Source organism: Paenibacillus sp. USHLN196 (assembly GCF_037144955.1).
Lineage (GTDB): Bacteria > Bacillota > Bacilli > Paenibacillales > Paenibacillaceae > Paenibacillus > Paenibacillus xylanexedens_C.
Genome location: NZ_JBBCYH010000010.1, coordinates 57,672 through 115,342, shown reverse-complemented (window position 1 = coordinate 115,342; position 57,671 = coordinate 57,672). Strand labels below are relative to the sequence as shown.

General features: G+C 46.8%; 50 protein-coding genes and 1 other annotated feature (2 of these 51 cut by a window edge). Of the genes, 12 read left to right on the top strand and 38 right to left on the bottom strand.

The features are described 5' to 3' along the window. The 7 genes from WFI24_RS22775 to WFI24_RS22745 form a co-directional block, all read right to left on the bottom strand. Positions 1-2,399 carry the 5' portion of a dynamin family protein gene (locus tag WFI24_RS22775; RefSeq protein ID WP_336764446.1) on the bottom strand. 1,288 nt of this gene lie to the left of the window's left edge, so only the first 2,399 of its 3,687 coding nucleotides appear in the window; the start codon lies at positions 2,397-2,399; its stop codon lies beyond the left edge, outside the window. A gap of 409 nt (positions 2,400-2,808) precedes the next feature. Continuing rightward, the gene (locus WFI24_RS22770; protein WP_017687779.1) at positions 2,809-3,081 is read right to left on the bottom strand and encodes a hypothetical protein; all 273 of its coding nucleotides are present in this window, start codon (positions 3,079-3,081) and stop codon (positions 2,809-2,811) included. A 23-nt stretch (positions 3,082-3,104) separates the two neighbouring features. After that, the gene (gene nth / locus WFI24_RS22765) at positions 3,105-3,800 is read right to left on the bottom strand and encodes an endonuclease III (RefSeq protein ID WP_036607558.1); all 696 of its coding nucleotides are present in this window, start codon (positions 3,798-3,800) and stop codon (positions 3,105-3,107) included. A 163-nt stretch (positions 3,801-3,963) separates the two neighbouring features. Next, positions 3,964-6,702 (bottom strand): S-layer homology domain-containing protein, encoded by a 2,739-nt coding sequence (locus WFI24_RS22760; RefSeq protein WP_336764444.1) that lies wholly within the window; start codon positions 6,700-6,702, stop codon positions 3,964-3,966. A gap of 74 nt (positions 6,703-6,776) precedes the next feature. After that, positions 6,777-7,454: a GerMN domain-containing protein gene (locus tag WFI24_RS22755; protein ID WP_336764443.1), complete on the bottom strand. Its 678-nt coding sequence runs from the start codon at positions 7,452-7,454 to the stop codon at positions 6,777-6,779. 35 nt (positions 7,455-7,489) lie between these two features. Continuing rightward, on the bottom strand, positions 7,490-8,899 hold the full coding sequence (locus WFI24_RS22750; protein WP_336764442.1) for an N-acetylmuramoyl-L-alanine amidase family protein: 1,410 nt from the start codon (positions 8,897-8,899) through the stop codon (positions 7,490-7,492). Between the two features lie 258 nt (positions 8,900-9,157). Then, the gene (locus tag WFI24_RS22745) at positions 9,158-10,564 is read right to left on the bottom strand and encodes an N-acetylmuramoyl-L-alanine amidase family protein (RefSeq protein WP_336764441.1); all 1,407 of its coding nucleotides are present in this window, start codon (positions 10,562-10,564) and stop codon (positions 9,158-9,160) included. Between the two features lie 276 nt (positions 10,565-10,840). On the opposite strand from WFI24_RS22745, the gene WFI24_RS22740 reads away from it, so the two are divergent. The 4 genes from WFI24_RS22740 to WFI24_RS22725 all read left to right on the top strand — a co-directional run bounded on the left by WFI24_RS22740 (position 10,841) and on the right by WFI24_RS22725 (position 14,988). Continuing rightward, entirely contained in the window at positions 10,841-11,515 is a 675-nt protein-coding gene (locus WFI24_RS22740; RefSeq protein WP_336764440.1) for a response regulator transcription factor, read from the top strand. After that, positions 11,512-12,597 carry a HAMP domain-containing sensor histidine kinase gene (locus WFI24_RS22735; protein ID WP_336764438.1) on the top strand — a complete coding sequence of 362 codons (1,086 nt, stop codon included), beginning with the start codon at positions 11,512-11,514 and terminating at the stop codon, positions 12,595-12,597. Before WFI24_RS22740 ends, WFI24_RS22735 begins: the two co-directional genes overlap by 4 nt. Before the next feature lie 51 nt (positions 12,598-12,648). Then, complete coding sequence (locus WFI24_RS22730; protein WP_336764437.1) at positions 12,649-14,121, top strand: serine hydrolase domain-containing protein; 1,473 nt, start codon at positions 12,649-12,651, stop codon at positions 14,119-14,121. A gap of 297 nt (positions 14,122-14,418) precedes the next feature. Then, positions 14,419-14,988, top strand: a complete 570-nt coding sequence (locus tag WFI24_RS22725; protein WP_336764436.1) for a hypothetical protein — start codon at positions 14,419-14,421, stop codon at positions 14,986-14,988. Positions 14,989-15,101: 113 nt separating this feature from the next. Here the strand turns inward: WFI24_RS22725 and leuD are convergent, their stop codons facing one another. From leuD to WFI24_RS22700, 5 genes are all read right to left on the bottom strand, one after another. Beyond that, positions 15,102-15,704, bottom strand: coding sequence for a 3-isopropylmalate dehydratase small subunit (gene leuD / locus WFI24_RS22720; RefSeq protein WP_336764435.1), 603 nt, complete (start codon positions 15,702-15,704; stop codon positions 15,102-15,104). A 31-nt stretch (positions 15,705-15,735) separates the two neighbouring features. Beyond that, on the bottom strand, positions 15,736-17,157 hold the full coding sequence (gene leuC / locus WFI24_RS22715) for a 3-isopropylmalate dehydratase large subunit (protein WP_336764553.1): 1,422 nt from the start codon (positions 17,155-17,157) through the stop codon (positions 15,736-15,738). A gap of 377 nt (positions 17,158-17,534) precedes the next feature. Beyond that, a complete protein-coding gene (locus tag WFI24_RS22710; RefSeq protein WP_336764434.1) occupies positions 17,535-18,992 on the bottom strand; it encodes a glycoside hydrolase family 1 protein in 1,458 nt (485 codons plus the stop codon). Between the two features lie 45 nt (positions 18,993-19,037). After that, entirely contained in the window at positions 19,038-19,877 is an 840-nt protein-coding gene (gene licT / locus WFI24_RS22705; RefSeq protein WP_336764433.1) for a BglG family transcription antiterminator LicT, read from the bottom strand. Positions 19,878-19,919: 42 nt separating this feature from the next. Further along, positions 19,920-21,818: a beta-glucoside-specific PTS transporter subunit IIABC gene (locus tag WFI24_RS22700; RefSeq protein ID WP_336764432.1), complete on the bottom strand. Its 1,899-nt coding sequence runs from the start codon at positions 21,816-21,818 to the stop codon at positions 19,920-19,922. Between the two features lie 366 nt (positions 21,819-22,184). On the opposite strand from WFI24_RS22700, the gene WFI24_RS22695 reads away from it, so the two are divergent. Beyond that, positions 22,185-23,105, top strand: coding sequence for a LysR family transcriptional regulator (locus tag WFI24_RS22695; protein ID WP_336764431.1), 921 nt, complete (start codon positions 22,185-22,187; stop codon positions 23,103-23,105). Between the two features lie 234 nt (positions 23,106-23,339). Here WFI24_RS22695 and WFI24_RS22690 read toward each other — a convergent pair whose 3' ends face one another. The 4 genes from WFI24_RS22690 to WFI24_RS22675 form a co-directional block, all read right to left on the bottom strand. Beyond that, the gene (locus WFI24_RS22690; RefSeq protein ID WP_017687767.1) at positions 23,340-23,525 is read right to left on the bottom strand and encodes a hypothetical protein; all 186 of its coding nucleotides are present in this window, start codon (positions 23,523-23,525) and stop codon (positions 23,340-23,342) included. Positions 23,526-23,616: 91 nt separating this feature from the next. After that, positions 23,617-24,438 carry a carbon-nitrogen family hydrolase gene (locus WFI24_RS22685; protein WP_336764430.1) on the bottom strand — a complete coding sequence of 274 codons (822 nt, stop codon included), beginning with the start codon at positions 24,436-24,438 and terminating at the stop codon, positions 23,617-23,619. A gap of 73 nt (positions 24,439-24,511) precedes the next feature. Then, positions 24,512-26,131, bottom strand: a complete 1,620-nt coding sequence (locus tag WFI24_RS22680) for an AraC family transcriptional regulator (protein WP_336764428.1) — start codon at positions 26,129-26,131, stop codon at positions 24,512-24,514. 201 nt (positions 26,132-26,332) lie between these two features. Beyond that, on the bottom strand, positions 26,333-27,328 hold the full coding sequence (locus WFI24_RS22675; RefSeq protein WP_336764426.1) for an ABC transporter substrate-binding protein: 996 nt from the start codon (positions 27,326-27,328) through the stop codon (positions 26,333-26,335). 260 nt (positions 27,329-27,588) lie between these two features. Between WFI24_RS22675 and WFI24_RS22670 the strand changes: the two genes are divergently transcribed. The 7 genes from WFI24_RS22670 to WFI24_RS22640 all read left to right on the top strand — a co-directional run bounded on the left by WFI24_RS22670 (position 27,589) and on the right by WFI24_RS22640 (position 35,015). After that, positions 27,589-28,797, top strand: coding sequence for a pyridoxal phosphate-dependent aminotransferase (locus WFI24_RS22670; RefSeq protein ID WP_336764423.1), 1,209 nt, complete (start codon positions 27,589-27,591; stop codon positions 28,795-28,797). Between the two features lie 64 nt (positions 28,798-28,861). Then, positions 28,862-29,076 (top strand) — a binding site (T-box leader). Positions 29,077-29,158: 82 nt separating this feature from the next. Next, a complete protein-coding gene (gene proB / locus WFI24_RS22665; protein WP_036671974.1) occupies positions 29,159-30,262 on the top strand; it encodes a glutamate 5-kinase in 1,104 nt (367 codons plus the stop codon). 57 nt (positions 30,263-30,319) lie between these two features. After that, a complete protein-coding gene (locus WFI24_RS22660) occupies positions 30,320-31,567 on the top strand; it encodes a glutamate-5-semialdehyde dehydrogenase (protein WP_336764420.1) in 1,248 nt (415 codons plus the stop codon). A gap of 36 nt (positions 31,568-31,603) precedes the next feature. Next, on the top strand, positions 31,604-32,464 hold the full coding sequence (gene proC / locus WFI24_RS22655) for a pyrroline-5-carboxylate reductase (RefSeq protein ID WP_336764418.1): 861 nt from the start codon (positions 31,604-31,606) through the stop codon (positions 32,462-32,464). Continuing rightward, entirely contained in the window at positions 32,461-33,684 is a 1,224-nt protein-coding gene (locus tag WFI24_RS22650) for a 2,3-diketo-5-methylthiopentyl-1-phosphate enolase (protein ID WP_336764416.1), read from the top strand. Before proC ends, WFI24_RS22650 begins: the two co-directional genes overlap by 4 nt. Beyond that, positions 33,681-34,358 (top strand): 2-hydroxy-3-keto-5-methylthiopentenyl-1-phosphate phosphatase, encoded by a 678-nt coding sequence (locus WFI24_RS22645; RefSeq protein ID WP_336764414.1) that lies wholly within the window; start codon positions 33,681-33,683, stop codon positions 34,356-34,358. The genes WFI24_RS22650 and WFI24_RS22645 overlap by 4 nt, the downstream gene beginning before the upstream one ends. Before the next feature lie 3 nt (positions 34,359-34,361). After that, positions 34,362-35,015 carry a methylthioribulose 1-phosphate dehydratase gene (locus WFI24_RS22640; protein WP_036607600.1) on the top strand — a complete coding sequence of 218 codons (654 nt, stop codon included), beginning with the start codon at positions 34,362-34,364 and terminating at the stop codon, positions 35,013-35,015. Positions 35,016-35,167: 152 nt separating this feature from the next. On the opposite strand, the gene WFI24_RS22635 is transcribed toward WFI24_RS22640, so the two are convergent. The 22 genes from WFI24_RS22635 to mgsA all read right to left on the bottom strand — a co-directional run. Beyond that, positions 35,168-36,466 (bottom strand): multi-tm2 domain protein, encoded by a 1,299-nt coding sequence (locus tag WFI24_RS22635; RefSeq protein WP_336764411.1) that lies wholly within the window; start codon positions 36,464-36,466, stop codon positions 35,168-35,170. 28 nt (positions 36,467-36,494) lie between these two features. Next, a complete protein-coding gene (locus tag WFI24_RS22630) occupies positions 36,495-36,947 on the bottom strand; it encodes a hypothetical protein (protein WP_336764409.1) in 453 nt (150 codons plus the stop codon). Beyond that, on the bottom strand, positions 36,940-37,440 hold the full coding sequence (locus WFI24_RS22625; RefSeq protein WP_336764407.1) for an RNA polymerase sigma factor: 501 nt from the start codon (positions 37,438-37,440) through the stop codon (positions 36,940-36,942). The genes WFI24_RS22630 and WFI24_RS22625 overlap by 8 nt, the downstream gene beginning before the upstream one ends. A 244-nt stretch (positions 37,441-37,684) precedes the next feature. Further along, entirely contained in the window at positions 37,685-38,389 is a 705-nt protein-coding gene (locus tag WFI24_RS22620; protein WP_336764405.1) for a DnaD domain-containing protein, read from the bottom strand. 20 nt (positions 38,390-38,409) lie between these two features. Beyond that, entirely contained in the window at positions 38,410-39,705 is a 1,296-nt protein-coding gene (asnS, locus tag WFI24_RS22615; protein ID WP_336764404.1) for an asparagine--tRNA ligase, read from the bottom strand. Between the two features lie 101 nt (positions 39,706-39,806). Beyond that, the gene (locus WFI24_RS22610) at positions 39,807-41,012 is read right to left on the bottom strand and encodes an acetate/propionate family kinase (protein ID WP_145322415.1); all 1,206 of its coding nucleotides are present in this window, start codon (positions 41,010-41,012) and stop codon (positions 39,807-39,809) included. Continuing rightward, positions 41,009-41,881: a 3-hydroxyacyl-CoA dehydrogenase family protein gene (locus WFI24_RS22605; protein WP_062835158.1), complete on the bottom strand. Its 873-nt coding sequence runs from the start codon at positions 41,879-41,881 to the stop codon at positions 41,009-41,011. The genes WFI24_RS22610 and WFI24_RS22605 overlap by 4 nt, the downstream gene beginning before the upstream one ends. 133 nt (positions 41,882-42,014) lie before the next feature. Next, a complete protein-coding gene (locus tag WFI24_RS22600; protein ID WP_145322419.1) occupies positions 42,015-43,517 on the bottom strand; it encodes an AAA family ATPase in 1,503 nt (500 codons plus the stop codon). Beyond that, positions 43,510-44,037 carry a hypothetical protein gene (locus WFI24_RS22595; protein ID WP_336764403.1) on the bottom strand — a complete coding sequence of 176 codons (528 nt, stop codon included), beginning with the start codon at positions 44,035-44,037 and terminating at the stop codon, positions 43,510-43,512. Before WFI24_RS22595 ends, WFI24_RS22600 begins: the two co-directional genes overlap by 8 nt. Positions 44,038-44,338: 301 nt before the next feature. Next, positions 44,339-44,869: a cell wall elongation regulator TseB-like domain-containing protein gene (locus WFI24_RS22590; protein WP_336764401.1), complete on the bottom strand. Its 531-nt coding sequence runs from the start codon at positions 44,867-44,869 to the stop codon at positions 44,339-44,341. Between the two features lie 39 nt (positions 44,870-44,908). Further along, positions 44,909-46,213 carry an amidohydrolase gene (locus WFI24_RS22585; RefSeq protein ID WP_336764399.1) on the bottom strand — a complete coding sequence of 435 codons (1,305 nt, stop codon included), beginning with the start codon at positions 46,211-46,213 and terminating at the stop codon, positions 44,909-44,911. Beyond that, positions 46,200-46,853 carry a redox-sensing transcriptional repressor Rex gene (locus WFI24_RS22580; RefSeq protein WP_336764397.1) on the bottom strand — a complete coding sequence of 218 codons (654 nt, stop codon included), beginning with the start codon at positions 46,851-46,853 and terminating at the stop codon, positions 46,200-46,202. The genes WFI24_RS22585 and WFI24_RS22580 overlap by 14 nt, the downstream gene beginning before the upstream one ends. Before the next feature lie 216 nt (positions 46,854-47,069). Continuing rightward, a complete protein-coding gene (dinG, locus tag WFI24_RS22575; protein WP_336764396.1) occupies positions 47,070-49,931 on the bottom strand; it encodes an ATP-dependent DNA helicase DinG in 2,862 nt (953 codons plus the stop codon). A 144-nt stretch (positions 49,932-50,075) separates the two neighbouring features. Continuing rightward, positions 50,076-50,723, bottom strand: a complete 648-nt coding sequence (locus WFI24_RS22570) for a tetratricopeptide repeat protein (RefSeq protein WP_145322427.1) — start codon at positions 50,721-50,723, stop codon at positions 50,076-50,078. A 93-nt stretch (positions 50,724-50,816) separates the two neighbouring features. After that, the gene (panD, locus tag WFI24_RS22565; RefSeq protein WP_017687742.1) at positions 50,817-51,200 is read right to left on the bottom strand and encodes an aspartate 1-decarboxylase; all 384 of its coding nucleotides are present in this window, start codon (positions 51,198-51,200) and stop codon (positions 50,817-50,819) included. Next, positions 51,193-52,089, bottom strand: coding sequence for a pantoate--beta-alanine ligase (panC, locus tag WFI24_RS22560; RefSeq protein WP_336764393.1), 897 nt, complete (start codon positions 52,087-52,089; stop codon positions 51,193-51,195). The genes panD and panC overlap by 8 nt, the downstream gene beginning before the upstream one ends. Next, positions 52,086-52,961: a 3-methyl-2-oxobutanoate hydroxymethyltransferase gene (panB, locus tag WFI24_RS22555; RefSeq protein WP_336764391.1), complete on the bottom strand. Its 876-nt coding sequence runs from the start codon at positions 52,959-52,961 to the stop codon at positions 52,086-52,088. Before panB ends, panC begins: the two co-directional genes overlap by 4 nt. Before the next feature lie 346 nt (positions 52,962-53,307). Beyond that, the gene (locus WFI24_RS22550; protein ID WP_336764389.1) at positions 53,308-54,285 is read right to left on the bottom strand and encodes a biotin--[acetyl-CoA-carboxylase] ligase; all 978 of its coding nucleotides are present in this window, start codon (positions 54,283-54,285) and stop codon (positions 53,308-53,310) included. Continuing rightward, complete coding sequence (locus WFI24_RS22545) at positions 54,272-55,570, bottom strand: CCA tRNA nucleotidyltransferase (protein WP_336764387.1); 1,299 nt, start codon at positions 55,568-55,570, stop codon at positions 54,272-54,274. The genes WFI24_RS22550 and WFI24_RS22545 overlap by 14 nt, the downstream gene beginning before the upstream one ends. Positions 55,571-55,631: 61 nt before the next feature. Then, entirely contained in the window at positions 55,632-56,792 is a 1,161-nt protein-coding gene (gene bshA, locus WFI24_RS22540) for an N-acetyl-alpha-D-glucosaminyl L-malate synthase BshA (protein WP_336764385.1), read from the bottom strand. 100 nt (positions 56,793-56,892) lie between these two features. Next, positions 56,893-57,591 (bottom strand): bacillithiol biosynthesis deacetylase BshB1, encoded by a 699-nt coding sequence (bshB1, locus tag WFI24_RS22535; protein WP_336764383.1) that lies wholly within the window; start codon positions 57,589-57,591, stop codon positions 56,893-56,895. Continuing rightward, positions 57,588-57,671: the 3' end of a methylglyoxal synthase gene (gene mgsA, locus WFI24_RS22530; protein WP_145322438.1), read on the bottom strand. 357 nt of this gene lie beyond the right edge of the window; only the last 84 of its 441 coding nucleotides appear in the window; the start codon falls outside the window, past its right edge — the gene reads right to left on this strand; it ends in the stop codon at positions 57,588-57,590. The genes bshB1 and mgsA overlap by 4 nt, the downstream gene beginning before the upstream one ends.

Genomic DNA, 57,671 nt, shown 5'->3' with positions numbered 1-57,671 from the left:
GTTACATCGCAACTGTAATACAGATCGATACTGTCTACAAAACAGGACTTCTTCTCGTTTGCGACAAAATTACGGTAACCCTCCAGATCCACCAACACATCCTGACCTAATTGGTCCGCTGTCTCTTCCCAGCCGGATGCTGCTGCCTGCAAAAAGCTGTAATGCGGGCGCCCCGCGGGATGAACATCCTGTGGCGATAGGGAACGTACTCGCTTCTGCCACTCGGTTCCAGGCTCACCCAGTCCGAGCAATCGGAAGGAATAGCCGAGATCTTCCTGGAAGGCGTCCCGGGTCTTCATGCGGACCCGGGCTGTTCCATGCTCCGCGCCCCCGGCTGGAGCCATAATCCGGTTAATCGCCGCTGTCGTTGGATGCGGCGAGACGGGTAGTACGGCTTCGCCCAGCAACGCGTTGGCGAAGGAGGATTTGCCGGCGCTGAATGCTCCGAACAGCGCCAGAGTGAACGTGCCGCCCGCAAGCGAAGCCGCGCGTGCACGCAGATCCCGTACCGCCGACCCCATGGCGGGGTACGGCTCTACCAGCGCAGCAGCGGCTTCGAGCCGTGCCGCTGCTGCGTCCAGGCGTCGGCGGCGTTCAGCACCAGCCGCCGACGATGGCCCAGGCACTCCCGCTGCAGCTGTGCGCTGCTGCGGCGGTGCCTCTTGCGTCTGTGGCTGCGCAGCCACAGACGCTGATGTGCCCGCATGCGGACCGGGAGCTTCGCCCGGTCCAGGCACCGCGGGCACGTGCGGGCCCTTCACCTCCGGCAATAGCCCGGAGGGGAGGGGGCCCGCATCAGGCAGCAGGCTGCGCAGCCCTGCTGCCTCTGCGGCGGCGCTGCGCTGGAGCGCCGTGTAGCGCGCCGCCGCCGCGGATTGCGCCAGCAGCGCTGCGCGGCTGGCGTCCAGCGCCTGGAGCGCGGCTTCGCCTTGCGCAGCCAGCACCTCCAGCATGCGGTCGGCCAGCATCATGGCCGACTTGCGATAGCGGGCCTCGATCTCGCCCCGCAGATCTTTGCTGAATTGAATCACATACTCTGGAGAGACTTCCGCACTGGCACTGCGTTTCATCTCCAATAGTGCTTCATCTACAGCAGGCAGCTCCGTATTGAGCGCCTGCTCCCACTCCGTTCCCCATAACTGCTGGGATTCACCCAGCTGCCTAAGCATCGTACGAATATGTACTTCCACTTGTCCGGAAGCCTGATCCTGTAATAGCCGTACCAGCTCAGAAGCACGGCGTTGTTTCTCCTGCTCGGTTTTACCGTTTGAGAACAATAAGCCTACCCTGAAGCCCGGTTTACGGCTCTCCAAATAGGCAGCAGCCGACGTACGAATATCGGCAGGAGTCAGATTCGCGTTCGCAAGAAGGGGTTCCAGCTCTGCCCTGAACTTCTCACGCACTCGCGAAGGCCCGGTACGAATATCTGCTGCTTGTTGATCGAGAAGCTCCAACTCGCGTTCCAAGCGTTCAATTCCTTCCTTGCCACCGATCTCATCCAGGAGGGAACTCTCTTCATCCTCGCGTTTCTCCGCTTGTCTCGTCAGGTGTTGCTCCGTTACATGATTGGCCGAACTTACCAAACTGTGCTTAATTAACGCTTCCTTCTCTTGCATCATGTGTCCAATGAGTTCCGGAAGCACATCCCACTGGTTGTAGCGATGCTCCTTGTCGCGGAGGGAAGTAAACAACAGTCCGTCATATCTGACTTCCCAAGCCGCAAATATAGCTTCCACACCTTCTGTGTATTGCTCAAAAGAAAGCTCCCGTTCCCGATGCTTGTCGATCTGGTTCACGATTAGAAACAGCGGTTTGCCCCAATCTGACAGACTCTTGGCAAATGAAAGGTTTGTCTCGGACTGAACATGATTATAGTCCATGACATAGAACACCACATCAGCCAGATGGAGCGCGGAATGAGTCGCGAGACTGTGCCCCCGATCTGTTGAATCCACACCTGGTGTATCCAGCAGAACAGCATCATCTTTCAGCAGCGGGATATCATCCCATACCTCAATCGAGCTATAAGCTCCACCATTTTTGCAATACGCCTCCAATTCCTCTGGAGAAACTTCAAGTGTCCCTGCTCCATTGTCAGCGCTTACGTTTGGTGATGTATAAATGAGCGCTCTCGGTTTACCATTACGTATGGATACCACATTCGCACTTGTTGGCACGGGGCTTGAAGGCAGCACCCGCTTACCGCATAAACTGTTGATTAGACTCGATTTGCCTGCAGAGAAGTGACCACAGAACGCAATCGTCAGATGTTTCATTTCCGCCTTGCTGATTAAATCCGTTAAAGCCTTTACAGCCGTATGGTCCCCTGTCTGCTCCATCGCTTCACGCAGCGGAAGCAGAGGTTTGGCCATTTCTTTTGGGTAATCTGTTCTGGACATGACTGGCCTTCCCCCTGGCTCCTCTAATTTGACATCCGTTTCGACGTCTATCTCTTTTACAACATTTATTTTAACATTATCAAGTTTGAATTTGAACGGTTGGAATTGAATATACATGACACTACCCAGTAAATATAAGAAAAGCTTCCGATCGAAGCACTATCGATAATGAATCATTCGTGGTTTAGCGGGTGCTTTTCTTGCGATCAACGAATCTTTTCAGCTCCACTTAAAGCGTATAGATTCTAAAAACTAAAAAAATAAAACCGAAACAAGTCGGTTTTATCTGTATTACGTTCTATATTCAGCAATCAGTCAAATGTCTGTTGCATTGAATGCCATGTTAATCACCTCAACCAAGATGATTAACATGGCATTAACGCAACAAGACCACTGGAGTAATCACTTCTTAGGAAACTGCGTTCTCCATGGAAGGCAGCAAGATTTCAAATACTTGTCCATGTTGCAGAATTGTAATGTCTCTGCCTTTGTCTCTCATAACAACAACTTCTGGTTTAACGGACATACGCTCCAGATAATGTTCAGGCACGTCGCCAGAGTGGCTTACTGTGATACCTTCTACTTCTTTTTCTTCATTTTCAGCCATTTCCTGTTCAACGATTTGTTCAAAGATATCGGAGAAGGCCTCAAAATTGTCAGTGTACACGGAAATGCATTTCATGATTATTCATCCTTTTCTGCTCATTAATTTATTTTTCGTTTTCGGGTGGTGACACGTTCCTTATCTTTCCTGATTTGGGACGTTTTCATACGTTTTTTCCCTTCCCTGCATATGTCCAGCAATGGACAGATATGACACGCAGGGTTCTGTGCCTTGCAATGGTAGCGTCCAAAAAATATAAACCGGTGGTGAGTTAAAGTCCACTCATCCCGGGGTACGCGCTTCATTAGTTTCTTCTCGACTTCAAGTACGGAGTCATCCCAACCTGCAAGGGCCAGCCGCTTGGATACTCGTTCAACATGAGTATCTACCGCAATTGCCGGTACTCCAAATGCGTTGGAAACAACTACATTCGCGGTTTTCCGCCCGACACCTGGTAGCGTCACAAGCTGATCATGTTCCTGCGGTACATCGCCGCCATACTGCTCTATTAAAATTCGGCACATGTTCTGAATATGCTTGGCCTTGTTCCGATACAAACCAATTCGCCGAATATCCTGTTCCAGCTCTTCGAGAGGAACCGCCAGATAATCTGCTGGGCTTCTGTATTTTTGGAACAAATCTGCGGTTACCTTGTTCACCGTTTCATCGGTGCACTGTGCAGACAAAAGGACAGCTACCGTCAATTCAAATGCATTGCTGTGATTTAATTCGCAATGTGCATCAGGAAACATTGCTTCCATAGTTTCGAGTATATGTCTAACCGTCGCTGCATTCATGAAGAGCTACCTCCCACAAAATGACTCCATTCTGCGGAGCCTTACTTCGAAGCTTCATCCAAGTGCTTTGCGGGGACCCCAAAAAGCTTGCAAAAAAAACGTCTTGATGCGGGAAAGATCCCGTATCAAGACGGTCATTCTTTTGATCCTCGAAAAGAAACGATTACTGTTTTTGAATCTCCAGAATAACATTGTTCAGGAGATACAATACAATATTATCATTATCTCTGAGAGATTGCACGCTTAAAGTATTGTCACCCTGGTGAACAAATACACTTGATCCGAGTGCAAAACGATAGTTTGTGTCTGTTGTCGTTTCCCGTTTAACCAGAATCTGGTTGCCAACGCCATCATAAGACCAGAATTGTTTGCTCATGACAGTCAGCACTCTGAAACGTGTAGAATTATCCGTATCTTTTGTCATTTCGACACGATCTCCGACCGTAAGACTCGTCAGTGAAGTTAAGGTTGAGCCGGATTTTACGACTTTAACCGAACCGCTAACAGGCACAATTTCAGTCTGACCGTTAAACTGCTTGAGTGTTACGGATGAAGCATCCACCGCTGTAACTTCAGCCAACGTGCGCTTGACGACTTGAACCGCTTTTGGCGTAGCTCCTTCAAACGTTACATTAATCAGGTTGCCTGCTGTCAGTTGTGAAGGCGTGATCGTCTGACCACTCTCTCCTGTCAATACCGCTTGATCCACGTAGAACTGACTTGTCAACAAATCGGATTTCACTCGAATACGACCATTCGTTTCCAAGGCAACGACTTCGAATTGAGCCACAGTGTTCAGTGCAACCTTCTGCACCACATCCTGATTCGCTCCAAGCGTTACGGTAACTTTGTCACCAATCTTCAAATCTCCCAGACTTGCGCCCGATTTGTTATAGATCTCAACCGTAGGTGCGGTAGTATAAGGCACTGTAATCGTCTGATTACCAGACAACAAACTTATTTTTTTGCCCGATGTGTCAATGTTGCTGATCGTACCTTCGTACTTGTAAATCACTTTAACGGACAACGCACGTGTTCCGACATATGTCAGATCCAATTTGCGACCATCATTTAAGAGCGACTCCAGACCAGCGAGTGTAGGTTTGGTCGTATTGTAGTCCAGTTTGGTTTTTTCGTCCAATGTAAATACAAACGGTTTTTTGTTGTTGTCCAGTACGGTAAGTACCTTTGTTTTGCTGTTGTAAGATACAACCGTTACTCCGTTCATAGGTTCCATTTGACGTCCAATCACCTGAATACGCGTTACCTGATCGTCAGAGTTCAATGACAACTCCACCTGATCTCCGTTCGTTGCATCTGTGATTAGATCATTTAGCGTCGCATCCTGAATACCATTAATAATAACTTCCGGCTTTTCAGTCAGAAGTTTCGCCTCAAGGGAACCCCCTTCACGTTTGAACGTTAACGTGGATTGGTTGCCACCGATCTCAACCAATGTTCCGCGCACCGATTGCTCCACACCTTGAGACAATGCGATTGTTTGCAAAACACTGTCCTTTACGGTGTATTTCACGGCACTTCCAGCTTTGAGATCAGCCACTGACAGGATACGGTTTTGATATGTGACAAGCAGATTGTCATTGTATGCAAACTGCTCTGTAGCACCCGCTGCATTGACAAGTTTGATCGTTTTGCCAGAAGTGGATACTTCAGCAATTACACCGTTGTCACTCTTGTTAACAATGCCGGATTTCACACGAATAGCGACTGTTTTTTTGTCAGCCGAGAACGTCTCACGCTGTATTTCAATGATGCTATCAGCTGTAATATCGGACAGTTTGATTGCATTACCATTCTGATCAATGAATGCAGTTGCCTCATCATAACTGTACGTTTCGTAATTTTCGCCCACAAAGATACCAATCTTGTTACCAGACAATGAACGCGCAAAAGTACCTTCAACGCTTTCCACCTGCGGTGTAGCATCAACGACTTCCACATAAGAAGCCCCACCTGCCGAACCTACAACCATAACTTTCGTATATAGCTTCACATCTGTGGATGAAGCACGGGTTTCACTGTCTTTCGTAAAGTAAGGCGTACTGCTGTTCACTGCGAAGTTAACGGCTTTACCGTCCACAACCAGCGTGATCTGCCCATCTTTCAATCCAGTCACATAACCCGTGGATGTGTTCGGATACGTTGTATCCGTTAACGATTCGCCACGACTGAAGAAGGTAGCGAGTTGAGCACGGGTTACGGAACCAGTTGGATTGAATTTGTTGCCTTCCACACCTTTGGCCAGATCCAGGCTAACAGCCAGATTGACATAACCTTTACCACTTTCGGAGATACTTGCATTATCAGCAAATCCGGTAGCTTGATTGTTTTGTGCCTTGGCTTCAGCATCCTTGTCCAATGAACGGATTAACAATTTCGTAATCCATTCCCGTGAAGCCGGTTTTTGACCCCAGGATGTCTTGGATACATCCACCGTTGATTCTTCCGTCTTGTCAATCAGTCCCAGTTGAAGTGCCAGCGCGACATATGGCTTGAAATAATTTCCCACTTCCATGTTTGTCGGTAATGCCGCAGCCGTGTCGGTATTCAACTGGCCCTCTTGATTCATAAAACGGATTGCCATCGTTACAGCTTCTTGCTGTGTTACCGCGTCTCCTGGACGGAACAGGCCGTTATTACCGAGAAGAATACCTTGATATGCCAGTTTGTACACATGTTTCTCAGCCCAGTATCCGACCTTGATGTCACTGAACAAACCAGTTGGTGCAGCCGTATTCGTTATTGCAGCAGTCTGACCCTGCCCCGTTTCTGTTGATTCTGCTGCCATGGCAGCTCCGCCGGCGCTAAGGGCCATCATGCCTGCAAGCACGGCTGATACTACTTTTTTAGAGTGTGATGGATGGTTATATTTAAAAGTCACCTATGATTCCCCTCTCTCATGTAAAAAACGACCTATATTCCGTAGATTCACGGAACGACAGCATGTTGTACAACCTATTCGGGTCTTGTCATTGGATGTTCAAGATCCACATGGCCCATCAGACTCTCGGACTGTTGACCGTCTACCAGTAAGTCAAGTGATTTAACTTCATCAAACTGGAAGAATGTTTGTTTCAGAGCATCCAGTGCATAGGATTCTCCACCTGCACCCAGACGTGCCGTATCTGGCATATGAATATCCAGCGTAAGGGCTCCATCTTTGAACTGCACAGATTTCAATTCAATTTCTTTCGCCCACAGTGGAACTAGTTTATTGTCTTTGCTCTGTTGCAATGATTCAAAGGCAGCTTTATACTTGGCATCCTCCGATGCATATGAAATCTCTGCCGAAGCTTTGTGCAACTCCAGTTCTTCTTCATCCGTATAGAATACAGTGATCGTTTTCTTTTCATTGCCTTCGGAAGTTGCTGGCGTCTCCGTGGACGTTCCGCTAGGCGGAGTAGTCGTCTCCTCTGAGCTGCCTTCTGTGGGTTCTGTAGGTGTTGTGTTCTCTTCAGGTTCAGCAGTTACCGGTTCGGTGATTGTTTCGCCTTCAACCTCGGTCACATTGGTTTCGGTTTCGGTTCCTGCGCCTTGCGTCTGATTCGGAGCAGCTGTTGGCTTGCTTCCACATCCAGCAGCAACTGCCATAACCGTTACCAGCAAGGCTGCAATCCATATTTTCTTGTTCATTCTAACTCCGCCTCCTCAACATAAGGGCTTGTCCCTTATTTAATTCCCAGATACTCCTTGATTCCTGCAACAATCCCTTTGGCAACGCTGTTCTGGAAACTCTCCGTGAACAGGGCTGCTTCGTCATTCTTGTTGCTAAGGAATCCACCTTCCAGCAGAACTGCTGGCATTGTCGTTTCACGGGTTACATGGAGACTTGCCGTTTTCACTCCACGATCTTTCAGTCCGGAAGACTGCAAAAGATACTTGTGCATTACAGTAGCAAGTGCTTTGCTGTTGGAGCGTGTATAGAATGTCTCTACACCGTTCGCAGCAGCTGGGCCGCTGTTAGCATGAATGGAGATAAAGATATCCGCTTTTATGTCTTGTGCAATCTTCACACGTTCTTTTAATGCCAAAAATGTATCATCGCTGCGCGTTAACACAACGTCAATTTTGGATTCTTTTTTCAACAAGGCTTCCACTTTCAGAGCCATTGCCAGATTGAAGTCTTTTTCGCGTTTACCAGTTACACCGATTGCCCCAGGATCATGATCTCCGTGACCTGCATCAATAACGACAACTTTTTTGCCATTATTACCAACTGGAGGAGCAGGTGTACCACTTTGATTGTCGAGGTTAATCATGATCAGTCCGGAATCATTTTGCACACTGTACCCTTTTGAACTGGACAGATCGATCACAAAACGAATTGTAGATGGGCTGTTGCTGTATAACGAGTAACGAATCTTAGACACATCCGGGTAGCCGCTAACGACGAGCTGTCCATTCTGGTTGCTGTCTAGAGCCTGTCCTTCACTGAACGAATCAGCAAATGCGGTATTCGGCAAGTCTATAACGATTCGATCTGGTCCTGTCATCGTGAAGACGTTCGGCTTCGTACTTCCGCTTGTTGCAATCATGAAGCGGTTGTCGCTGAAGCTGATGCCGTTCACCAGTACAAGACCTTCTTGATCCGATCCTCCGCCTTCATTGCCAGAGTTCGGAGGTGTGGTTGTCCCGTTTCCGGAACCTGAATTCTGGGTAACTAATGTTACCGTCTTCGTGGTATTGTTCCAACCCACCTTAAGACCCATTTCCTCACCAATAAATCGGAGAGGCACGAGTGTAGTACCATTTTTAACGAGTGGCGGGGCATCCAGGTTTACGTTACTGCCGTTCACCGTTGCCGTCTTCTGTCCAACAATCATCTGCATGGCAGTGTTGTCTTTGCTGATAGTCACAGTTTGTGTTTGCTGCTTCCATTCCACGTTATACCCAAGATTTTCGGACACAACCCGGATCGGAACCATCACCTTGCTGTTGATAATTTCCGCCCTCGTATCCGATGGCTGTACGATTTCTTTTCCGTCTAGGATAATCTTCGTGTCTGTTGCTGCATGACTATAGCCCGGGAAAACGAGCCCAAAGACAAATAACAGTACCAAAAAACCGAACTTCTTCATCCTTCACCCCTACCATTCTCATATTTTTTTGCCGCATGTTGTCATTTTCCAACTCCGACTGACCGCTTGGGCATTACCAGACACCTATTAGACGCCCCTCGCTCTCAAAAGTTGCGAATATATTCCAACATAACAGAAAAAAAACGTTGTCAGATCAAGCTTTTTTTACATTTTAATGTCTTCTTTTTTCCTTATTTATCAAGTATACATCTCTAAACAACGTACTACCCTAACCTTCATATTTGCGCACAATTCAATTTACAGTCCCAAAAATTCAACAATTCCGTCCACAATCGCCTGTGCACATTTGTCCTGGTATTCTTCCGTGAGCATAACTGCTTCATCGGTAGGGTTACTTAAAAAACCAAGTTCAAGTAACACAGCAGGCATGGTTGTTTCACGCGTCACATGCAGACTAGCCGTTTTGACACCACGATCCTTGAGTCCTGTTACCGGCAACACATATTTGTGAAGAGTGTCAGCCAAGGTTTTGCTTTCTTTACGACTGTAGAGTGTTTCAATGCCGTTTGGTACGGGTGTAGTGAATTTGTTTCCATGAATGGATACAAAAACATCTGCCTGATTCAATTCAGCAATATCCACACGCTGTTTGAGCGAAAGTTCTGTATCATCCTGGCGTGTAATGACCGTTTGAATATTTTGATATTTTTGAAGGATTGCCTGTACCTTCAGCCCTACAGCCAGATTGAAATCCTTCTCATAAGCTCCTGACAAACTCACTGCACCCGATTGACGACCACCATGTCCCGGATCAATAACCACAATCGTTTTACCATCATTTGTAGGTATTGCCGGTTGGCTTGTCGGTTCTCCACTCGTGGCTGTCAGGTCAACGAGCAATACATTGTTATCTGCAACAGACCATTTGGCTGTAGCCGTCTGATTCAGATCCAGAACGACACGCACGGTAGAAGGCGATTTACTGAACATGGCATACCGTACTTTGGAAACTATTGATGAATCCGTAACGAGAATCTGTCCACTGCCATCCGGGTTAGAGGCTTGTCCCTGAATGAATTCCTGAGAAAATGTCGCTGCAGGCAGATCAATAATAATACGGTCTGGCCCACCAATACTGGAAACTTTCGGGCTAATAGTACCGTTTGTCGCTACAATCAAGCGATCTCCGCTGAAGCTGATCCCTTGCAGTTCTGTCAAACCATCCGGGACAGGTGCCTCGACAGGGTCACTGTCACCTTCCGTTTCAACTACGGGAGGAATACTAAATAGGCTTACTGTCTTGGTTCCATTGTCCCAGCCAACACGCAGTCCCATGCCTTCCCCAACAAAGCGTAACGGAACAAGCGTAGTTCCCTGTTTGATCATTGGGGGCGAATCCAAGTTCACCACGTTTCCATTCACTGTAGCTGCATCTTTGCCAGCCGTCATTTGGATCATGCTGTTTCCTTTTTTAACCTGGACTGACTGAGTTTCCTTCTCCCATTTCACCTTATAACCCAAGTTCTCGGATACAATTCGAATTGGAACCATGACCGTTTTCCCGATATTCTCTGCAGGTGCACCCGTCTGCTGGTTAATGGTTACACCGTCGAGTACAATCGAGGGAGTGGTGTCTGCATGGGCCATGACTGGGAATAAACATAGGAACAGAAGAAAAACGACTGCTGCCGACCATTTTTTCATACCTCATCCACCATTCTTTTTGTCTTTTGAACATCCGACCTGATTCTCTGCAGCGTAACATCAATGACAATATGTAACCTTCCATAATCTACTAATCAGTTTATCAGATATTGTCTGATCATCCGGTTACAACGTTGTCATATTTAGTCGGAAACAGAGTGGCAAAAAGGTTACTTTCTCCATTATTCCAGTTACCGAAATCATATGGAAATTACATTCCTCATCCATTTTTGCTATGCTGAGTTCAAATACTTGAATACAGGAGATTGAGACTTGATGCCTAAAATATTGATCGTGGATGATGAAGCAGATCTTCGAAAGCTACTGACTGATTATTTTGAAATTAACGGTTATTCCGTGATGACGGCCAAGGACAGCCGGGAAGCGCTGCGGAAAGTGGAAAAACAACCCGATCTCGTTTTGTTAGATATCAACATGCCTGAACAAAACGGCCTTCAATTATGTGAAAAAATTCGGGACTACGTCTCTTGCCCGATCTTATTCTTAACGGCTCGAATCGAAGATGCTGATAAAATAGCGGGATTTCGTGCCGGAGGCGATGACTATATCCTGAAACCTTTCAGCATTCGCGAGTTGGGCGCCAGGGTCGAAGCACATATACGCAGGGAACAACGAATTCAAACCAAAACTTCGGTAAGGTTTAACAATGATTTGGTCATTGATTATACGGCCAGGGAGCTCTACTACCTGGATAAGCGAATTTCACTGCCCAAAAAAGAGTTTGATATTGTTGAATTGCTGTCCACGCATCCTGATATGGTGTTTGGAAAGGAACGCATATACGAAAAGATTTGGGGCATGGACGAGCAAGGCGACAGTAACGTGATTGCAGAGCATATACGGCGAATTCGCTACAAATTAAAGGAATACGGCTGTGATAATCAAATCGAGACCGTTTGGGGAGTAGGGTACAAATGGCCAAGTTCATGACTAGGCTCCTGTTTTTAAAGCGATTGTCCTTACTGCACTCTTTTATGCTGTTGTGTGTGGTCACACTCATTGCCGTGCTGGCCATTATAACTATGGAGTTTGCTTGGGCGGAGAACCTGCGGCTACGTTTCGGAGAAACGGATTGGGTGCTGCCCTTCCTCGTCACGGCGGTTCTGCTCACCGTAGCGACTGGAATTGTCACCATGGCCGTTCTGTTTTATAGATGGAAGCTAAAACGTCCGCTGGAGCTATTAAAACGAGCATCCGAGAACATTTCAGCCAACGATCTAGATTTCCGCATTTCCTATGACAGCCAGGATGAGATGGGGGAGCTGATCTCGCTATTTGAAAACATGCGCTCACAATTGGAAAAAAACCTTAAGACACTTTGGCGTTCGGTTGAAGAGCGCAAGCAGATCAATGCTATTTTTGCCCATGATCTGAGAACACCCCTGTCCGTGTTAAAAGGAAACGCCGAGCTTCTCTCCACCTATCTTCCCGAGAAGAAGTTGTCGGAAGAAAAGGTGCTGGACCTGATCCATACCATGAACCTTCACATCTTGCGTCTGGAGAGCTATGCAGAGGCCATGAACTCGATTCAAAGGCTGGAGGATGTACCGTTGAACTTCCAGTCGATGGATACGATATCATTGACGGCCTTGCTGGACGGCAGCGCTGAACAAATCGCCAAACAGTTTGGTATACGTTTCGTCTCTTCCGTGGCATATGATAATGCCTCAATACATGTAGATCCATATCTCGTCATGCAGATTTTCGAGAATATGGTGGCTAATGGGGCGAGATACGCAGCCAGTCAAGTGAACGTCCACTATGACGTTAAGAGCGGCATTATGAAGATTACTGTCTCAGAGGACGGTCCTGGTTTCTCTGACGAAGCCCTGAGTAAGGCTATACTCCCTTTTTACCGAGGCGAAGTGTGGGATGCGAGCGAACATCGCGGGCTGGGCCTTTACGTTTGCAAGGTGTTTTGCGAAAAACATGAAGGGAGTCTCCAGATTGCAAATGGACCTAACGGAGGCGGAAGCGTGACGGCAAGTATTGGGACCCAAGTTGATAAATAGTTGAAAATGATTTGATACCATCTCCTTATCTTGAATTCAAGGAGTGTTATCATGCTAAAACTGAAAAAAGGAATGTATATCACAATTAGCTGTTTGTTGTTATGTACCGTGTGGGCAACCCCCGTATCCGCCAATGAAGCCAGAGACAGGACAGAAGTTCTGCAGGAGATCGACGAATATATGAATCGTAGCATGAAGGCCAATCACATTAAGGCTGCTTCACTGGCGATTGCCAATAACGATGAGGTCTTTTACGCAAAAGGCTACGGGACATTCGCGGATGGCCAGAAGGTTACGGGTAACACCCCTTTTCCCATTGCTTCACTAAGCAAGTCCTTTACTGCATTGGCCGTTCTGCAGCTGGTGGACAAGAGTCGGATCGACTTGGATGCTACTTACGCTTCCTATTTTCCCGAGCTTTCTCCACAGGACGCCCGCGTTCTTGACATCACGGTACGTCATTTACTGAACCAGACCAGCGGTCTCAATGACAAGATAAATCCCGATATGACAAAGACTCCGCAATTCCAATCGCTGGCTGAGGCGAACCAATTATTAAACACGGTTCAACTTGCCCATATCCCCGGAACAGCCTACAGCTATCATAATCCCAATTACGTGCTGCTGGCGAACCTCGTGGAAAGCGTTAGCGGAGAGCGCTTTTCGGATTACCTGAAAGAACATATTTTTGAACCGCTAGGAATGAATCATACCTTCAGTGTCAGCACGACGCAGCAATTCTATGAGAATAATACTATCCCGCTAGGACATTACCTGAGTTTGGGACGCTCTATAGGTCAATCCGAGCCGCTTTGGTTCATTGAGGGCCCCGCCGGCATCGTTTCAACCGCAGAGGACATGTCCCTATGGATGCTTTCCCAATATCACGGCCGCCTCGTTTCCCCTGTGCTGATGAAACAATATCATGCAGCAGGAGATATCAGTCCGTACGGCATGGGCTGGCTTGCAAACCAAGATGCGCCTAGCGGCCGAACGATCTCCCACAGCGGCATTTTCTGGACCTACAAGTCAGAAGAACTCGTTTATTTGAACGAGCAAATGGGCATTGCCGTAATGTTTAATTCTGGTATAAACGCTTATGTGAATTACTCGGCATTTATTGATGGAATAGCGGATATTATGAGGGGGCAGGAACCCCAAACCTCTTTTGTAAACGGTCGGAATATGGAAATAATCATGATTGCGCTGATCATCGCTACGCTTGCATGGGGCATCTACGCCTATTTCCGCATACGTCGGAACAACCAACGCCTAACGATCAGCAAATTGATTCTGATCACGGTCGGAAGACTGATCCCGGTTCTAATTCTCTTGTCTCTGTTCCCCTTGGTTACGTTTATCGGCGGAGGACGTGTGCTGCCTTGGTTCGGCATCTGGACTACCCTGTCATCTCCAATCATATGGCTTATGGTATGGTCACTAGTGAATTGCGTGCATTTGGCTTGCTATATCTATGTCTATTTTCAGAATACAAAAAACGACCGTTTGGATTTACCTCAGTAATCGATTCTTAAGTTCCTTTCATTCAATCCTATCGTAATGGCTATGATCCTATCCTGACCATTCGTTTAACGAAAAGACAGCCGACTATATAGTCGGCTGTTATTGGGGTAGATTCGTTAAAACGTTGCCCGAGAGTAAAATCCCTTTTATACAGCCCTTTCGTCTCAAGGTATATCGTTTTAATGATGTCATATATTGACTCTTTTCTACTTAATAATGTAATTTAAGTATACATAATATGGAATCTGATGAAGCGCCTGAATGAAAGTTAAAATAGTATCACAGGAGGAAAAAAGTATGGTTACACTTTATAAGAAAGAACCCGATGGCAAGTTGCTTTATGCGGAATACTGGATTGAAGAAGGACAAGTTGTAGAGCATATCGGTACTGTAGGTACTCATGGCACGACGAGCAGAGCGGATTTACCGGAGACGTATAACCATGAGGACGAATTCAAAAGTGACTTTCTGAAACGCTTCTCTGATCAGGGCTATGAAGAAGCCTCCCAACAATACAGTTACGTATTGCTCATCCAATATCCCATGAAGAGCATGACAGGAACCAAACGTGATCTGTGGCTTAAGGATAAGGCTAGTGAAGCACTGATCAGTGAGCTGGGCTGGCGAGGGCTGGGGATTGTAGATGGGCACGATATGGGCAAGACGGCTAACCCGATCACGGAGTTCGCTTTGAATATATACTGCTATGTTGTGGATGAAAAACTTGGGATTCAAACCATTAAGCGGGTGCTTAAAGAGACACGACTGGACTACACCCGAATCAAAATTGCCTCCAGAGAACTGAAGAATGACGGAGAGTATATCTTGAAGTATGCTGCCAAGAAGGCTCAGGAATTCTATGTATAGATAACTTACTGAATATAATTTATTTTCTGAAATACAAAAAGCTTCTGTCTCACTGATCGGAACAAGGTTCCTTCCGGGAGGCAGAAGCTTTTTGCTATAGGATACTTTGGAGATTAACCGAACAGTTTCGCCGCGTGGCGTTGTTCATATGCAGCAATCTCATCATCATGTTGAAGGGTGAGACCGATGTCGTCCAATCCTTGCAACAGGAATTGACGACGGTGCTCATCCAGATCAAAATCGATGTGCAGTCCGTATGCATCCGTAATCGTTTTCTTTTCCAGATTCACATTCATCTCATAGCCTTCATGTGTTGCTGTACGCTGGAACAGGTCTTCAACCTGCTCTTCCGACAGCTTGATGGGCAAGATTCCGTTCTTGAAGCAGTTATTATAGAAGATATCCGCAAATGATGGTGCAATGACACAACGGAATCCATAGTCCATAATCGCCCATGGCGCATGCTCACGGGAAGATCCACAGCCAAAGTTGGCACGCGAGATCAGGATGGATGCTCCCTCGTAACGAGGTTTGTTCATTTCGAAGGAAGCATTGTTGTTCCCCTCTTCATCAAAACGCCATTCATAGAACAAAAATTGTCCAAATCCGGTACGTTCAATCCGTTTCAGAAACTGTTTCGGAATGATTGCGTCTGTATCTACATTGACCCGGTCTACCGGTGCAACGATGCCTTGTAATGTTTTGAATTCTTCCATATTAAACGTTCTCCCTTCTGTCTGTTATAGATTAGATCGCTGCTTCTGTTTTGAAATTCCAGTCCCGTACGTCCACAAAGTGACCCTTAACTGCTGCTGCTGCTGCCATTGCCGGAGATACCAGGTGCGTACGTCCTCCGCGTCCTTGGCGTCCTTCAAAGTTACGGTTGGAAGTCGAAGCGCAACGTTGTCCTGGCTTCAATACATCCGGGTTCATCGCCAGACACATACTGCATCCCGCATCACGCCATTCAAATCCGGCTTCCGTAAAGATTTTATCCAAACCTTCTTGTTCAGCCTGAATTTTAACACGCCCTGAGCCTGGTACAACAATTGCTGTAACCTGACTGGATACCGTGTGACCTTTAGCCACTTGTGCTGCTGCACGCAGATCTTCGATCCGTCCATTGGTGCAAGAACCGATAAATACATAATCAATTGGAATCTCGGCGATTGGTGTTCCAGGTTCAAGTCCCATATATTCAAGCGCTTTTTCAGCCGCTTTGCGTTCGTTTTCTGTAGGCAATTCAGCTGGAACAGGAACTTTCGAAGAAATGTCGGTTCCCATGCCTGGGCTTGTTCCCCAAGTTACTTGCGGAATCAATGATTCCACATCGATTTCAACCACATGGTCGAACTCGGCACCTTCATCGGTTACAAGTTGTTTCCAACCCTCTACCGCTTCATCAAACTTCGCATCCGCTGGTACGTATTCACGTCCACGCAGATATTCGAATGTTGTTTCATCCGGCGCGATCAATCCTGCTCTTGCTCCACCTTCGATGGACATGTTGCAGACCGTCATACGCTCTTCCATGCTCAACTCACGGATGGATTCGCCTGTGTACTCAATAACATAACCTGTTGCAAAGTCTGTACCGTATTTGGCGATGACTGCGAGGATCATGTCTTTTGCGGTTACACCCGGGTTACGTTTGCCGACAAAACGAACTTCCATCGTTTTGGCTTTTGCTTGTTGCAAACATTGCGTTGCCATAACGTGCTCAACTTCACTTGTTCCGATTCCGAATGCCAGTGCGCCAAACGCACCGTGTGTGGACGTATGACTGTCACCACATACAATCGTTTTACCCGGGTGAGTCAGCCCCAGTTCAGGTCCCATAACGTGTACAACGCCTTGATCAATCGTGTCCAGATCATACAATTTCACGCCGAAATCACGACAGTTTTGCGAAAGTGTATCAATTTGTTGTTTGGAGATAGGATCTGTGATGTTGAAACGGTCTTTCGTTGGAACGTTGTGGTCCATTGTTGCAAATGTCAGTTCAGGGCGACGAACTTTACGTCCGCTGAGACGAAGACCTTCAAATGCCTGTGGAGAAGTTACTTCGTGCACCAGATGCAGATCGATATACAGAATGCTTGGTTTGCCTTCTTCTTGATGAATTACGTGATTTTCCCAAATTTTCTCAAACATCGTTTTTTTACTCATCATTTTCACCTCATTATAAGTTCGGTCCTTGGAAGAGCCTCTGTTTTCTTTAAAAAGTGAAGCTCTTGAATGACATAAATATATCACCCCGTCCTTCATTGTTCCAAGATATAATATCTATAGATGTAATAGGTTTAACCTATAATGAGAGAAGGACAAATAAACCACTGCTCATAGCAGAGGTTTCAATTGATAACAATTATCATTATCATATAAAGTCTATACTACGTTCCCTCTTCTTCGCTGTCAATGCTTTTTATCTAAAACAGGAAAAAACAGCCCTGAATCCAGAGCTGCTTTCCCACTTCCTCATTAGACTCATTAGAAGATCAATTCCAGTCAACACTGTCTTATGGAGTGCTTGTCCTACTAGCGTATTACAAACCGTTATTCGCAATCACATCTTTGTACCAATAGAAACTCTTCTTGCGTTTTCTCTCCAGTGTTCCATTGCCGTCATTATCCTGATCTACATAAATAAAGCCATATCGTTTCTCCATCTCTGAAGAAGAATAACTAATCAGATCAATCACTCCCCAACTGGTATAACCCAACAGTTCAACACCGTCCAGAATCGCCTCATGCATCTGTTCCATGTGAGAGCGGAAATAATCAATACGATAATCATCCTGAATGCTGCCATCAGCTTCAATCGAATCTACCGCTCCAATCCCGTTCTCAACGATAAACAAAGGCACCTCATAACGGCTATACAGTTCATTCAGTGAGATGCGCAGACCTACCGGGTCAATCTGCCAGCCCCAATCATTCGTTTGGAGATACGGGTTCTTCACCCCTCCAGTTGTATTGCCACTCACCTGCTCCAATCGGTCGCCATCCACACTTGATACCAGGGACATATAATAACTGAATGAGATAAAGTCCACAGTGTGTACTTTGAGAATCTCTTCATCCCCCTCATGCATATCGAGGTTAATCCCTTTTTCGGCAAAAAATCTCTTTGTAAAGTACGGATACGCTCCACGCACCTGTACATCCGTGAACATCAGATTGAATTGATTATCCCGAGAAGCAACGAGTACGTCTTCGGGATTACATGTGTGAGCATACGTCGTCAGTTTGGTAAGCATACATCCGATCTGGGAACCGGGAATGATCTCATGACAGTATTTCACTGCGAGCGCACTCGCTACAAATTGATGGTGCAACCCCTGATATACGGCCTGCTCCACATTTTCGAAACGCTCTGGAACAATACCACCACTCGTAAAAGGATGACGAACAATACTGTCAATTTCATTAAATGTAATCCAATACTTCACTTTATCCTTATAACGGGTGAACACGGTTTTGCAAAAGTGAACAAAATAATCGACGACTTTCCGATCCGTCCATCCACCATAGTAATTCACCAGATACATCGGCATTTCATAATGGGACAACGTAATCAAAGGTTCAATTCCTTGTTTCAGCATGCCATCAATAACACGGTCATAGAACTGCAACCCGGCTTCATTCGGTTCTGTTTCGTTGCCATTCGGGAAAATTCGGGTCCATGCAATGGATAAGCGCAACGTTTTGAGTCCCATCTCCCCAAACAGGGCGAGATCCTCCTCGTAACGGTGATAGAAATCAATGCCTCTGCGTTTCGGATATTCTCTGTCCGAGGTAGACTCCATCGCAGTTTTGATCTGTTCTTCATTGATCGCATTATGTTTTTTATACTCACTCTTGGCTACACCTTTTCGATAGATAGCAATGTCGGCTGTTGACAGACCTTTGCCGTCCACATTCCAGGCTCCTTCCGCCTGATTGGCAGCTATTGCCCCTCCCCATAGAAAATCTTCTGGAAACGTTCTTGTTGTATTGGTCATTGTGTATTCCTCCTTGGATTATCTCTGTGACTCTTTCATTCTTGCTCAATTGCGACTCATGACCCGATTGATATGAATAATCAAATACATCATCTCTTCATTGGAGATCGTATGTTCAAACCGGGCTTCAATATAATCCTTGATTAGCAGTACGCAGGCTTCTTCCTGGGGATATTTATTCGCGATCTGCTCAAAGAGCTCATGATCCTGTGTGTTTAATGTTTTATGCTCAAAAAGCCGTTGAATGAAAAACTGCAAATGGGTCAAAAAGCGTGAATAGTTGATGCTGTGTGTGTCCAGCTCCACTTGATAGTGAATTTTGATAATATTGAGGACATCCTTGACGGTATTGGTCATCATCATGACCTGATTCATATTGTCATCATTCTGCTGCGCATTAACGAGATGAAAGGCAATATTCGCCGCTTCCTCCTCAGGCAGGGAGAGACCAAGCTGTTTTTGAATGAGAGAAAGACCATGCATCCCGATACTGAACTCCTGTGGATAGAACTTTTTCACTTCCCACAACATTCGGTTCTGGATCGTCATATTGTCCTTGAATCGCTTCATGGCCATATACAGGTGATCTGTTAATGCGACATAGAGATGATCACTCAGATAGCGGGACAACGTATGTTTGGCATGAGAGATGATTTCATCAGCCAGAATCAAATATTCTTTTGGCGTTTCCTTCATCAGGGCGGTGAGATCTGAAGAGATCGTTTCATTTTCAAGGACATAGATCTTCTCGACCTCATCCTCACTCACGACATCTCCAGGTTTGCTCTTGTAGCCGATGCCCTTTCCCATCACAATAATTTCCTTGTCATCCTCACCACGTCTGGCGAGAACAATGCTCGAATTCAGTATTTTTACGACTTCCATATCAGGCTGCCTGCCTTTCATTCATATTTCAGCGGGTTATAGTTATAACACCGTAATTAATGGTTTCCCCGGTCCCGTCATCGCTGCAGATTCATTGCCCAGTACCTCCAGATAATCCGAGGAATTGGTCACAATTACAGGGGTCGTCGTGTCATAACCTGCGGCTTGTATTGCCTCAAGATCAAATTCGATCAGGAGCTGACCATGAGAGATCTTTTCTCCTTCGTTCACTTTGACATCAAAATGCTGACCTTTCAGTTTCACTGTATCCAATCCGACATGAATCAGAAGTTCAACCCCTTCTACCGATCTCAGACCGATGGAATGTTTGGTGCGGAACACCGTCTCTACGGTACCATCAAACGGGGCAAACACCTTTCCAACACTTGGCTGAATGGCCATACCTTGTCCCATGGCTTCTTGCGAGAAGGCCTCGTCCTTCACCTCTCTTAATGGCAAAACTTTACCTTCCAAAGGAGCAAAAACGATCTTTTTCGATTTGATCCCTGTGGATGGCTGGATTTCAGATTCACCTCTCGCTTGGTTTGTAGGACTGCCTGCCATCGACACTGCTGTTGGAACAACATCCTGAAATCCAATGACATATACGGCGACAAACGCGACAATGGCAGAGATCAGCATGGTGATGATCGCATAGATAATATTCATATGATCTTCACTGATAAACATAGGCATAGATGCAATCCCAGGACCCACGGCAGCATATGCCTTGAGATTCACAATACCTGCGAACAACCCAGCGACTCCGGCGCCGATCATGCAGGCAAACAGCGTTTTCTTGAGCCTTAAATGTACACCGTACAGAGCGGGTTCCGTGATACCGAATACACCTGAAATTCCTGCAGACAAAGCGACTTGTTTCAGCTTGATGTCTTTGGTTTTGAATGACACCGCCAGTGCGCCTGCTCCCTGCGCCATATTGGATGCCAGCATCGCGACCAGCACCAGTGTTTCATATCCAGGTGAAGCCAAGGCTGCGAAAATAATAGGATAAAATACTTTATGCATACCGAACATGACAATCAGAGGCATCAGTATAGCCATAATGACAACGGTCAACCATCCAATCTTATCCTGAATCCAATAGATCAGGTTGGACATTCCCGTTCCGAGATACATCCCCAAAGGTCCAAGTACAATCAGGGCAACTGGAGCAACAATGAGAATAACAATCAAAGGTTTAAGGAAAATTTTGACCGGCCCTGGTGAGATCTTGTCCGCGAACTTTTCAATGTAAGACATGAACCAGACCGTTAAAATAATCGGTACCACGGATGTCGCATATTGAACGGATGCAACAGGTATGCCAATAAAGGACACCGGATCTTCACCGCCAAGCAGACCAATCATATTCGGGTGTAACATGATTCCACCAAACAGAACGGCAACAAAGGGGTTGGTTTTAAATCTATTTGCACTGGAATAGGCCAGTAGAATCGGAAGAAAGTAAAAGGCAGCATCAGACATGACACTCAAAACGGTATATGTCTGGCTCTCTTTAGACATCAGGCCGGTCACTGTCGCCAGTAGCAACAGTGCCTTAAGCATGCCCGAGGCAGCAATGGCTGGGATAATAGGTTGGAAAATGCCTGCAATAACACTGGCAAAAGTATTAAACAGACCTTTGGGGCTATAATCCGCTTTTTGTTTCTCCTGAATCTCGTTTGATTGCCGAGTATCCATCATCTTGGTAAGTTCATTGTAGACGTACGCGACGTCATTACCGATAATAACCTGATATTGCCCGCCGCTATTCACTGCGCCAATAACACCATCGAGGCTCTTAATTTCTTGGGTCTTCGCCATATCCGGATTCTTCAGGGTAAGTCTGAGCCTGGTAGAGCAATGAATTAACGTGTTGATATTATCATTGCCACCGACCAGCTCCATAATCGATTGGGCTAATTGTTTGTGATTCATGGTGCACCTCCGCCATTTTTTCTTGATGGGAACAAAAAAAGACCTAAAAAGGGTAGGAAAAAGAAACTCTTCCCACCCAATCTAGGTCTTGCCTGCCGAACAGTAACACGCCATCGTTGGATGAATGTTATTCAATTATATAAACGAAAAAGAATATGAACATTTGAAATGGTTCCGTACTAACATTTGAAACTGGCACACATGAAAACGTTGATTTTGTTTTACCCGGGTAAGTGATTCTTATTAAGCGTTTTCAAAATTAGTATATCAACTCTTCTGATGTAGTGCAAGCGGTTAAGCGAAATTAATGATTTCTTCATCTGTAGTGATATAATGGTGGCATAACGAAAGGAATGACCAACGACGATGGAATTCAGACAACTTCAATATACGCTGCAAATCGCAGCTGAGCGCAATTTCTCCCGGGCAGCAGAGAAGCTGCATATTGCACAACCTTCATTAAGTCAGCAATTATCCAAATTGGAAAAAGAATTGGGTGTCCTCCTTTTTCAGCGTAATACAAGTACGGTGGAGTTAACCCATGCCGGTGTTACGTTTGTCGAGCAAGCCCAGAAGATCGTAGATGCCGTGGAGCTATTACGTCAGGAAATGTCAGACATCTCCCAGCTTCGCAAAGGTAAAGTCGTTGTGGGCAGCATGCCGATCACGGGCTCACACTTGCTCCCACATGTGCTTCCTGCGTTCCAACAAGCTTATCCCGAGATTGAGGTCACCTTATTGGAAGACTCCGGGCTTACGCTTGAGAAATTGACAGCCAGCGGCAAAGCTGATCTGAGTTTGCTATCGCTTCCTTTACAAGAGCCAAGCTTGTCTTATGTAACCATTGGAGAAGAACGGATTGATCTAGCGGTTCCCCCGAATCACCCTCTAGCACGCAGGGCAGATCCGGAACATCCGATTCCTGTGCGAATTGAAGAGCTTCGTGATGAACCCTTTGTTGTATTGAAAAAAGGACAAGGCTTCCGCAAACTTACATTTGATCTCTGTGAGCAAGCCGGTTTTGATCCCAAAGTTGTGTTTGAGAGCACCAATATTGAAACCGTTCAGTCGCTGGTCGCCACAGGTATGGGCATTACCTTGGTTCCACGCTTTATTGCCCGTGCACCGCGCAGTGAATTCGTGCCTGTATATGTGCCACTTGCTGAGCCTACTCCCAGCAGAACACTTGTTGTGGCTTATCGTCAAGGAAGAGTACTGTCAAAAGCAGCCGAGGCATTCATCCACACGTTTCAACAAACCGTTGCCGAACTGTCTAAAGGAGACTAATGAATTGTTCCTATGGAAATGGAGGCATATGGTACTGAACCAAAACAAAGGCTTGACCCCTATGGGCCAAGCCTTTGTCATATACTCGTTTCCCGCATCCGCAGGATAGAGTTCTTACTTTGCAATCACAGTAACTGGTTACAGTACAATGTTGCTTGTTAAGTCGTTTAGCTTCAATTCTAATTTATAATGTTAACGTAGAAACGTACATAAGAAAACTTCATGTCTGGCGGTTTATTTACGCAAATTACGATCGCTTGTCAGCCTGTTTTGCTGATTCATTACACGGCCTTCGTCCTGAACAGTTGAATCAGGGGGTGATAGCCCTCCTGCTCCATTCTCTAAGAATGCCCTTAAGTGATCTTCCCTTGTGTTATCCTGTTCCAGTCTCCTGAGCGTATCTTTCACATGGTTGTCCATTGATTGATCATCCTCCTTGGTGACGGGATAGTTATCATTACCCGCGTCCTGGAAGAATAAACACTTTTTCTGAAGAATTTTATTTCAGTTTTTATTTTTCGCCAAAATAAACGCCAGGTCGACGGTCTTCAAATACGGGAATACGTCCTCGAACCTCATCTACCAGAGATGGACGAATAATTCCGGTCACGATCTCTTCCCCTTCGCCACCTTCAGCCACAATCTCACCCCAAGGATCAATGATGAGGGAATGTCCGAAAAATTCGGTCTCTCCCCCTTTACCCACACGGTTACAGGCGATTACATACATCTGATTCTCAATGGCTCGTGCCGTAAGCAAGGTACGCCAGTGGTGCAGACGAGGATTCGGCCATTCCGCAGGTACAATCAATGCCTTAGCCCCGTTTAGAGCAAGTGTACGGGCCAGTTCCGGAAACCGGATGTCGTAACAGATCGAAGCACCCGCTGTAAGACCGTTCTGCAATTCAAAAATTTCAGGTACCGCACCAGGCTGTAGATATTTCTCTTCATCCATCAGGCGAAACAAATGTAATTTATCGTATCGTGTTACCTGTTTTCCTTCACGATCATAAGCATACATTGTATTGTATATCTGTCCATCCCGTTTCTCGGCGATTGAACCGCCCACGATGGAGATTTGATGTTTTTGAGCAAAAGCAGATAGCCACTCCCGTGATTTCTGGCCTTCCGGGTCAGCGAGTTCATGAATTTGCGTCAGGGCGTACCCCGTATTCCACATCTCAGGCAACACAGCCAGCCCCAGATCCGGATATTGTTCTACCGCACGTTCAAGCAACGACTGCATATGTTTATGATTGGCCTCAGGGTCTCCGAGCTGAATATCGCCCTGAATCAGGGCTACACGCATTTCCCCGTGTTGTTGTTCTGTCATGACAAGCACTCCTCTGAACCGTAATACCTGCTATCATAGCTTGATCCTCTTGAGGACTGCAAGCCTGTTTTTGTTATGAACTTACACACAACAACTCAGGGAGCAGGATCAGCAATCGATCACTCGTGAGCGCATCACCCACATTCCATGTTGACTCCTCCACAGGATATACCCGTCCATTCTGCACAGCCGGAAGGGCCTGCCAACTGGGACTTTTCATCAGCATCTCTGTAGCCTGTCTTGCCACGACTTCCTCAGGCAGCATAACAAATACATGATCTCCCGCATACTGATGTACCGCTTCAGCCGAAATTTCCTTATAGGCTCTGCCCGCCGCAAGTGCTTCCTTCACTTTGGTAACCGGCCTGAATCCCATTGGATGATATAAAAGGGGTGCCAGACCGATATTGCCCATAACAAATAATCGTGCACCCCGATGATATGTAAATACAGATGCCGTTTCCCCTTCTTCAATCACTGTATGGATCTTCGCCCACATCTGCTTTGTACGCTCCCCATAGGAGGTTAGCCATTGTTCAGCCTGAGGTTGTCTGCCAAACCAACTGCCCAATCTGTGCATTCGTTCTTCCAACATGGCATGTGAATTGTAAGCAAGAGTTGGTGCAATGCGGGAAAGTTGTTCATACTGCTGTTCATTACTGCTATCAAAAATAATCAAATCCGGCTTCTTGATAACAGCTGCTTCCACATTAACCGGAGCAACCGCGTCATATGTCTGATCCCCCAACAACTTAATGCCCAATACCAGCAGATCCCCTGCGGAATCTCCGTAATACATCATTCGCTCCGGGTTCACTGGAATATTCACATCATGACCCAACCAATCTTGTACTAACGTCTGCTGCTGAATCGATCTGTCATATTGACGAGGAGACAATCCGGTCATTTGGCGAAAACGCCTGCTGAAATAATACTCATCCTTAAACCCCACGCGGCTCGCTATATCCCGAAGGGGTTCATCTGATTTGCGAAGCCAGTCCTTGGCATGTTTGATGCGAACATGATTCACATAATCGAGCGGCTTGTGACCCGTGAGTTGTCTGAAAAGGGTCGTATATTGCACAGGGCGGATCTCCGCAAGACGTGCCAGTTTCTGTACAGTGATTTCTTCAGCATAATGGTCGTCCACATACTGAATCGTACTGTGTAGTCTGGCTTCCATACTCTGCTCCGTCTTTGGAGAAGTGTACCGGGTAATGATCATCTCCATCCATTTTTGGAACTGTGCATTCAGATGGCTGTATTCGGCATCTGTTTTATAATTCCGAATGACATACATCTGTTCCAGCAGTCCACTTAACGGTGCATAGGGATAACCGTTCAATTGGTTTCTGTGCTCAAATACAGAACGGGTATAGAGCTCCGGATCACCGGTCAACACATGAATTACATCAAAAGCCATTACGATATATTTCAATTCCGAGTCATTACGATACTCAATCTGGTACCCCTCTCCCGGAGAAAGCGGATAGACACATCCCGTTGTAAACGGAAACTGTTCAGGTCCAATATATAAACGCCCCTCTCCTTCTTCACAGATCAGGAACGCATGTTTCTCGCAAGCCACTTCCAGCATCACCTGTTCAGGTTGTTCAATTCGTCGTACCAGATGATCCAGCCGAAACATGAATGCTGAAAAGAACAACGCTCCATCGGCATCCAAAGTCTGCATGTCGGTTCACCTCGTTTTTCTAAAATGAGAATAATTATCAATCATTCTGTATGTCTGATTATAAGCGAGCGATTGTTAATAATCCAGATAGGAGTTTAATCAGCAAAAAGAGCGTTCAACGAAATGTTGAAGGCTCCTCTTACTTTTTTATAAAACTGCATTACTCAAAGATGTTACTGCTGCCTCACTGGCTCGTAACCATTATTGAATCATCTGTTTTGGCAACTCTTTCAGCAGCCACTCCCTGGAAAGAGCATCACTAGAAGCTTTTGCGATATCAAAGCGATATACTTTCCCTTCTTTTACCGCAGGCAGGTTCTTCCAGATTGAACTATCCAGTAATTCCTTGGTGGATTGCTTGGCATCGTCGGTCACAGGATCGAGAATATATATCCGATCACCGGCAAATTCAGATAATTTTTCAGTCGAAATCTCTACGAATCCCATGTCTTCATCCAATACGTTCTGAATTTCCGCGGTTGGCTTCAGCCCGTCCTTTCCATATAACAACTGGGGCAATCCTGCACCCGCCATGACAAACAGGCGATTCCCCGGATACATCGTGAATACCGAAGCGGTCTCCCCTTCTTTTAATCCGTTCTCATGAAGTTGCGTCCACATCTCTTCAGTCGCTTTTTGATGAGATGTAATCCAATCCTCCGCTTCTTGCTTCTTATTCAACAAGTCGCCAAGGATACGCATGCGATCTTCTATTAAACCAAACGAATCAAATGTAACCGTAGGTGCAACCTTTGCGATCTGATCATATTGTGCCTCATCACTGTTGGAGAAAATGATCAGATCGGGGTTCAAGTCCAGCGCCTTTTCCACACTGATTGGAAATCCTACATCTTCTGCCTGGGCGACCTGTTCATCGTACACGGTCCCCTCTTGACGAAGTATGCCGACAGGAACAACTCCAAGCGCAAGCATATCCCCGGTAACTTCTCCATGATAGATGACTCGCTTCGGATTTACAGGAACCTTAACCTCATGGCCAGTCCAATCTTTGAATACCCGGGTCTCGCCCTCATTCGTCTCTTCCACTGCAGTCGTGGTCTCTGTCGTTTCCGTGGCTACTTTGGAATCATCTGCGCCAGCAGCAGGTGTTGAGGCCTGATTCCCACAAGCCAACAGCAGAATGGATAACCACGTGATCGTTAATAATACTGCCGTATTTCGTGTGCCCTTTTTCATTTCTATTTCTCCCCCTATATCATGTGCGTAGTGCAAGGAATTAATGATATTGATTATCATTATCGAATATCATCATAAAACATGGCTTCTCTCAGCTCAATGGACAAAACGAAATGAGCACTTTCAATTTTGTACAATACTCCCCTCTTTGCTCTCATGTACTGTATAATCAAGTGGATTTCCCTCTATACAGCTCGGGATTTGCGTGATAAATTAATGAGAACTATTTTCCATTTTTAATAATCGGAGTGATGAATATAATGACCCATTCAGACCATTTAACTGCTCGTTCAGCCTTTACGATACCGACTTCTGATGTGATGGCACAGCTGCCAACGCAATTTTTTGCTACCCTTGTTCAAAATGTAAATCACGAAATCGCAAGTGGTCATGACGTGATTAATCTGGGTCAGGGGAACCCGGACACACCGACACCACCCCATATTGTGAAAACACTGCAAGAGTCGGCTGAAAATCCCCTCTACCACAAATACTCCCCTTTTAGAGGATACTCTTTCCTGAAGGAAGCTGTGGCCAAACGTTATAAAGAAGATTACAACGTTGATCTGGATCCCGAGACTGAAGTTGCGATTCTGTTCGGAGGCAAAACAGGTCTAGTTCAGTTACCCCAGGTCCTGCTTAACCCCGGCGACACCGTTCTCGTTCCAGATCCGGGTTACCCGGATTACTGGTCTGGTGTTGCACTTGCCAAAGCAAACATGTCATTTATGCCTTTACTGGAGTCCAATGCATTCCTGCCTGATTACGAAGCCGTTACTGCGGAAGATCGGGAGAAGGCCAAGCTGATGTTCCTGAACTACCCCAACAACCCAACGTCAGCAACGGCGCCCCTTTCGTTCTACGAAGATACGGTAGAATACGCCATTCAAAATCAAATCGTAGTAGCCAGCGACTTTGCTTACGGTGCAATTGGATTCGACGGACATCGTCCAGTAAGTTTCCTGCAAGCCCCTGGTGCCAAAGAAGTGGGCATTGAATTCTATACGTTATCCAAAACATACAATATGGCTGGATGGCGTGTTGGATTCGCACTCGGTAACGCAGAGATTGTCTCTAAAATCAATCTGCTTCAGGATCATATCTATGTCAGTCTTTTCGGTGGGATTCAAGCTGCGGCAACGGAAGCACTGACTGGCTCCCAGGAATGTGTTGCCTCGCTGGTTTCACGTTACGAATCCCGTCGCAATGCGTTTTATGACGCTCTATCCTCCATTGGCTGGCAAGCTTCGAAACCAGCAGGTTCATTCTTCAGTTGGTTGCCTGTACCTGCCGGTTATACCTCCGCTTCATTTGCAGACTTGTTACTGCGAGAAGCCAAGGTGGCCGTAGCCCCAGGTATTGGTTTTGGTTCGCATGGCGAAGGCTATGTACGCGCAGGACTGCTAAGTGATGAAAACCGATTACGCGAAGCTGTGGAGCGGATTGGCAAGCTGAATTTATTCAAGTAATTTACAGGACCATAACCCCTTTGCATATGCCAAGTTTCCATGGTATGTTATAAGAAATATTGAACGAAACGTGATGACGGGACCAGTAAGAGAATATCAGTCGCGCCCAGAGAGTAAATTCCACCCTGCTGAAAGAATTTACCGTGACTCTTCTCTGAAACCTACCCCTGAGCGGCCTGTTACGTACAGGACAGTGCCTTCTGTTACAGGGCATGAAGCCGGATGATTTAATCATCAATAAAGGTGGTACCGCGGAAGTAACGAACTTTCGTCCTTTTTAACTAAAGGGCGGGAGTTTTTTTTGTACCCGCAAAAGCCTGCTCCAGAAGCACTTATTAATCATGTTTAAGGAAGTGAAACCATGACTTCACGTATTGTAGTTAAGATTGGAAGCAGCTCGCTTACAACAGAAGAAGGCGGTCTGGATCGCAGTTCGATCACTTTTTTTGCCGGAGAAATTGCAGCATTGGCTGATCAGGGCCATGAAGTGCTTTTGGTCACCTCTGGAGCGGTAGCGGCCGGATTCCGGGAGATCGGTTATCCTCAGCGCCCCAAACTGCTACATGAGAAACAAGCCGCAGCGGCCGTTGGGCAGGCATTACTGATGCAGGCATATCAACAGGCTTTTGCAGCGCACCGCGTTACTACGGCGCAAATTCTGTTAACTCGTACAGACTTTCACAGTCGTAAACGCATGGGTAATGCAGGCATGACCGTAGAAGAGCTGCTCAAACAGCGAGTGATTCCGATTTTTAATGAGAATGATACGGTTTCGGTGGATGAATTGAAGTTTGGTGATAACGATCTGTTGTCCGCATTGGTTGCGAACCTGGTGAAAGCACAGCATTTGATCATTCTTACCGATACCAACGGACTGTACACAGCAGATCCGCGTAAAGATCCTTCTGCCGTACGTTACGACCGTATCCCCGAGATAACGGCTGAGATCTACGCTTTTGCCGGCGGTTCAGGATCAACGGTTGGTACAGGCGGAATGCGATCCAAAGTCGATGCAGCCAAGGTTGCTACACGTGGAGGCGTACCTGTATTCGTGGGAAGTGTGAAAGAACCCGGAGATATGCAGAAGGCGGTTGATGGCACGGGCAAAGGAACTTACTTTGAGACACGACTCGCTTCACTATCTCGTAAAAAGCAGTGGCTCGGCTTCATGTCTACACCGCTGGGAACAGTCGTTGTGGATGATGGTGCTGAAGAAGCACTTGTCCATGGGGGCCATAGTCTTCTGCCTGTAGGGGTCAAGCGAGTACTGGGAACATTCCATGCTGGAGACGTCGTAGAGGTCATTGGAATGGATGAAACCTTGCTCGGTCGCGGTATCGTCAATTATGATGATGACCAACTTCGACTTATTGCCGGACTTCCCAGTGGCGAAGTGATGAAACAACTCGCTAGCATCCACAGACTTGAAGTTATTCATAGAGACGAATGGATTACGTTAAAATAAACATGAAGCAATATAGTGGTTAAAATTTCAAATTTATATATATGAGGAGGAATTAAGATGAGTGAAGTTAGAGAAAAAGCCAGCAAAGCCCAAGCCACGGTTCCACAGCTGAACCGATTGAATACAGAACAGAAAAATACGGCCCTGCGTGTCATGGCAGATGCTTTGATAACGGAGACGGATTCCATCATTACGGCAAACGCCGAAGATCTGGTACGAGGCAGAGAACAAGGTACACCGGAATCCATGCTGGATCGACTCGCCCTCAATAAGGAGCGCATTGCTGGCATTGCTGAAGGATTACGTCAGATTGCGGATCTGCCTGATCCAGTCGGTGAAGTATTGGAGACATTCACCCGTCCTAACGGATTGCATGTTGAAAAACTTAGAGTGCCGATTGGTCTGATCGGTATCATCTACGAAGCTCGACCTAATGTAACCGTGGACGCAGCGGGATTATGTCTCAAAACAGGTAATGCAGTGCTTCTGCGCGGCGGCTCCTCTGCCCTGTCCTCCAACCGCAAAATTGTAGAGGTGCTTCATCAGGCATTGGCAACGACAGACATGCCTGCTGATGCGCTGCAACTGGTTGAGGATGCAGATCGTGCTTCCGTGGATGAAATGCTCAAATTGAACGGATTACTGGACGTCATCATTCCACGCGGCGGAGCTTCGCTCATTCGTAATGTGGTTGCCAATGCAACAGTACCTGTCATCGAAACTGGGGCCGGCATCTGCCATACCTATGTGGATGAATCAGCCGATCCGGTCATGGCAGCCGAAATTGCCATCAACGCCAAGGCACAACGTCCATCGGTGTGTAACTCCATGGAAACGTTACTGCTACATGCCACATACGCGGAAGAGCACCTGCCTGCTCTTGCCGAGCAATTCCGTGAGGCCAATGTGATTTTGAAAGGATGCGACACGGTACGCCGTATTGTCCCTTCCGCTCTTGAGGCAACCGAGGAAGACTATGCGACCGAGTACAACGACTATATTTTAAATATCCGTGTGGTCGAGAACCTGGACGAAGCGATGCAGCACATCGCACATTACGGAACCAAACATTCCGAGTGTATCGTAACCCGGGATACAGCCCATGCAGAACGCTTCATGCATGATGTGGATGCAGCAGCCGTCTATCACAATGCGTCCACGCGATTCACCGACGGATACGAATTTGGTTATGGAGCCGAAATCGGGATCAGTACTCAGAAACTGCATGCACGTGGACCTATGGGACTACCAGCACTCACGTCAACCAAATATCGGATTACCGGCAATGGACAGATTCGTCAATAATATCCCAGCACCAGTTATATAGGAGGAACGATAAATATGAGTCAAGAGCAGCAGACGTTACTACAACAGAAGATTACTTTCCACGGAGCAGGCGCGATGGCTGAAGCCATCGTGCGCGGACTGATCTCCCGCCTGGTCGTTCGTCCTCAGGATATCACGATGCTGAACCGCAGCAACCAGAAACGTCAGGAGGAGCTCAGCACCCGTTATGCTGTACATACCGGAACTGCCTCGCAATCCTTGGATCATCTTGCCTCCACTCCGGTCATTGTACTCTGTATGAAACCCAAAGATGCTGCCGCAGCACTGCGCGAACTGGGTCCGCTGTTATCGCCTGATCAACTGCTCGTTTCTGTCATTGCCGGATTATCAATCCGCACGATGCAGTCCTTGCTCGGTCGTAAACAGCCGATCGCCAGAACCATGCCGAATACATCCAGTACCATCGGACTTGGCGCAACTGGTCTTGCTTTCTCTGCGGAGATTACAGATGATCAGCGCAGTACGGTAATGACCATGTTTGAAGCGGTTGGTATCGTGACCATTGTGCCTGAAGATAAACTCGAAGTGCTCACAGGGATTTCCGGAAGCGGGCCTGCTTATGTATACTATTTAATGGAGGCCATGATTGCCGCAGGTATTCGTGGTGGCTTATCCAGCCAGCAATCTCGCGATCTCACTGTTCAGACAGTGCTGGGCGCGTCACGTATGGTACAACAAACCGGTTTGGAGCCGATGAAGCTTCGTAGTGATGTGACCTCCCCGGGAGGGGCAACCCAGGCAGCACTGAAAACGCTGGACGAAGGAGATTTCTTTGAAAATGTAATCGCAGCCGTCAACCGCTGTGCAGAGCGCTCACGGGAGATGGGAGCTGCTTTGGAAGGGGATTTAAAATGAATAACATGTGTACAGCCACATATCGACTGCATGATGATCATGCAGACTTTCGCAAGAAAGCTCAGTCCATCGCGATTGGCATGACCGTGGGTAGCTGGACGGAGTTGCCACAAGCCCAGCGTGAAGCGATGCAGAAACATCTGGGCGAAGTCATCAGCGTAGAAGTCCATGAAGCTGAAGGAATGGCTGCGGGTGAGCGTTACGCTGATATTACCATTGGATATCCTGATGTTAACTTCAGCCGTGATATCCCTGCCCTGCTCGTAACTGTCTTTGGCAAAATCTCAATGGATGGCCGAATCAAATTGACAAAGCTTGGTTTCTCGGATGGTTTTCTCCGTGCATTCCCAGGACCCAAGTTTGGACTAAATGGTGTTCGTGATCTGCTTGGTGTACATGACCGTCCACTGTTAATGAGTATCTTCAAATCGGTTATTGGGCTGGATGCAGATGAACTGCGTGAACAATTTATTCGTCAGGCCCTTGGAGGCGTTGATCTGATCAAGGACGATGAAATTCTGTTCGAGAATAAATTGACACCCATTGAAAAAAGAGTCGAGGTCTGCATGAAAGCTGCCGAACAGGCACGCCAGGAGACAGGCAAGAAACTTCTGTATGCAACCAATCTTACAGGACCTACATCTCGTCTGAAGCAGCAGGCTGAACGTGCCATCGGTGCAGGAGCTAATGCCTTGTTGTTCAATGTATTGTCTTACGGATATGATGTGCTGCATGAACTCAGCAGTGATCCTGATATCAATGTGCCGATTATGGCTCACCCTGCACTCGCAGGCGCACTGTATCCTTCACCACATTACGGCATCTCGGCTTCGGTTGTACTTGGCCAGCTGATGCGTCTTGCTGGCGCTGATTTGGTGCTCTTCCCTTCTCCTTATGGATCGGTAACGATGCCGAAGGAAGAAAATATGGCCATCACGGAGCAATTACTGACAGCTGATCTGCCGGTGAGAACAAGTATGCCCGTACCTTCAGCCGGCATCCATCCAGGCCTTGTACCGCTTATTTTGCGCGACTTTGGAACAGATGTCATCGTTAATGCTGGTGGCGGTATTCATGGACATCCGATGGGCACTGAAGCAGGCGGACGTGCATTCCTGCAAGCCATTGAGGCAGCTCAGCGTTCCATTCCACTCGCTCAGTATGCAATCGAGCATCCAGAGCTGAAAAGCGCATTGGACCTGTGGGGTGGCGAACGATGAGAAGTGATAAGAAAACAGTCATTTTCTGTGACTTTGACGGTACGATTACTCTCTCGGACAACATCGTAGCGATCATGAAACATTTCAAGCCTGAGGGCATTGAAGCGATTATGAAAGATACGATTGAGCAAAAAATCTCGCTGCGCGAAGGTGTTGGAGCCATGTTCGCTCTTCTGCCCGCATCCCAGAAAGATGAAATTGTGGAATTTGTACTTGGACAAGCGGGGATCCGTGAAGGATTTAGCGAGTTTCTTGAATATGTTCGCAACGAAGGGATCGAATTCAATGTGACCAGTGGCGGTATGGACTTTTTTATCGAACCGTTACTCGCACCATTTCATATCCCGCAGGATCATGTCTATTGCAACGGAGCTGACTTCTCAGGTGAAACCATTCGGATTGAATGGCCGAATCCCTGCCAACCTCCTTGTGAGAATGGCTGCGGCATGTGCAAAACAACCGTGATTCGTACCTTCCCGGAAGAACAATACAATCGAATTCTTATTGGAGACAGTCTGACAGATTTTGAGGGTGCAAAGATTGCCGATCTCGTCTACTCCCGCTCCATTTTGACGGATAAATGTATTGAACTTGGTGTGGACCATGTGCCATTCGCTACCTTTTACGATATCATCGAAGATATGAAACAGAAGCAAACACAAGGAGTGCTGTAAACGATGGGCTTTGAAAAGATTACATTGGAACACAAACGTCAGGTCCTGGAAGAACTGGCTGATATTAAAGCGTTGTTCGCCAGTCGTAACTGGTTCCCCGGAACAAGTGGCAATCTGTCGATGCGTGTAGGAGACTTTGACCCGGAGCAATTTTATTTTGCGGTTACCGCCTCAGGCAAAGACAAATCTCTTCGCACACCGGAAGACTTCCTTTTTGTGGATAAACACGGCAAAGCGATTGAGACAACAACGTTGAAACCAAGTGCCGAAACGTTGATTCACTGTGAAATCTATCGTTTGACCGGTTGTGGTGCTGTATTCCACGTGCATACCGTGTTTAACAACCTGATTAGTGAATTCTTTGGAGCAGATGGACACGTACCGATTCAAGGAATCGAATTGATCAAGGCTTTCAACATCTGGGAAGAAAATGCGGAGATTCGTGTACCTGTCCTGCCTAACTTTGCGGATATTCCATCTATCGCTGAATTGGTGCCAGGTGTACTTGATGCCAACGTACCAGGAATTTTGCTGCGTAACCACGGCATATATGCGTGGGGCAAGGATGCTTTTGAAGCGAAACGTCATCTGGAAGCGTTCGAATTCCTGTTCGAAGTGATGTACCGTCAACTTCTGCTGAAGGGCGCTACGAAATAGCAATCATTTATTCGAAATCAAAGCTGGATAACAAAAAAACACGCCAGTGGCTGATATACATAGCCCTTGCGTGTTTTTTTGTTGTGGGATAACAGCGATTAGAAGGTTGCTCTGTCATCGTAGTGTCAGTGTAAACTATTATTTAGGTCACTCTACAGTCGATCATCCCGATCCTTGAATAAAAAGAGGCTGTCTGCTTCTTCGTCATTCGAATGAAGCGAGGAATTCGTCCCCAATTCCCGCGGCTTACCAAACAGCAATTTCAAGCCGCCAAAAATGAGCAGCAAGGAAACAATGACGGTGTTCAAATAGGAACGGATCTCATACGTCATAAAGGCATTCGGGAACAGCTCATTCAGCTGTGGAATGACAAGCCGGATCGTTAGGTAATATAGTCCAAGTGCCGCAATCCCGAATCCAATCAGACGCTGATGGCGGGCCCAGTCCTTGAAGATCGGTTGGTCAATCAATGGCTCGCGTCCATAGCGACTGGAGCACTGTAGTCCGTCAAAGAAGCTGTAGAACCAGATCAGCGGAATCATGAACAGAAACACCGATAAATGAAGCAGGTCCAGAACATAGATGCTTCCAAGGAACAGGAACATCAATTGCATGCCTCTTTTTTGCAATCCCAGATATAGATGACCCGCACCTGGAAAAGCGGATAGCAGCGTTGCAAGCACTTTGCTTCGTCGTCCGGCTACTCTGCCCATTTCCAATTCTTCGAATAATGTCCGATCTTGCAACACCTCACCAGCCTGCTTACGGTGGACATGCTGCACAGCATCAAACATGCAGTATACCCATATTACTGGCAGAATCAGTAAGAACATTAGAAATACTGATTCATTGGTGATCGAAGCCACGAAAACCATCATGGCAAATGAACCAAAGAACGCCATCAAGAACGACAACCCGCGATGCAACAATCCCAGATGAAGGTGGCCCAATCCCGGAACAAATGAGAGCAAAATGGTGAAGAACCGTTCACCCTCACTGCCTTTTCGATACATGGGCTGACCATAGGGACCCTCAGGTTGACCATATTCACCACCAGGATGTTGATGCAGCTCATCTTCATTCATCTGCTCCATAGGCCCTTGTCGACCCATGTATGCTCCCTGGTACGCTGCTCCTTGGTGTGGTGCTTCATAAGGTGCACCGTATCCCCTATAATGTGCTTCTCGGGCAGCAGGTGCACGGAGCAGAACAATAATCATATCCAGCATGCTGATCCCCCAGAAGAAAGCAGCACCGAGGGCACCGAAAATCATTAAATCTTGATCATTAGTGACCATTGCTAGCATGAATGAGCCAACAGCTGTTCCGAAGAAAAGCAATGGATAAATCACAGCCCTTGCGGCCCGTCCCCAATACATGAAACCAAGACCTGGTATCAGGTTTAATAGAAATGCGAGTAATTTGTTACGATCTGAGTGCACAGTCGTCATCCTTTCTTTTCAGGCAATGCGAAACCATTTATGGTTTAGGCTTGAAGTTATCCAGCCATGAAGTGGCTGTCTCCGTCCATTTCTCGGTGAAAGACCCTCTGTGGTCGCCATCTTGGAACTTGTGATAAGGGGCTACCTTGTCAAAAAGTCCAGACGAGAGGAAGATCAATGTCAGACAGGCTGCTACCGCATAATGAAACACTTTATGTTCAAGCCAGCGCCGGTTTCGTCCAGCGCGGGATTTACGTTGAGACTTAGAGGATTGAATGCCCTCAATCCGATGCATGACTGAATCCGCAAACCCTGCCGGGTCAGGCAACGGAGGCAGTTCCCCATGGATACCGAGCGCTTCCAAATAGATGTCCATCGCATCCGGATCTTCCAGCAGAAGCTGTTCCATTCGGTTCGCCTGAGTTTCACTCATATTGCCTTCAATATAATCAGCCCATTGCGCAGCGGTATACTTCTCCTGTTTACTCACGCCATTCATCCTCCTTCCAATGATTACGAATCCACTGCCGGGCACGATACAAACGGGATTCCACGGTTTTCACAGCCACCTGTGCATCACTGGCAATCTGCTCGTAATTTTTCTCACCTAAATAATACGCAGTGATAATGTCACGGTGCTGAGCAGGCAACTGATTAATACGTTCGCGAAGTTTATCCTGACGTTCTTCACGAACGAGACGGGCAAGAACGTCTTCATCCCGTCCGGGCATGTTTATTATTTTTTCTTCTCCACCCAGATCCTCAGCACTTCGTCTGCCCAGCTTGCGTTTGGCATCAATCGCTTTGTTAAAGGCGATTCGGGTTAACCACGTTTTGAAACCTTCGGAACGGTAGTCGGGGAGAGACTTGTACATCTGAATGAACGCCTCCTGAGCTGCATCCTGAGCATCCTGATCGTTCCTGAGTACGGAATAGGCCACATGGTACACATGCTGGCTATATTTATCAATCAGAGTACGCATCTGAGATGTATCTCCTTGACGGATTTGTTCGATTACGCGCGCTTCATCAATAACTCTCCCCTCCTCTCCAATACTATAGACGACAGCTTGTGTGGTAACCCCTGCGTGATCCATCAATTTTTTTTAAAACATAGTGCATTCATTGCCTGAAAGGTTGATGCCACTAAGAACTCATCCCATCTATACCAAAAAAAACAGGCACAGAATAACTTCTGGCCTGTTTCTTGTCCTTGCCTACACTGAATCAACGTCCACCATTACGAAACCGCTGCGTGTATGCCTTGGCGTCTTGAACCGTCTTGACACGATTACGGCTCCACTCAAGCAGAATTCGATCGATATACCGGAAATGTACTTTGCCTGCAAAAACAGCTTCCTTCAGAGCCATTAGAATCAGTTCCTCTTGATAACGATCCTGATCCAACCAGCTGGATATCGTTTCGCACTCCATTGGAGAGAGCGGACGACCAAATTCTTTTTCAAAGATGGAGAACATATTTCGTTCTTCCTCTTCTTTTTGAACACTGTTCGAATCTTGGCGTGCTGTACTGCTGCTCTGCTGTTCTGCACGGAAAGCCGCTACTTCTTCGGCAGTGCACGTTGCAAGCTTGGCATATAATCCATGCAAATCATACCGTTCGTACTGGATGTCACGTTCCTCATCACGATGCTCGTCAATCGCAATATACCCATCTCGCATCAGTCGTTGCAACATTCTCGCAATACCTTCTGGTGCAAGTCCCATGCGTGTAGCAAGCTCCTCAAGCGTGGGAAACTCATTGAACTCTGCTTGACGGAACCCTAGCAGTTGAATCAGAAGAAGCACTTCTGCATCGGATAGGCCCAGCTGGTGATAATAACGTAACAAGGCATAAGGTAGGTGAGCTGTGCCCGAAGTCATGCCATAAGCTGCTCCATCCAACCAAGCTTTGGATGTCGTGTCTTCCATAGACGCTCCTCTGTTAAGCATTAAGGGTACAGACGATAGAGCATACGTGGGAATGCGATTGTTTCACGTACATGATCCAACCCACAGATCCATGCTACCGTCCGCTCCAATCCCAGACCGAAACCGGAGTGAGGAACCGATCCGTATTTACGCAGATCCAGATACCATTGATACGCTTCATCCGAGAGGTTGTGCTCCTCAAAACGTTGTTGCATCAATTCCGGATCATCAATACGCTGCGAACCGCCAATAATCTCTCCGTAGCCTTCTGGTGCGATCATATCCGCACAAAGAACAACTTCTGGACGATTCGGATCTGGTTTCATATAGAAAGCTTTGATTCCAGCAGGGTAATGCGTGATAAAGACAGGTGTATTGTACTTCTCAGCAATCGCTGTTTCGTGCGGTGCACCAAAATCTTCTCCCCAAGGAATATCGAAGCCTTGTCCATGCAGGAATTCAATTGCTTCATCATACGTAATACGCGGGAATGGAGCTACGATGCCTTCGAGTTTGGATACGTCACGACCGATGGATTCCAATTCTGCACGGCAGTTTTTAACCACGGATTGAACGACATGAGCGATAAACTTCTCTTGTACGCGCAGACTTTCCTCGTGATCTACAAAGGCCATTTCCGGCTCAATCATCCAGAACTCAATCAAGTGGCGGCGTGTTTTGGACTTCTCTGCGCGGAATGTTGGACCAAAGGAATATACTTTGCCCAGCGCCATGGCTGCGGCTTCCATGTACAATTGACCACTTTGCGTCAGATAAGCATCTTCATCAAAGTATTTGATGTGGAACAGGTTAGTTGTTCCTTCCGCAGACGATGGTGTCAAAATCGGAGGGTCCACTTGTGTGAATCCGTTACCATCAAAGAACTGCTGAACAACGCGAATAATCTCTGCACGAATCACCATAACCGCACGTTGCTTCGTGGAACGAAGCCATAGATGACGATGGTCCATCAAGAAATCAACACCATGCTCTTTTGGCGTAATAGGATAGTTTTCAGTCAGGTGAATGATCTCAACCCCAGTTACTGTCATCTCATAACCAGATGCGCTGCGGGGTTCCTCACGAATAATACCTGTAACATACAAAGAGCTTTCTTGTGTCAGGCTCTTGGCATTGTTCCAGATCTCTTCACTAACTTCACTTTTCACTACAACCCCTTGAATATATCCGGTTCCATCACGCAGCTGCAAAAACTGAATTTTACCGCTGGAACGTTTGTTGTTAATCCAGGCACCGATTGTCACGGTTTCGCCCACATGCTGGTTCACATTACGAATTACACAATTCGTATTCATGCCATATCTCCCCTTGATTCCTGAAATTTGAAAATGCAGCGGGCAGGCTTATGCCTGTCCTCTGCACTTCCTTGTCATTCTATATTTACTTTACAGTTAGATTACTGAGAATTCAATACGATTCGGTGTGTATCGCGTGCAATGACCAATTCTTCGTTTGTTGGCACAACGAGAACTTCCACTTTGGAATTCGCTGTTGTAATCCGGCGGGGTTCGCCCGAACGAATGGCATTTAACGCTTCATCCAGTTCAACACCCAGGTAAGTAAGCTGCTCACATACTTTTTGGCGAAGAACAACGGAGTTCTCACCTACACCAGCCGTAAAGACGATCACGTCTACACCGTTCATTGCAGCTGCATATGAACCGATGTATTTACGCAGACGGTATTCGTACATTTCAAAAGCAAGTGTGGAGTTGGCATCGCCATTCTCCATACCTTCCGTAATCTCACGCATGTCACTGCTGATTCCGGAGATCGCAAGCAATCCACTGTGTTTGTTCAACATGGAGTTCACTTCGCTTACGCTCAGTTCTTCCTTATTCATCACATAAGGTACGATGGCTGGATCAAGGTCACCAGAACGCGTTCCCATCATCAGTCCTTCAAGCGGAGTCATACCCATCGAAGTATCCACGGATACGCCACCTTTAACTGCTGTTACACTGCCACCGTTACCGACGTGACAAGTGATAATTTTCAGATCTTCCACTGGACGATCCAGATATTCAGCAGCTGCCTTACTTACGAAATCATGGGAAGTACCATGTGCGCCGTAGCGACGTACTTTATATTTTTTGTAAAGTACACGCGGAATAGCATACAGATATGCTTTTTCCGGCATCGTTTGATGGAACGCCGTATCGAAGACCATTACCTGTGGAACACCAGGCATATTGGCTTCAGCCGCACGAATACCCATCATTGCTGCAGGGTTGTGAAGTGGAGCCAAGTCGAACAAACGACGAATTTCAGCTTTGGCAGCATCATCTACCAGTGCAGATTCCTTAAATGCTTCACCACCATGAACGACACGGTGTCCAACAGCTTGAATTTCACTTACGGATTCCAGTACGCCATTTTCTTTGTGAGTCAAGATATCAATGACTTTACGGATTGCTGTTGTATGTTCCAAAATTTCACTAACTTCTGTAACATCCTCACGGCCTGTCGGTTTGTGTGTCAGAATGGAGGAATCCATTCCGATCCGCTCTACCAGACCTTTAGCCAGGACAGATTCGTCAGTCATATTATACAGTTGATATTTGAGCGAGGAACTCCCCGCATTAATTACGAGTACTTTCACAGTCGGTCACCATCCTTGTCGTACTTGAAGAATCCTTCGCCTGTTTTAACACCCAGGTGTCCTGCACGCACCATTTTCTTCAGGACTGTGGAAGGACGATATTTCAATTCTCCGAATTCACGGAACATTCTTTCGAGTGCAGCTTCAACGGAATCCAATCCGAAACGGTCAGCCATTTCGAGTGGTCCATGTTGGAAGTTGTATCCGATACGCATTGCATCATCGATATCTTCAGCAGATGCAACACCTTCTTGCAATACATGCAACGCTTCGTTAATCAGCAGGCAGATCAAGCGGGAAGTTACGAATCCAGGTGATTCATAGATCATGACTCCTTTTTTGTCCGCTACTTCTTCTACAAAACGTCTGGTCTCTTCGAATGTCGTATCCGAAGTTTTCAGTCCACGAATAATCTCTACAAGATCAACCCGGGATACCGGGTGAATAAAGTGCATACCAATAACACGCTCTGGGTATTTGGTCGAGCTTGCAAGCTCGGTCAAACTCAGCGTGGATGTGTTACTTGCCAGAATGACATTGCTTGGGCAAACTTGGTCCAGTTGGCTGAATACTGCTTTTTTCGCATCCAGATCCTCTGAAATAGTCTCAATGACCATATCGCAAGTTCCAAGTTCAGCCAAATGAGCTACCTTGGTAATACGAGAAAGAATCAATTTCTTCTCCGCTTTTGTAATCGCCCATTTCTCCAGTTGTTTATCCAGGTTCGTTTCGATCATGTCATATGCATGATCCAGTTTTTGTGTTGTATGCTCCACGAGAAGCACATCAAGTCCTTTGGCTGCGAGCATCTGGGAAATACCTTGTCCCATCGTACCGCCACCGACAACTCCTATTTTTTTGAAAAACATGGTTCTGCTCCATCCTTTCGGTTCTCTATTTCTCTATTGTACCCTGTTCGCCGAAAATTACAAATTTCGACCCAACATATAATAATATCTTAGCACGAGTGAAATGTAAAAAAAAATAACCAGCATAAATAAATTATGCTGGTAAAAGGGCACTGTCACGAAATTGACAACGAAATTGCTCGCCAGACAATACTTCCTCCCGAATCAGGATGTCGAGTGAATTGTCGAAAATTGTCCGTTGTTCTTCAAGCAATCGCTTCGTCTGTTCCATCAAATCTTGCAGAATCAATTTATTCTCACGCATAAGTTCTTCGGTTGTAACCATATCCATGTTCACAATACCAAGTGAAGTCAATCCCGAAGCCATCATGGTCTGTACGACATTGGTTGCCTGATCAAAGTCATTGCGTGACCCAGTGGAACGTCCACCGTAGTACATTTCCTCCGCAGCGGCTCCTCCGAGTGCAATCATGATCTGCTCTTCCAGGAAGCGCTTCGTATAGAGGAACTGTTCCTGTTGCGGGTTGTGACGTACATATCCCAGCGCCTGACCACGCGGACTGAGTGCCACCTGACTAACACTGCCTGGACGAACGAGTTCAGCCATAATGGCATGTCCCAATTCATGAATGGCGACCCTTTTCTTCTCTTCCACACTGGACTCACGGTCTGTCTTCTCACCCATCATGACTTTATCAATAGCCAGAGACAAGTGCCGCTGTTCGATGTTCAACAGCCCGTCCCGCATGGCGTATATTGCTGCTTCGTTCATAACACTTTCGAGTTGTGCGCCGGAGAAACCATACGATTCTTCAGCTGTCTTCTCCAGATTAACTTCTTTCATCAGAGGTTTATTCACCGCATGCAGTTCCAGAATATGCTTTCTGCCCTTTTTGTCAGGTAAGTCCACTTGAATGTGGCGGTCAAAACGTCCCGGGCGCGTCAGAGCGCTATCCAGCATTTCCTTGCGGTTCGTTGCAGCGATGACCAGAATTCTTGGCGTATCGGAAGAATAGATTCCATCCATTTCTGTCAGGAGTTGATTCAGGGTCTGATCATATTCACGCTGTTGACCGCCTTCACGTTTACCCCCGATGACATCAATCTCATCAATAAAGATAATAGCGTTTTCCTTATTTTCCTTCGTGGCACGGGTTCTCGCGTCCTTGAACAAATCCCGAATTCTGCTGGCACCCACACCAACATACATTTCCACAAATTCACTACCCGATGCTGCTACGAAAACAGAATCGGTGTAATGGGCAGCAGCCTTCGCCATCAACGTTTTCCCCGTTCCTGGAGGACCCGTGAGCAAAATCCCTTTTAACGGGCGAATCCCGAACTTGCGGATTTCTTCATGTTTGATGAGAAAGTCAAGTGCTTCACGCAATTCCTGCTTGGCACTGTCCTGACCTCCAATTTCTTCAAAAGTAAGCTTGGAGGGTCCTTTTTTCTTCCGTTTACGTTCCTGTGCAGCGCCTACGGTAATCCCGCCACGCATTTGCATCATGAACAGCAAAGCTCCGACAAGCACCGCTGCAATCAGAATCGGTACAATATTAACACCAGTAAAAGCAAGGAAAATAATCAACACGGGAAAAAATCCGATGGCAACTTCTTTTGTCCACTTAGGCATTAGGCCACACTCCTATCTGACCGGGCACACGCGGCAGAATAATAAACTTGCTGGCATCTCCGTCTCTGAGACTGACATATACATTGTTGTCATCCATCGCTGTATTTACCTTCATTCCATTCGTCGCCATCTTCGACAACGTTGGTGTAATCTCGGTGTACTGCTTGCTCTCCATCGCCTGAGCTACGGTAAACATCGCATCCCCCCACCAACTTTCCAGTGCTTCATTGGAATGATCCACAACATCCAACTTAAGTGAACGTGTTCCAATCAAGGTCTGTCCTTCTTTGTGAATATATTGTACCAGTCTGCCCAAATCAACATCGGGTTGCAGATCCAGTTTCAATTGTACGTCATTGCGGTTAATAGTTAATTGTACGTCATTGACTCCATCGTACTGGGTGACCATCTTTTCAATGGGATTCTGCACAGCCACCTGACGATACACAAACCAACCTCCAAACAACACAACGGCTGAAATGACGGCAGTTAAAGCAATAGGCAATACTTTTAGCTTCAAGTGAATTACCCCTCCCAGAATTTGGCCCAACCTACTGGCTTATTGGTATAATACGAATATGCGTACATAGACTCCTGCGAGAATTTCGACAGGATTATTTGTTTCGAATGTAACTTTGAGTACATAATTGAGTATATCACATCGTATATACAATTTCGAAGGCGAAAATATGAATAAATTATTAATTTTAACTATTTAAATCAAAAATGTTTACAGACAACACAAAGAACCGGTTCAGTCGGATATCCGTCTGCCGGTTCTTTCAATTCTTTAATTCACTAGCTGAAGCACTCTATTTGTTCTAACTGTTCGGTAGTGTGTAGACCAGGTCCACCTGTTCTCCATTGCTAAAACGATAAAAGCGATAGTGGTTATGCGTACCGTCTTTATAATACACTTGCCACACATATATTCCATTGACAACTCCGGGCATGATTCGCTTAATCTCCCCGGCAGGAACTTCAGAACTGAAGCGATTGCGAATCTGCGCTTCGGACATGCCATTCTGCAGCAACTCGCTGTGTATAGCGTTTGCACCTGTAGCCGGTTGATTGTTTGCATCGAATTTCACCCAGACCATAACTTCCTGGTTATCCTTATTTTTGCCGATCAGGGTCCAGTAGATGTTGTCAGAGCCTTCTTTATCTCCCCAGATGTACTTTCGCAATTCATCATAGGATGTAATGCCCAGCTGCTCCTGAGCTGCCTGTATGGCGAGCGCTTCTTCCTTACGCTGGTCCTGCGTGACATAAACGTAATAACGCTGAAGTCCAAACAGAATCAGAACCAGTGCAAGTAGCGAAATCCATATCCACTTCTTTTTTTTCTTCAAAAGCCGAACTTCCTTTCCCTATGATGCTCTGTCCTGCTATTAACGAGCAAGCAGACCATCAAATGCCAATTGAGACTCACGCAAAATGCGCTCTTCATCCAGCGTCAGACATTCTCCATGTTTAACCACTTGTTTTCCATCCACCCATACGTGCTCTACATCTTTAGCAGAAGCCGAGTAGATCGTATGTGAGATCAGGTCTGTATGTGGATAGAAATGTGCCTGTTCAATGTCCAAGGCGATAAAATCAGCCTTCATGCCGACCTGGAGTGCTCCGGTATTGTTCAAGAAGATGGATTTGGCACCGTATGATGTTCCGAGTAGTAACGCTTCGCCTGCTGGCACTGCCGTCGGGTCACCAGACACGCCTTTGTGGATCAATGCAGCCAGTCTCATTTCCTCGAACATATCCAGGTTGTTGTTGCTTGCCGGTCCGTCTGTTCCAAGTGACACGGTAACTCCCGCTTTCAGCAAAGCAGGTACCCGCGCAACACCGGAGGCAAGTTTCAGGTTACTACCCGGGTTATGGGATACAGCCACATCATGACGCGCCAGAATCTCAATCTCTTCATCATTCAGATGCACCGCATGTGCAACCAGGGATGGACGGGAGAAAAAGCCCAGTTTCTCCAAATGTTCCACAGGACGCAGGCCATAATCAGCCACATTCTGCTCCACTTCACGAAGCGTTTCCGACATATGGGTATGGAGCGGAAGGTTTAGGTCGTTTGCGACCTGTACAAGCTTCTCTATGTAGTCAGGAGGGCATGTATATGGTGCGTGTGGCGAGATTACGGTTGTAATACGACCATCTGCTTGTCCATTCCACTCACGCGCAAAAGCAGCCGACTCCTCCAGCTTCCGCAATTGCTCTTCTTCCGAGCACAGCCCAATGACACCACGTGCCAATGCTGCTCTAACGCCGGACTGTTCCACGACTTTGGCAACCTGATCCATGTGGTCATACATGTCCAGGAAGGCTGTAGTTCCGCCTTTCAACATTTCAAGCACCGATAGCGAAGTTCCCCAATATACGTCTTGTGAAGTCATTTTCGCTTCCATCGGCCACATTTTTTCCTGCAACCATACTTGCAGCGCAAGATCGTCTCCATGTCCTCTGAGCAGCGACATTGCTGCATGACCATGCGTATTGATCAGACCCGGCAGGAAGAACAATCCTTTTCCATCCACTTTGGTACAATTTTCGTCTCCATCCGGCAATGTCTCACCAATATGCACAATCTTGTCATTCTCGACAACCATGTATCCTTGAACCACATTCCATGTTGCGCCTTCATTAACGGCAAATTTACCGTTGTGGATTACCCATCTATTTGTTGTCATCTTCCTCTTCGTCCTTTCCAGTCTCCAAGTAATAGGCCAAACTAAGTAGATCCGTCGTAAAGTCAGCATGGTGAATGCGGATATGCGGCGGTGTTTTTAGAATTGTTGGTGCAAAATTAAGGATCGCTTCAATTCCCGATTCAATAAGCTGATCGGCTACATTCTGGGCTTCCGTATCTGGAACCGTAATAATTCCAATGCGGATGTTGTCTGTTTTAACTGCTTCCGTCAATTCGTTCATAGGCTTCACCGTCAAACTGTTGATTTGACTGCCAATTTTCGGTCCGTATGCATCGAATACAGCAACAATCTTCATATTGTCTTTCAGATATGCGTTGTAGTTGGACAAGGCCTGTCCGAGATTACCCGCGCCTACCAGAGCTACATTAATTTGCTGATCAATCTTGAGGATGTGACGAATCTTTTCGATCAAATAGGATACATCGTACCCGATCCCTTTACGACCAAAATCACCGAAGTAAGCCAAGTCTTTACGAATTTGGGCCGGATTCAGATCCAACCTTTGTCCAAGCTCTTGAGAAGAAACAGTGGCCACCTCACGCTGATGCAACTCGCTCAAATAACGCAAGTACACAGGCAAACGTCGTACCACCGCTTCCGAAATTTTATCTGATTTCATTCTTGCTCCCCCTTACCAAGGCCACGATAAAATAATAGATGAAAGATGAGCATCCTGTATAAATTTAAAGATAAACGTGACATTTTATACAGAATGCTCCTTGTAATTTAGGTTATAAGTTCTACGTGCAACTGCTTTAATCGGATACGGAAATATCTAATAAAGTTTAACGCCAAACGATAGTGTCATGCAATGATATAACGAACATAACAACCATTATTCTTGTTCTGTAGCAGGTTTTTCCAACCACTCGGTAATTCGTGGCACCATCTGCTCTGTAAGCATATGCTCCATTTTGGGACCAGGTAATGAATATAAAAAGAATTTACCATAATACGCTTCGATCACCCGTGTATCATAGACAATCACAATACCTCTGTCCTTCGCTGTACGCACCAATCGGCCAAATCCTTGCTTGAAACGAATGACCGCTTGTGGCACAGACAGTTTCATGAACGGATTTTTCTTCTGCTCCTGAAGCAACTCACTCTTGGCTTCCACCAACGGATGATTCGGTGGCTGGAAAGGCAGTCGCACAATAGCGAGACAGGTTAGCGCCTCTCCCGGGATATCTACACCCTCCCAGAAGCTGCTTGTGCCCAGAAGTACCGTTGCTTTGGCATCTTGGAACCTGCGTGTCAACTTGGAGCGACTTCCACTGTCAACGCCTTGCCCCAGCAACGAGATATCGTTACCAGACAAAGCCTCCTTCAGCGGATCATAGACCTGTCGCAGCATCTTGTATGAAGTAAACAGAACCATCATGCGTCCACGAGTGGCGATTGCGGTCTCTGCGAGTGATTGCACCAGCATATTGACAAAGTGTGCATCCCCCACACTGCCCTTCACACTTGGGAAATCACGTGGAATCACCAGAAGTGCCTGATCGCGATAGTTGAAAGGTGAAGGCAGCATCGACGTTAACAGTCGATTATTCTCGGAGGCTTCCTGCAAGCCCAGCTGTTCAATCATGAACTGGAATGACTTATCTACCGAAAGCGTGGCCGATGTAAGCACAACACTTTTCTTTTTATCAAAAAACAAATCCTTAAGCTGTGCACTGACATCTACAGGTACGGCATACAGCTGGAGAGATTTACTGCGGAACTGGCCGCTGGCTTCCATCCAGTACACCGTTTTGGCATCATCCATACGCATGAAGAAACGTAGATTCTCCTTCAATGTGGTCAGATCTTTCAGTAGACCTGTGATGTCCGTGATCAGGCTGTCGGATTGATAATCATCCTGATCTTCTTTCACTTCAAGCAGCAATTTGTCCCCTTTGCGAACCAAATCGCCTAATGTCACATAGATCTGGTTCTCCAGATCCTGCAGCTCTTGCCATTTGGCCGGTTTCTGAGATGCCTTCAAACGCAGGGAAAATTGCCCTGTTTCTCCCGGTGAAGCATCACTTCGTTCAGGTAAAAGGCCGAACAAGGCATCACTCATTCGATCCCATAGCTCTTTAACTTCAAGAGCGAGCGGGAACATCTGATCCACCATCGAGCCCCATTGCACCGAATTTTCATGCCCGGATAACTGCGAACGAAGCATAGGCAGCTGACCATTACGACTGTCTTTAAACAGGCGGGTCAGTGTATGAACCAAGGTGAAATATTTCATATGCATTCCAAGATGCTTACCAGCGACATCCTCCAGATGATGTGCCTCATCGATCACAAGACTCTCATAGGCTGGTAGTAACTGATGCGCTGCTTTTACATCCGTAAATAATTTAGAGTGATTCGTGATTACGATATCCGACAACCCTGCCTCATGTTTGGCGCGATGGTAGAAACATTTGCGGAACCATGGACAGGATCTACCCAGACAGGACTCGGATTCGCTCTGTACCGTCTCCCAGAAGTCTCCTCCACGTCCGCTAAGGTTAAGTTCCTCATCATCTCCAGTTTCGGTCTGCGTAAGCCAGACAATCATCTGAGCCGCTGTGAAATAATCCTCTTTCGGGGTAGCGAATTCACGTTTATTGATTTTGTGTTCAAATTTGCGCAGGCACAGGTAATGTCCACGTCCTTTGAATACAGCAGCCTTAAACGGAAACGGAACCACTTGGGTCAGCATCGGAATGTCTCGCTCTCTCAATTGCTCCTGCAGATTGATCGTATGCGTGCTGACCATGACTTTCTGTTCTTGCTTCACACTTTCGTAAATAGCAGGCAACAGATAACCCAGAGATTTACCAGTCCCTGTTCCAGCCTCAATCAAGAGATGCTTCTCTTCGTCCAGAGCTTGCCTTACACTGCTGAACATCTGAGTCTGCGCTTCGCGCTCTTCATAATGATCCAACGTATCCTTCAAATTTTCTCGGACCTGATCCATAAACTGTTCGAAACTTACACCATCAAGGGGGTTACCCTCACGCTCATCGCGGGGTGCACCAATATCGGTCCAATCACTCACATTAAGAGCAAGCTGACGATAATAGGTATGTCCGTCCAAGTCCTGAATCGGCTCTGCTTCCTTCTCACTGCGCATTCCGTCCAAGAACCAACCCAAGTCACTGTCTTCTGGTGCGAACAGGTCGCTGAGCCGCTGAATCGTTATGAGCGGTAATTCCTTCAACTCATCCAGACACTTAAGCAGCACATAAGCTGTCGCCAGTGCATCACTGTCTGCCTGATGAGGGCGATCATGCTGAAATCCAAATTCAGAAGATACATAACCGAGTTGATAAGAACCAAGTGATGGGAACGTAATCTTCAGAAAATCAATCGTGTCCAGAATGCGACCAGTGAACGGTAAATAACCGCAACGGTCGAGAGCATTCTGCAAAAAGTGAAAATCAAAAGCGACATTGTGTCCAACAAGAACCACATCATTAAGCAGCGGAACCATTTCCATCATCATCTCTTCGAGTGATGGAGCGTCCGCCACATCTTCATCGGTAATACCCGTTAACCCCGAAATAAACGGGGGAATCGGTACACCAGGGTTCACATAAGAACTATATATTTGAGTTATGCTGTAGTCATGATCTATGATGGCAAGTCCGGCTTGTATAATCTCACCGTCGGACTGCGTGCCGGTTGTTTCGAAATCCAATACGGCAAATTTCATTGCAATGTACGGTCCCTTCCATTCCAGTCTATGTTACAGCATAGCAAAAAAAAGGGCATTTGAAAATTAACTGACAAAAAAGCGGTGTCCCCGCCGCTATGCCAAAGGAGGGAACACCGTTTTCTTGTCGCTGAATCCCCCCCTTTAATGGAGGGTCGTCAGCTGATTTGCATATTGCAATTTTCCTCTGTTCAACCTGCAAGCTTCCATGTTGTACAGTGGTTCGGTCAATGTTGGGTCATGCTGAAGGGCCTGTGCAAAGAGTGAACATGCAGCTTCCGGATTCGCAAGCTTGGCTTGAATACAGCCCAGGGCATTACATACAAGCCCTTTCAAGCGTGGAGAACCCTTAAGGTACATGATCTGCTGCAAATGTGTCCCGGCTTCCGTCATTTGTTCCAAATTCAGATACGCGAGCGCCAGGTAAAAACGAGTCAATGCACTCTCCGGATGGTCAGCCACAACCCGGGAGAACTGCATGATCGCCTGTGGATACATCTGTAACTTGAAATAACCCTGCCCCCGACTGAAACATTCCAGATGGAGTTCAGGCAGTGCGGTGACTGCTTCCTGTTCAGGTTCAAGGGAAGCGGGCTTATCCATCTCCCGCTCCCGCACTTGGCTCATCTTTTCTTCAAACATCAGCCATTCATCCAGCATTCCGTCACTCATCCGCTTGAGCAAGTTCCACTTTTGCAGCAATTCCTGTTTGTTCAGGCCTTCAGCGGAAGGATAGCTCTTGATAATTTCATCTAACATGTCGTTCATTTCTGCGAAAACATGCTGGAACATCGATGCATCCCCACCCTTGAAAAAATGGATTAGTGCAGTGACCTGTACTCATTTTTTGCTTCAAGGGCCGATTTCATTCTCCTTACCAGTCGATTACATAATCGTCGCGTGAACTTCCTGCTTCATCGTTTGTACAGGTTTATTCTGTCCATCTACAAATACAACCGTTGGTTTGTGAGTATTTGCCTCTTCTTGAGACATCATGGCGTAGGAAATGATAATGACGTTATCTCCGGGCTGTACCAGACGGGCAGCAGCACCGTTAAGACATATGACCCCGCTTCCGCGCGGTCCTGGAATTACATAAGTTTCCAGACGTGCACCATTGTTATTGTTCACAATTTGCACTTTTTCGTTTTCCATCAGATCGGATGTTTCCATCAAATCCTCATCTATGGTAATGCTACCCACATAGTTCAAATTGGCTTCCGTTACCGTAGCCCGGTGAATTTTGGATTTCATTAGTGTTCTAAACATGGGACAGCACCTCCGATTTTTGCAACCTTATATTGTCAATCAATCTTGTATTTCCGAATTTCACGGCAAGTGCGATAAGCAGATCGTCACGTCCTTGAACTTCTTCCTGATCTGCGAGCGGCTCCAGACTAGGAAAAGACTGAATCTCTGCGTAGTCAATAACAGCAAGCGGTGAGCTTGTAATCTGCTCACGCAAGATACGACGGATGTCTGCGGCGGTTATAGCCAAACCTTTATCTGCGGCTTCCTGGGCTGCGCGCAGTGCCTTTGACAAAACCAATGCCTGAGTACGCTGTTCAGCACTAAGATAGACGTTACGTGAACTGAGGGCAAGGCCATCCTCTTCGCGAACAATCGGACAAGGTACAATTTCTACAGGCATATTCAAATCATTCACCATCTGTTGAATGACAGCAACCTGCTGGGCGTCTTTCATCCCGAAAAATGCACGCTGAGGCTGTACGATGTTGAACAGCTTGGAGACTACGGTCGTTACCCCGTCAAAATGTCCTGGACGGGAAGCCCCGCATAAGCGCTCAGTCAATTGTGAAACTGATACCGTTGTCTGCGTTGCCTGTGGATACATCTCTTCCACAGAGGGAATAAATACGATATCAACACCTTGTGAACGTGCCGTTTCCACATCTCTGGCTTCATCCCGCGGATAGCTGTCAAAATCTTCATTTGGACCAAATTGAATCGGATTAACGAATATGCTCAATACCACGACATCGCTCTGTTGTCTGGCTGCTTGCATCAAGCTTGCATGACCTTGATGCAGATACCCCATTGTCGGTACCAGACCTACAACGGACGCACTGGACCGGATCGCTTGACGCTTCAGGCTTAGCTCTTGTCTTAACTCTGCGATTGTCCGTAATACTTTCATGAGTTACTCTCCACCTTTTCCTTTTGTTTTCCATACAGTTGATCCAGCACACCATCCGTAGCGTTGAACACGTGCTCCTCAGCCGGGAATGAACGATCTTTAACTTCCTTCACGTAAGCTTCGATGCTGGTTCTGATTAATGTTCCCACATCTCCATACGTTTTGACAAAACGTTTAGGTGTATAAGGAGAGGCGTATTGAACCACATCGTGGAATACCAGCACCTGACCGTCACAACCTCTCCCTGCTCCAATCCCAATGGTAGGGATGGACAGCTCCTCCGATATGGCCCGAGCGACTTCTTCCGTGACCAGTTCAAGCACGATACCGAACGCACCTGCCGCTTCCAGCGCTTTAGCTTCGTCCATCAGGCGTTTTGCATCCGCTGCATCTTTACCCTGAATCCGGTAACCACCGATCTGGTTAACAGATTGAGGTGTCAGTCCGATATGTCCAAGAACAGGCACACCTGCTTGCACGACCGCTCTGACGGTGTCCGCTATTTCGACTCCGCCTTCCATTTTGACTGCATGGGCATGCCCCTCTTGCATCAGTCGACGTACACCCTTAAGTGTCTCATCCACGCTGCCATGATAAGTCATAAAAGGCATATCAGCCACAATAAATGTCTTCTCTGCCCCGCGTACTACGGAACGTGTGTGGTACACCATGTCGTCGATGGTCACCGGAAGAGTGGAGTTATATCCCAGCACTACATTGCCAAGTGAATCCCCTACCAGGATCAGATCAATACCTGCTTCTTCTGCAAGGAGAGCTGTCGGATAATCGTAAGCCGTGATCATACTGAGCGGCACGCCATCCTGCTTATATTTTTTCATTTTCACAATATTCAACGCTTGTTTGTTTGCCATTTCCTCTCATGGCTCCTTTCTTCTTTTCAAATAAACACAACAAAAAAACCTTTTAGTTTTCCACTAAAAAGTCCCGAAAAGTCAAAAAAGAGTCACTTGCGATCGTCCCTTCTGTCTCGGTCCTCTTCGGCTCAGAGCAGAATCCAACAACTCACTTTACTTATTTCATACTTGTACTGCTGTCTGTCTGCCTGTGTAAAACACGTCAAAGCAGAACAAAGGTTACTTTTGCCGGAGTGCAATTCGGTCTGTAACAGCCGATATCGCCTCACGAACACAGTATACCAAAGTTCTGCTCAAACTTCACGTCTTATGTTCATTTTACCAGTGAAAATTCGACAAATGTCTACGATTTCCAGGAGACCTCACCAGAAATGACGAGTACATGTTCTCCATTATGTTTCTCCACAACAAGTGCGCCAGAAGGGTCCAAGCCGATTGCCTTCCCTTCAATGATACCTTGAGGATTCGTCACTGAAATCTCTCGATTCATCGATACGGACAGGGCCTCCCAAAGAGCTGAGATGACACCGAATCCTTCTTTTTGATACAAAAAATACAGTTGTTCCAATTCCGTCAAAATGGCAGCCGTGAGCTTGGTGCGATCAACGGATTGGCCCGTCTCCATCTTGAGCGAAGTAGCGATTGTAGTCAGATCTTCCGGATAATCATCGGGATCAAAGTTCACGTCCACACCTATACCTGCAATACAGTATCTGACTTCATGATCTTCCACCGTGGATTCAAGCAATATGCCACACACCTTGCGTCCATCTATCAACAGATCATTTGGCCACTTGATGCCTGCATCAGCTCCTGTACAAGCCCTTACCGCACGACATACAGCTACACCTGCTAATAAAGTAAGCTGCGGCGTGTGCTGAAGTGGTAAATCAGGGCGCAACAGGACGCTCATCCAGATTCCTTTACCCGGAGGAGAGAACCACTTTCGACCAAAACGGCCTCTTCCCCCGGTTTGTTCTTCCGCAATGACTACAGCGCCTTCGCCCTGCCCCTGCTCAGCTAGCTTCAGAACATCCCCTTGGGTAGACAAGGTCGTGGTCAGCAGAATGGCCTTACGGCCAAATACAGTTGTGTCCAGTGCCAATTGAAGGGCAGTGGCGTCAATGCTGTCCGGCTTGGTAACCAGACGATACCCTTTGCGGGATACAGCCTCGAACTCATAGCCCATGTCACGCAACTTGTTCACATGTTTCCACACAGCAGTCCGACTAATGGATAGATTACGGCTGATCTCCTCACCCGAAACGAATCGTCCTTCAGCATTCAATAACATATGTAACAGATCTTCATGCTTGGTCATCTTGAACCACCCGCTTCACTTCTGCGCTTAGCGCTTCATGCTGATTCGCTATCGTTCCAATCGCCGTTTCTCTTAACAAATGTTTCATTAGTTGTCCTAGCCAAGGTCCGCCTTTACGCTGCACCATCTGCAACACTTGTTCACCTGTGATATCCAGTTCTTTCAAGTCATGCACAGGGATGGATTGACTCCATTCGGCAGCAAGGTCTTGAACCACAACGACTTGCACTTCTGCTTGGTCAGACTGATTCCGCCACCCAGCTGGCAACAGCGACTGTATCCTAAGCCAATCATCCGCAGCCTGAACGCCCGAAGCCAGAACAGTAACAATCCAATCGGATCGCAAGCTGGCCGTGTCCTTCTTTTCCTGAACTGATGAATGAATCAACTGCTCTACCTGAAGTACTCCTGCGATCCGGGAGCGATGTTCATTGGAGAATGTCCACTGACGTAATAAAACATCTGCTTCATCTTTGCTAAACCCGCCAGCAATCAGGATAAGTGACCACCGAAGTAATATATGCTCACCTGACAATTGTTCCAGATTGGATAACAACGTCTTGTTGAAGCGAGCCGAACTAACTGGCGCTTTGATATGTGCAAGCGCATCACTTCTGTATAACAGCTCCAACCCTCTCAATGGATGCGGACCCGACATCATTTTTACCATCTCGGTTCGTACCCGTTCCATCGCTATATGTTGAAGCAGGTCTCTCTGCCTAACAAGACCCTTCCACGTATTATGGGCGATTTTGAAATTAAATACCGAAGCAAACCGAACACAGCGAAGCATCCGGAGTGCATCTTCACCAAATCGTTCCAACGCAGAGCCCACACATCTGACTCGCTCTTCCTTAATATCTGCCTGTCCACCGAAGGGATCAACAATTGTCCCAGTGACATCCATGGCAAGAGCGTTCATCGTGAAGTCACGCCGCTGTAAGTCTTCCTTAATATCTTGGACAAATTGAACCGCAGCAGGTCTGCGGTTATCCTGATATTCGGATTCTGTTCGAAACGTGGTAACCTCAAAGTAGTAGCCGCCTGAACGCACTGTCACCGTTCCATGCTGCAGGCCCGTAGGAATGCAATCATCGAATAATTCCATGACTTGCTGAGGAGAAGCTGATGTCGTGATGTCCATATCGTCTACAACTCGTCTCAGCAATTCATCACGGACACAACCGCCCACCCAATATGCCTTATAGCCCTGTTCATTTAATCTTGTGAGTACATTCTCACTTTGAATTGCCATTTCACGATCTACCTGTGTCCATTGAACCACCACATATCACCTCTTCTCTTGCCTGTTGTGGTATGCACAGTATGATTTCGCCAAGCAACGATTAACCGCAAACCGGTTTCAGATTTGGAACTTCCCTTCCCAGCACCCGGTAGTAAATCTGTTCATATTCATGCCGTATGGCATCATTGCAAAAATCATGATGCGCGCGCTGGAGACATGCCTCCCTGAACTCCGCAGCCAAACGGTCATCCGTCAACAAACGGATGGTGTTCTCGGCCATGGATTGTGTATCCCCGATTGCGGATAGGAAACCCGTCTTACCATGTAAGACCAGTTCCGGAATTCCTCCGGCCCGTGAACCGATCGTGGGTACACCGCAAGCCATTGCTTCGAGCGCCACAAGTCCGAAACTTTCCTTCTCCGATGGAAGCATCAACACATCCGCCATGGAGATGACCTGAGCGATGTCATCCTGTTTGCCAAGGAAATGAACCTTATCATTCAAGCCGAGATCATTAATTTTCCACTGCATCTTCGGCAAATCAGGCCCTTCACCAACAAATAGCAGTTTGGCTGGCACCTGCTCCTGTACCTGACGGAAGACCTCTACCACATCCTGAGTTCTTTTCACCGGTCGGAAGTTGGAGATGTGCATTAATATCTTTTCTTCTGGCGCAGCGAAGTCTCTCCGCAGGCTGGCAGCATCCCGCGGATAATATATTCGTTTATCAATAAAATTATAGGTCAAATCGATTGGACGCTGAATATCCAGCAATTCTACCGTTTCACGAATCAAATCTTGTGACACTGCAGTGACCGCGTCACTTTCATTAATGGCCAGACGGATTAGATCCTTCAGAGATTCATCCTGAGCCAAAACCGTAATATCGGTTCCATGTAACGTGGTAACCACTTTGAGGCCATCCCCTACCATCTGTTTCGCGAGAAAGGCACATACTGCGTGAGGCACGGCATAATGAACATGCAGCAGATCTAGTTGCTGTGACTTGGCCACCTGAGCCATCTTGGTAGCCAGTGACAGATCATAAGGGGGATAACGGAAAACATAATAATCGTTCACTTCAACTTCGTGATAAAAAATATTTTTCTGGAATGTACCCAGTCTGAACGGGATACTGTTAGCAATAAAATGAACCTGATGTCCCTGTTCGGCAAGCAATTTGCCCAGCTCCGTTGCGACAACCCCAGACCCTCCGAGGGACGGATAACAGGTAATGCCGATTTTTAACTTTTGATCCATCCGGTGGACGCTCCTTTGATCTCCCGCGTAATGCAGGTTGATGTAAATGCAACGGAATAATGAAACGATTCGTTCATTAACTCGTACAATGTAAAGTCATTTATTGGGCAGCTGTGCCAAATTGTTGAATCACGTAAGGTGTGATTGTAGCAAAACCTTCTGCAAACGGGATGAGACTGCGTTGTCCCAGCAACGAATCACGAGCTCTTACACGCTCGATATACCCTTGATTCAATGGTGTGGAGACCGCTCCGTCTCCCAGTTCGAATTGGGAACGATAACAGAGCAACGAAGTTTCTTTTTGCTCATAGTGTTCCGTAATATCCACAATCAAATCCGTAGGTCCAATGTCATTAATAAAGTAAAAATAAAGTTCCTTCACTTGTACGGCAGGCATGTCCGGCATGTAGTTCCGAAGCTTGGCATTAAATACAGCCTCCTGCACCAGCTTGCTGCAATTGACATGATCCGGATGACGATCTTCCCAATAGGGAGCAAACACCACCCGAGGGGCATGACGGCGTATCTCAGCCGTTACCGCCTGAACATGCTCAGGCGTGAGATATAATCCCCGATCAGGCAGAGCTAGATTCGTTCGACACGAAAGACCGAGGACGCGGGAGGCTTGCTCCGCTTCCTCGGTTCTGCGCTCTACTGTTCCGTTGGAAGACATCTCAGCCCGAGTCAGATCACACACGCCTACTTTCAAGCCCGCAACGGTATGTTTGGCAATGGTTCCAGCCATACCAATCTCCGCGTCGTCCGCATGTGCTCCAAAGATGAGAATATCCAGACTCATTCGGAATCACCTGAATTCAGTCCAGCCTCCGGCTTGTATTTATGTACCAGTTCTCTCCAGCCGAAATCGCCACGATCCAG

Bases quoted from the DNA above. Each gene is read 5' to 3' on its own strand.
- licT (WP_336764433.1), bottom strand. From the start codon at position 19,877: ATGGAAGTCGTAAAAATACTGAATTCGAGCATTGTTCTCGCCAGACGT.
- leuC (WP_336764553.1), bottom strand. From the start codon at position 17,157: ATGAGTAAAAAAACGATGTTTGAGAAAATTTGGGAAAATCACGTAATT.
- WFI24_RS22600 (WP_145322419.1), bottom strand. From the start codon at position 43,517: ATGCCTAAGTGGACAAAAGAAGTTGCCATCGGATTTTTTCCCGTGTTG.
- WFI24_RS22750 (WP_336764442.1), bottom strand. From the start codon at position 8,899: ATGAAGAAGTTCGGTTTTTTGGTACTGTTATTTGTCTTTGGGCTCGTT.
- WFI24_RS22640 (WP_036607600.1), top strand. From the start codon at position 34,362: ATGGGCTTTGAAAAGATTACATTGGAACACAAACGTCAGGTCCTGGAA.
- WFI24_RS22635 (WP_336764411.1), bottom strand. From the start codon at position 36,466: ATGACGACTGTGCACTCAGATCGTAACAAATTACTCGCATTTCTATTA.
- WFI24_RS22605 (WP_062835158.1), bottom strand. From the start codon at position 41,881: ATGTTTTTCAAAAAAATAGGAGTTGTCGGTGGCGGTACGATGGGACAA.
- WFI24_RS22730 (WP_336764437.1), top strand. From the start codon at position 12,649: ATGCTAAAACTGAAAAAAGGAATGTATATCACAATTAGCTGTTTGTTG.
- WFI24_RS22625 (WP_336764407.1), bottom strand. From the start codon at position 37,440: ATGCGTACTCTGATTGATAAATATAGCCAGCATGTGTACCATGTGGCC.
- WFI24_RS22675 (WP_336764426.1), bottom strand. From the start codon at position 27,328: ATGAAAAAGGGCACACGAAATACGGCAGTATTATTAACGATCACGTGG.
- panD (WP_017687742.1), bottom strand. From the start codon at position 51,200: ATGTTTAGAACACTAATGAAATCCAAAATTCACCGGGCTACGGTAACG.
- WFI24_RS22700 (WP_336764432.1), bottom strand. From the start codon at position 21,818: ATGAATCACAAACAATTAGCCCAATCGATTATGGAGCTGGTCGGTGGC.
- WFI24_RS22740 (WP_336764440.1), top strand. From the start codon at position 10,841: ATGCCTAAAATATTGATCGTGGATGATGAAGCAGATCTTCGAAAGCTA.
- dinG (WP_336764396.1), bottom strand. From the start codon at position 49,931: ATGAAATTTGCCGTATTGGATTTCGAAACAACCGGCACGCAGTCCGAC.
- WFI24_RS22685 (WP_336764430.1), bottom strand. From the start codon at position 24,438: ATGACAGAACAACAACACGGGGAAATGCGTGTAGCCCTGATTCAGGGC.
- WFI24_RS22585 (WP_336764399.1), bottom strand. From the start codon at position 46,213: ATGACAACAAATAGATGGGTAATCCACAACGGTAAATTTGCCGTTAAT.
- WFI24_RS22770 (WP_017687779.1), bottom strand. From the start codon at position 3,081: ATGAAATGCATTTCCGTGTACACTGACAATTTTGAGGCCTTCTCCGAT.
- proC (WP_336764418.1), top strand. From the start codon at position 31,604: ATGAGTCAAGAGCAGCAGACGTTACTACAACAGAAGATTACTTTCCAC.
- WFI24_RS22710 (WP_336764434.1), bottom strand. From the start codon at position 18,992: ATGACCAATACAACAAGAACGTTTCCAGAAGATTTTCTATGGGGAGGG.
- WFI24_RS22755 (WP_336764443.1), bottom strand. From the start codon at position 7,454: ATGAACAAGAAAATATGGATTGCAGCCTTGCTGGTAACGGTTATGGCA.
- WFI24_RS22745 (WP_336764441.1), bottom strand. From the start codon at position 10,564: ATGAAAAAATGGTCGGCAGCAGTCGTTTTTCTTCTGTTCCTATGTTTA.
- proB (WP_036671974.1), top strand. From the start codon at position 29,159: ATGACTTCACGTATTGTAGTTAAGATTGGAAGCAGCTCGCTTACAACA.
- WFI24_RS22725 (WP_336764436.1), top strand. From the start codon at position 14,419: ATGGTTACACTTTATAAGAAAGAACCCGATGGCAAGTTGCTTTATGCG.
- asnS (WP_336764404.1), bottom strand. From the start codon at position 39,705: ATGAATACGAATTGTGTAATTCGTAATGTGAACCAGCATGTGGGCGAA.
- WFI24_RS22650 (WP_336764416.1), top strand. From the start codon at position 32,461: ATGAATAACATGTGTACAGCCACATATCGACTGCATGATGATCATGCA.
- panB (WP_336764391.1), bottom strand. From the start codon at position 52,961: ATGGCAAACAAACAAGCGTTGAATATTGTGAAAATGAAAAAATATAAG.
- leuD (WP_336764435.1), bottom strand. From the start codon at position 15,704: ATGGAAGAATTCAAAACATTACAAGGCATCGTTGCACCGGTAGACCGG.
- bshB1 (WP_336764383.1), bottom strand. From the start codon at position 57,591: ATGAGTCTGGATATTCTCATCTTTGGAGCACATGCGGACGACGCGGAG.
- panC (WP_336764393.1), bottom strand. From the start codon at position 52,089: ATGAAAGTATTACGGACAATCGCAGAGTTAAGACAAGAGCTAAGCCTG.
- WFI24_RS22680 (WP_336764428.1), bottom strand. From the start codon at position 26,131: ATGCAGACTTTGGATGCCGATGGAGCGTTGTTCTTTTCAGCATTCATG.
- WFI24_RS22695 (WP_336764431.1), top strand. From the start codon at position 22,185: ATGGAATTCAGACAACTTCAATATACGCTGCAAATCGCAGCTGAGCGC.
- WFI24_RS22660 (WP_336764420.1), top strand. From the start codon at position 30,320: ATGAGTGAAGTTAGAGAAAAAGCCAGCAAAGCCCAAGCCACGGTTCCA.
- bshA (WP_336764385.1), bottom strand. From the start codon at position 56,792: ATGGATCAAAAGTTAAAAATCGGCATTACCTGTTATCCGTCCCTCGGA.
- WFI24_RS22620 (WP_336764405.1), bottom strand. From the start codon at position 38,389: ATGGAAGACACGACATCCAAAGCTTGGTTGGATGGAGCAGCTTATGGC.
- nth (WP_036607558.1), bottom strand. From the start codon at position 3,800: ATGAATGCAGCGACGGTTAGACATATACTCGAAACTATGGAAGCAATG.
- WFI24_RS22670 (WP_336764423.1), top strand. From the start codon at position 27,589: ATGACCCATTCAGACCATTTAACTGCTCGTTCAGCCTTTACGATACCG.
- WFI24_RS22735 (WP_336764438.1), top strand. From the start codon at position 11,512: ATGACTAGGCTCCTGTTTTTAAAGCGATTGTCCTTACTGCACTCTTTT.
- WFI24_RS22645 (WP_336764414.1), top strand. From the start codon at position 33,681: ATGAGAAGTGATAAGAAAACAGTCATTTTCTGTGACTTTGACGGTACG.
- WFI24_RS22570 (WP_145322427.1), bottom strand. From the start codon at position 50,723: ATGTTCCAGCATGTTTTCGCAGAAATGAACGACATGTTAGATGAAATT.
- WFI24_RS22550 (WP_336764389.1), bottom strand. From the start codon at position 54,285: ATGACCAAGCATGAAGATCTGTTACATATGTTATTGAATGCTGAAGGA.
- WFI24_RS22580 (WP_336764397.1), bottom strand. From the start codon at position 46,853: ATGAAATCAGATAAAATTTCGGAAGCGGTGGTACGACGTTTGCCTGTG.
- WFI24_RS22690 (WP_017687767.1), bottom strand. From the start codon at position 23,525: ATGGACAACCATGTGAAAGATACGCTCAGGAGACTGGAACAGGATAAC.